Source organism: Dyadobacter sp. CY261 (assembly GCF_021440085.1).
In the GTDB taxonomy this organism is placed as follows: domain Bacteria; phylum Bacteroidota; class Bacteroidia; order Cytophagales; family Spirosomataceae; genus Dyadobacter.
Genome location: NZ_JAKCPW010000009.1, coordinates 173,015 through 230,685, shown reverse-complemented (window position 1 = coordinate 230,685; position 57,671 = coordinate 173,015). Strand labels below are relative to the sequence as shown.

At 49.4% G+C, this 57,671-nt stretch carries 39 protein-coding genes and 1 tRNA gene (2 of these 40 running past the window's edge); 12 read left to right on the top strand and 28 right to left on the bottom strand.

Annotation, left to right across the window (positions count from 1 at the left end):
• Both LZD49_RS24360 and LZD49_RS24355 read right to left on the bottom strand, forming a co-directional pair.
• Window positions 1-1,319, bottom strand: the start of a protein-coding gene (locus tag LZD49_RS24360; RefSeq protein WP_310590503.1) for an efflux RND transporter permease subunit. Its footprint begins 3,037 nt before the window's first position; only the first 1,319 of its 4,356 coding nucleotides appear in the window; its start codon is at window positions 1,317-1,319; the stop codon falls past the left edge of the window.
• Between the two features lie 50 nt (window positions 1,320-1,369).
• A complete protein-coding gene (locus tag LZD49_RS24355) occupies window positions 1,370-2,839 on the bottom strand; it encodes a TolC family protein (protein ID WP_234670289.1) in 1,470 nt (489 codons plus the stop codon).
• A 157-nt stretch (window positions 2,840-2,996) separates the two neighbouring features.
• Between LZD49_RS24355 and LZD49_RS24350 the strand changes: the two genes are divergently transcribed.
• Window positions 2,997-3,674: a response regulator transcription factor gene (locus LZD49_RS24350; protein WP_234670394.1), complete on the top strand. Its 678-nt coding sequence runs from the start codon at window positions 2,997-2,999 to the stop codon at window positions 3,672-3,674.
• Window positions 3,671-4,927: a HAMP domain-containing sensor histidine kinase gene (locus LZD49_RS24345; protein ID WP_234670288.1), complete on the top strand. Its 1,257-nt coding sequence runs from the start codon at window positions 3,671-3,673 to the stop codon at window positions 4,925-4,927. The genes LZD49_RS24350 and LZD49_RS24345 overlap by 4 nt, the downstream gene beginning before the upstream one ends.
• Window positions 4,928-4,978: 51 nt before the next feature.
• On the opposite strand, the gene LZD49_RS24340 is transcribed toward LZD49_RS24345, so the two are convergent.
• Entirely contained in the window at window positions 4,979-6,451 is a 1,473-nt protein-coding gene (locus tag LZD49_RS24340; RefSeq protein ID WP_234670287.1) for a thioredoxin family protein, read from the bottom strand.
• Between the two features lie 187 nt (window positions 6,452-6,638).
• On the opposite strand from LZD49_RS24340, the gene LZD49_RS24335 reads away from it, so the two are divergent.
• A complete protein-coding gene (locus tag LZD49_RS24335) occupies window positions 6,639-9,587 on the top strand; it encodes an FAD-binding and (Fe-S)-binding domain-containing protein (RefSeq protein WP_234670286.1) in 2,949 nt (982 codons plus the stop codon).
• A 2-nt stretch (window positions 9,588-9,589) separates the two neighbouring features.
• On the opposite strand, the gene LZD49_RS24330 is transcribed toward LZD49_RS24335, so the two are convergent.
• A complete protein-coding gene (locus LZD49_RS24330) occupies window positions 9,590-9,844 on the bottom strand; it encodes a hypothetical protein (RefSeq protein ID WP_234670285.1) in 255 nt (84 codons plus the stop codon).
• 210 nt (window positions 9,845-10,054) lie between these two features.
• Between LZD49_RS24330 and LZD49_RS24325 the strand changes: the two genes are divergently transcribed.
• Window positions 10,055-10,819, top strand: coding sequence for a hypothetical protein (locus LZD49_RS24325; protein ID WP_234670284.1), 765 nt, complete (start codon window positions 10,055-10,057; stop codon window positions 10,817-10,819).
• An 83-nt stretch (window positions 10,820-10,902) separates the two neighbouring features.
• On the opposite strand, the gene LZD49_RS24320 is transcribed toward LZD49_RS24325, so the two are convergent.
• Window positions 10,903-12,363 (bottom strand): SusD/RagB family nutrient-binding outer membrane lipoprotein, encoded by a 1,461-nt coding sequence (locus LZD49_RS24320; protein WP_234670283.1) that lies wholly within the window; start codon window positions 12,361-12,363, stop codon window positions 10,903-10,905.
• Window positions 12,364-12,388: 25 nt separating this feature from the next.
• The gene (locus LZD49_RS24315) at window positions 12,389-15,526 is read right to left on the bottom strand and encodes a SusC/RagA family TonB-linked outer membrane protein (protein ID WP_234670282.1); all 3,138 of its coding nucleotides are present in this window, start codon (window positions 15,524-15,526) and stop codon (window positions 12,389-12,391) included.
• A gap of 362 nt (window positions 15,527-15,888) precedes the next feature.
• Here LZD49_RS24315 and thrA point away from each other — a divergent pair, with 362 nt between their 5' ends.
• The 4 genes from thrA to LZD49_RS24295 all read left to right on the top strand — a co-directional run bounded on the left by thrA (window position 15,889) and on the right by LZD49_RS24295 (window position 20,740).
• Complete coding sequence (gene thrA / locus LZD49_RS24310) at window positions 15,889-18,345, top strand: bifunctional aspartate kinase/homoserine dehydrogenase I (RefSeq protein ID WP_234670281.1); 2,457 nt, start codon at window positions 15,889-15,891, stop codon at window positions 18,343-18,345.
• 15 nt (window positions 18,346-18,360) lie between these two features.
• Entirely contained in the window at window positions 18,361-19,290 is a 930-nt protein-coding gene (locus tag LZD49_RS24305; RefSeq protein WP_234670280.1) for a homoserine kinase, read from the top strand.
• A gap of 90 nt (window positions 19,291-19,380) precedes the next feature.
• Window positions 19,381-19,707 (top strand): iron-sulfur cluster assembly accessory protein, encoded by a 327-nt coding sequence (locus tag LZD49_RS24300; RefSeq protein WP_234670279.1) that lies wholly within the window; start codon window positions 19,381-19,383, stop codon window positions 19,705-19,707.
• Between the two features lie 133 nt (window positions 19,708-19,840).
• On the top strand, window positions 19,841-20,740 hold the full coding sequence (locus LZD49_RS24295) for a sugar phosphate nucleotidyltransferase (protein ID WP_234670278.1): 900 nt from the start codon (window positions 19,841-19,843) through the stop codon (window positions 20,738-20,740).
• 65 nt (window positions 20,741-20,805) lie between these two features.
• On the opposite strand, the gene LZD49_RS24290 is transcribed toward LZD49_RS24295, so the two are convergent.
• From LZD49_RS24290 to modA, 9 genes are all read right to left on the bottom strand, one after another.
• Entirely contained in the window at window positions 20,806-22,959 is a 2,154-nt protein-coding gene (locus LZD49_RS24290) for an FG-GAP-like repeat-containing protein (protein WP_234670277.1), read from the bottom strand.
• Between the two features lie 36 nt (window positions 22,960-22,995).
• Window positions 22,996-24,870, bottom strand: a complete 1,875-nt coding sequence (locus LZD49_RS24285) for an integrin alpha (RefSeq protein ID WP_234670276.1) — start codon at window positions 24,868-24,870, stop codon at window positions 22,996-22,998.
• A 126-nt stretch (window positions 24,871-24,996) separates the two neighbouring features.
• On the bottom strand, window positions 24,997-26,649 hold the full coding sequence (locus tag LZD49_RS24280) for a hypothetical protein (RefSeq protein WP_234670275.1): 1,653 nt from the start codon (window positions 26,647-26,649) through the stop codon (window positions 24,997-24,999).
• A gap of 196 nt (window positions 26,650-26,845) precedes the next feature.
• The gene (locus LZD49_RS24275) at window positions 26,846-30,928 is read right to left on the bottom strand and encodes an FG-GAP-like repeat-containing protein (protein WP_234670274.1); all 4,083 of its coding nucleotides are present in this window, start codon (window positions 30,926-30,928) and stop codon (window positions 26,846-26,848) included.
• A gap of 150 nt (window positions 30,929-31,078) precedes the next feature.
• Window positions 31,079-35,128 carry an FG-GAP-like repeat-containing protein gene (locus LZD49_RS24270; protein WP_234670273.1) on the bottom strand — a complete coding sequence of 1,350 codons (4,050 nt, stop codon included), beginning with the start codon at window positions 35,126-35,128 and terminating at the stop codon, window positions 31,079-31,081.
• A gap of 213 nt (window positions 35,129-35,341) precedes the next feature.
• Complete coding sequence (locus LZD49_RS24265) at window positions 35,342-36,019, bottom strand: SGNH/GDSL hydrolase family protein (protein WP_234670393.1); 678 nt, start codon at window positions 36,017-36,019, stop codon at window positions 35,342-35,344.
• 189 nt (window positions 36,020-36,208) lie between these two features.
• Window positions 36,209-37,105: an ABC transporter ATP-binding protein gene (locus LZD49_RS24260; RefSeq protein ID WP_234670272.1), complete on the bottom strand. Its 897-nt coding sequence runs from the start codon at window positions 37,103-37,105 to the stop codon at window positions 36,209-36,211.
• Window positions 37,086-37,763 carry a molybdate ABC transporter permease subunit gene (gene modB, locus LZD49_RS24255; protein WP_255721150.1) on the bottom strand — a complete coding sequence of 226 codons (678 nt, stop codon included), beginning with the start codon at window positions 37,761-37,763 and terminating at the stop codon, window positions 37,086-37,088. Before modB ends, LZD49_RS24260 begins: the two co-directional genes overlap by 20 nt.
• Window positions 37,760-38,512: a molybdate ABC transporter substrate-binding protein gene (gene modA / locus LZD49_RS24250; protein WP_234670271.1), complete on the bottom strand. Its 753-nt coding sequence runs from the start codon at window positions 38,510-38,512 to the stop codon at window positions 37,760-37,762. Before modA ends, modB begins: the two co-directional genes overlap by 4 nt.
• Before the next feature lie 163 nt (window positions 38,513-38,675).
• Here modA and LZD49_RS24245 point away from each other — a divergent pair, with 163 nt between their 5' ends.
• The 3 genes from LZD49_RS24245 (at window position 38,676) to LZD49_RS24235 (ending at window position 41,665) form a co-directional block, all read left to right on the top strand.
• Window positions 38,676-39,833: a pyridoxal phosphate-dependent aminotransferase gene (locus LZD49_RS24245; protein ID WP_234670270.1), complete on the top strand. Its 1,158-nt coding sequence runs from the start codon at window positions 38,676-38,678 to the stop codon at window positions 39,831-39,833.
• 27 nt (window positions 39,834-39,860) lie between these two features.
• Complete coding sequence (locus LZD49_RS24240; RefSeq protein WP_234670269.1) at window positions 39,861-40,718, top strand: prephenate dehydrogenase; 858 nt, start codon at window positions 39,861-39,863, stop codon at window positions 40,716-40,718.
• Between the two features lie 179 nt (window positions 40,719-40,897).
• Window positions 40,898-41,665, top strand: a complete 768-nt coding sequence (locus LZD49_RS24235) for a murein L,D-transpeptidase catalytic domain family protein (protein ID WP_234670268.1) — start codon at window positions 40,898-40,900, stop codon at window positions 41,663-41,665.
• On the opposite strand, the gene LZD49_RS24230 is transcribed toward LZD49_RS24235, so the two are convergent.
• The 9 genes from LZD49_RS24230 to LZD49_RS24190 form a co-directional block, all read right to left on the bottom strand.
• Window positions 41,638-42,834, bottom strand: coding sequence for a L,D-transpeptidase family protein (locus LZD49_RS24230; protein WP_234670267.1), 1,197 nt, complete (start codon window positions 42,832-42,834; stop codon window positions 41,638-41,640). The genes LZD49_RS24235 and LZD49_RS24230 overlap by 28 nt on opposite strands.
• Window positions 42,835-42,966: 132 nt before the next feature.
• Window positions 42,967-45,621, bottom strand: coding sequence for a permease prefix domain 2-containing transporter (locus LZD49_RS24225; protein WP_234670266.1), 2,655 nt, complete (start codon window positions 45,619-45,621; stop codon window positions 42,967-42,969).
• A gap of 3 nt (window positions 45,622-45,624) precedes the next feature.
• Window positions 45,625-45,978, bottom strand: coding sequence for a PadR family transcriptional regulator (locus tag LZD49_RS24220; protein ID WP_234670265.1), 354 nt, complete (start codon window positions 45,976-45,978; stop codon window positions 45,625-45,627).
• Between the two features lie 195 nt (window positions 45,979-46,173).
• Window positions 46,174-47,112 carry a glycerophosphodiester phosphodiesterase family protein gene (locus tag LZD49_RS24215; protein WP_234670264.1) on the bottom strand — a complete coding sequence of 313 codons (939 nt, stop codon included), beginning with the start codon at window positions 47,110-47,112 and terminating at the stop codon, window positions 46,174-46,176.
• Between the two features lie 11 nt (window positions 47,113-47,123).
• Window positions 47,124-47,726 (bottom strand): histidine phosphatase family protein, encoded by a 603-nt coding sequence (locus LZD49_RS24210; protein WP_234670263.1) that lies wholly within the window; start codon window positions 47,724-47,726, stop codon window positions 47,124-47,126.
• A gap of 2 nt (window positions 47,727-47,728) precedes the next feature.
• Window positions 47,729-49,186: an FGGY-family carbohydrate kinase gene (locus tag LZD49_RS24205; RefSeq protein WP_234670262.1), complete on the bottom strand. Its 1,458-nt coding sequence runs from the start codon at window positions 49,184-49,186 to the stop codon at window positions 47,729-47,731.
• Window positions 49,187-49,189: 3 nt separating this feature from the next.
• The gene (locus LZD49_RS24200) at window positions 49,190-50,635 is read right to left on the bottom strand and encodes an FGGY-family carbohydrate kinase (protein WP_234670261.1); all 1,446 of its coding nucleotides are present in this window, start codon (window positions 50,633-50,635) and stop codon (window positions 49,190-49,192) included.
• Window positions 50,636-50,645: 10 nt separating this feature from the next.
• Window positions 50,646-51,650 carry a 2-hydroxyacid dehydrogenase gene (locus LZD49_RS24195; protein WP_234670260.1) on the bottom strand — a complete coding sequence of 335 codons (1,005 nt, stop codon included), beginning with the start codon at window positions 51,648-51,650 and terminating at the stop codon, window positions 50,646-50,648.
• Between the two features lie 100 nt (window positions 51,651-51,750).
• Window positions 51,751-52,977 carry an MFS transporter gene (locus tag LZD49_RS24190; RefSeq protein ID WP_234670259.1) on the bottom strand — a complete coding sequence of 409 codons (1,227 nt, stop codon included), beginning with the start codon at window positions 52,975-52,977 and terminating at the stop codon, window positions 51,751-51,753.
• A gap of 339 nt (window positions 52,978-53,316) precedes the next feature.
• Here LZD49_RS24190 and LZD49_RS24185 point away from each other — a divergent pair, with 339 nt between their 5' ends.
• A complete protein-coding gene (locus tag LZD49_RS24185; RefSeq protein WP_234670258.1) occupies window positions 53,317-54,084 on the top strand; it encodes a DeoR/GlpR family DNA-binding transcription regulator in 768 nt (255 codons plus the stop codon).
• A gap of 23 nt (window positions 54,085-54,107) precedes the next feature.
• Here the strand turns inward: LZD49_RS24185 and LZD49_RS24180 are convergent, their stop codons facing one another.
• From LZD49_RS24180 to hflX, 4 genes are all read right to left on the bottom strand, one after another.
• Window positions 54,108-55,328, bottom strand: coding sequence for an inositol-3-phosphate synthase (locus LZD49_RS24180; RefSeq protein ID WP_234670257.1), 1,221 nt, complete (start codon window positions 55,326-55,328; stop codon window positions 54,108-54,110).
• A 229-nt stretch (window positions 55,329-55,557) separates the two neighbouring features.
• Window positions 55,558-56,853 carry a S9 family peptidase gene (locus LZD49_RS24175; protein ID WP_234670256.1) on the bottom strand — a complete coding sequence of 432 codons (1,296 nt, stop codon included), beginning with the start codon at window positions 56,851-56,853 and terminating at the stop codon, window positions 55,558-55,560.
• 123 nt (window positions 56,854-56,976) lie between these two features.
• Window positions 56,977-57,048 (bottom strand) — tRNA-Arg (locus LZD49_RS24170).
• A gap of 272 nt (window positions 57,049-57,320) precedes the next feature.
• Window positions 57,321-57,671: the final stretch of a GTPase HflX gene (gene hflX, locus LZD49_RS24165; RefSeq protein ID WP_234670255.1), read on the bottom strand. The gene runs 885 nt beyond the window's last position; the window shows 351 of its 1,236 coding nt (coding positions 886-1,236); the start codon falls outside the window, past its right edge; it ends in the stop codon at window positions 57,321-57,323.

Genomic DNA, 57,671 nt, shown 5'->3' with positions numbered 1-57,671 from the left:
AGCAGGATCAAAAACTCGGGAAATGCGATTTCCTTACACGCGTCCCAGATGGCCTGCTCTTTTGGTTTGCCCATTTCCTGATGCTGGTGAATGTTTTCGATCGTCACCGTCGCCTGGTCTACAAGCACGCCGATCGCCAATGCCAATCCGCTCAACGTCATGATATTGATCGTTTGTCCAAACAAATTCATCAATATCACCGCCGAAAGAATGGAAATGGGAATGGTTACGATCACGATGATCACGCTCCGCCAGTCGCGGAGAAAGAGCAATACCATTAAACCCGTGAGCAATGCCCCGAGAACACCTTCCGTGATCAGGCTTTTCAGCGAATTGGTCACATACACGGACTGGTCAAATTCGTAGGAGATCTTCACATCTTCGGGCACAGCATTCCGGAGTTGCGGCAATGCATTGCGAATGTTGTTGACCACATCCAGCGTAGAAGCATCGGATTTTTTAACAACCGGAATGTAAACCGCCCGGCGTCCATTGATCAATGCATAGCTCACCGTCACGTCGGCGCCGTCTTCGACCACTCCTACGTCGCGGATAAATACCGTCGGGCCTGCGCCTACGCGGATGGGGATATTGAGAAAGTCTTCGGGCTTTTTAATGAGCGAGTTAACGGGCGTCATCAAGGTTTTGTCGCCCATCCGGATGTTACCGGCCGGCGAAGGCTGGTTGTTGGCGATAATGGATTTGATCACTTCTTCCGGCGTCAAATGGTAACTTCTGATCCGCTCGGGATCGACACGAACGACGATCGTGCGCTGGTTACCTCCGAATGGCGGCGGGCTGGAAACGCCTTCGATCCGGCTAAACATCGGTCGCACGCGGGAGGATGCGAAGTCCTGGATCTCATTTAGTGACCGCGAGGCGCTTTCGAAAACCATCTGGCCGATCGGCACCGAACTCGCATCGAACCGGACCACCTGCGGCGGCACCGTTCCCTCGGGCATGTAGGCTTTCGCGCGGGAGACGTTGTTGGCGACCTCCGCCGCCGCCTGCGCCATGTCGGTGCCGGCGTAGAACGACAGTTTGATCAATGATAACCCCTGGATCGTTTTTACGTCCACGTCGCGGATACCCGATACATACAGAAAGTGGTCCTGGTAGCGGGTTGCGATAAAGCCGTCCATCTGGTCGGGTGCCATACCGCCATAGGGCTGCACTACGTAAATGGTGGGCAAATCGAGGTTTGGGAAAATGTCAACGGGAATGCTCCTGATGGACAGAACCGAGAAAAAGAGGATGCCGATCACGACTACCACGATGGAAATGGGCTGTCGGAGGGCAGTTCTGATGAGTTGATACATAATATTCAGATTTTGTATTTGTCGTGCCGCTCAGCATGACAGTTTGCGTTTCATTGGGCTATTTGATTTAAGAACATACTTAGGTCACCCGCTGCTGCGGCTTTCAGTAGGAGCGAGCGCCAGGCATTGCCATTGGTGACGAACTTGTCTATTTCGGCACGGTTGAGGGCATTCACGCTTTGTGCTAATGTAAAAAGGTCGGTCAGGCCACTTTGGTAGCGCGCTTCTGCCTGGTTGAATGCGCGTTGGGCGGCAGCGAGCTGCACGGGTGTAAGGCGTGCCTGAGCGAGTGAGAGCTGGAACTGGATTTCGGATTCCCGCGCCTGGCGGTCGAGTTGCAGCTGTTGTGTTTGGTATAATGATTTGAAACGCTCAACCTGGAATTGTTCCGCGTGGTAATCGTTTCTGACTTTGAAAATGTTGGTCAGGTTCCAGCGCGTGGAGACGCCGAAGAGATAGTTGAAAACCTGGTATTTTACCCCGCTGCTGAAATCTGTGCGGAAGGAATCGTCCTTATTCGAAACGCCCGACCCGCGCCCCCAGCCGGCTCCCACAAAGGAGATGGATGGCAGAGCCGACCGTTTTACTGCCAGGCTGCGTGCCAATGAGGCGTCTATTTGGGCTTGCGAAAACCTTAATGCAGGATTTTTGAGGAACGATCCTGTTTCTCCGGGAACCGCGGGCAATTTGGAGTAAAAAAACATGCTGTCCACCTGAATGCTATCACGCAGCTCGCCGGTAAGCTCGGAGAAACGAAGTCGCTGTGCTTTTTCGACACGCTGGCTTTCCAGTAACAGCAATTGTGCTTTGGCATATTCGGCAGCGGCGAGCGAGCTGTCGACACCCGGGCGCATGCCCGAACTCACAGCGGCATCGGTCACACGTTTGAAAACCAAGGCCCGTTGAAGGTTCTGACGTTGGGCGTCTACCAGTTTCTGGTTGATCAACAGCAGCAGGTAGGCATCGACGATCCTAACCTGATGTTGAAATAATTCATTCTCATAATCGGCCTGACTACGGGTGAGGTCAGCCCTGGCGGCATTCACATTGGCTTTAATTTTTCCAAAATTGAAAACCTTCCAGTCGACCATCGCGGTCGTGAAGCTGCCAAATGTGGCTGTGTAATAATTTTCCGGACGGATACCACCCGATGGCGACAATGCGCTACCCTCGTTGGGCAGGAACGCGCCGGCGACGCTGTTGCTTGTGGCATAAGTATATTGGTCCTGCACGATGAATGCAGGCAGGTAATCGGTTTTAACGGATTTGATGCGGCTTTCGGCACTATGTATTTCAGCCCGTTTGGCTTTCAAAAAGGGGAAGTTGCCCTTGCCCAGTTCCAGCGCTTCGTGTAGCTTTATCTGCTGTGCACAGGCGGGTAGGCATATAAAGGCTGTTAACAGCAGGATGATTAGCCAGGTGGTCCTGATATTGAAAATTCGGTGTGTGAACCTTTCCTTGGAGTGCGCATTTCCCGGCGGGAACAGATGCGAAACACGATGGTACGGGGAGTGCTTCATAATTCTGGTTAAAGATATTTTTAGCCGAAATTAGAGCCCAATTCTGGAAACATTTGGGAAATGGAATTACTCAAAGGGCTGTTTATTATAGGTTTATCCTTCCCAAATGTTTCCAAATTTGGAACGTACTTTTGTGAAGTACCTTTTTGGAAGAGAAATGAAAATATTAGTAGTGGAGGACGAGAAGGGGCTTGCAGAAAGTATCACGGACTATCTTTCGCGAGAAGGGTTCGTTTGCGAAGTGGCCAATACGTTTTGGCAGGCCGACGAGAAGATCAGCCTGTACCAGTACGATTGCACGATCGTGGACCTCACATTACCGGATGGCAATGGTTTTGATATTATCCAGACACTTAAAAAGATCGCCGCCGCAACGGGTATTATCATTATTTCTGCCCGTAATACATTGGAAGACAAGCTAAAAGGTCTGGAAATCGGTTCGGACGACTATATGACCAAGCCATTCCACCTATCCGAACTCAATGCACGGGTTAAGTCGCTCATTCGGCGGCGGAATTTCGGAGGGAATAATGATATGATATGGAAAGATATCCGGGTCAATCTGCCGGCACGTAAGGTGTTTATATGCGAAGCCGAAACGATGCTGTCGCGAAAGGAATATGATCTTTTGCTTTATTTTCTTTCCAATATCGATGTCGCATTGACGAAGGAATCTATCGCCGAGCACCTTTGGGGCGATAATATGGATTCGGCCGATTCGCTGGATATGGTTTATTCGCATATCAAAAATCTTCGCCGGAAGATCGTCGAGAAAGGTGGAAAGGATTACATTCAATCGATTTACGGGATAGGTTACAAATTTACCGCACCTTGAAACTCCTCGAAAAAGCTAGCCGCATTTACCTGCTCGCCTCGTTGCTGATTTACCTGGCGGTGGGTATCGCCTTCTTCTGGATCATCAAATTCATGATTTACGAAGAGGTGGAAAGCAGGCTAATGGTCGAGAAGCGTGACTTTGAGGCCTACGTTCGCACCAACGATACCTGGACGACTAACTCCTATTTCGTCGAAAATAAAATCGAAGTAGTGCCTGTCTTCAGCAAATTCAAAAACGAAGTGGCATTCACCGACACACTCATCAGCAACCGTTACGAACAAACCGCCGATCCGTTCCGACAGCTTACATTCTACACTTTGATCGGCGGGTCGCCGTATCGGGTCGCGATACGGAAGTCGATGATCGAGTCCTATAAACTGATCGAGGCGATCTCTGCGGCGATGATTGCCTTTTTAGGGCTTTTGTTGGTAAGCACATTTTTCTTTCACCGGGTCTTGTCTGGCAAGCTCTGGGAACCGTTTTACGATTCCTTAGCGAAGATCAAAGATTTTGATTGGACTAAAAATAAGCCCTTGGAGCCCATTAGGAGCGAAATCACGGAGTTCAATGAGTTGGGTGATGTGATGGAAAAAATGGCTTCCAAAATGCAGCACGATTACCGGAGCCTGCGGGAATTTGCCGAAAATGCTTCTCACGAAATTCAGACGCCGCTCGCGCTGATCAATGCGAGGGTGGAACAGTTTATCCAGTCAAAAGACCTGGGAGAAGACCATACTTACTGGATTGAGGAAATTTACCATGCCGCACGGCGGATGTCGAGGCTTAACCAGGGATTACTATTGTTGGCAAAAATTGATAACCAGCAGTTTACCGAACAGGAAGATCTCGATCTTTCCGAGCTAGCTTTGAACAAATTGAAGGATTTCGAAGATATTTTACGACATAAAGACATCCAGCTAAGTGTGCAATCGAGGGGTAGTTTCCGGAAAGTAATGTCCCCGGCGTTGGCGGAAATCCTGCTGACGAACTTGATCAGCAATGCCATCAGGCATAATCATCCAGGCGGTGAGCTCCGGCTGGAAGCGGGCGCTGATTTTGTCCAGATCAGTAACACGGGGAATCCGCTTAAAAGTGATCCGGAACGGTTATTTGAGCGATTTAAAAAAGAGTCTACAGGAGCGGAATCTCTTGGGCTGGGGCTGGCAATTGTAAAGCAGATCTGTGATAATTGTGATTTGCAGATTTCTTATCGGTATTCAGAGTCTATTCACATCATTCGTCTCCAATAGCTATCAATGTTTCGGTAGGTGCGAAGCTACTGCCTCGCACCTACCGAAACACTACTTAGCAACTTTTTGCAATTCGGCTTCCAGCGTTTTGTTGTTAGGAAACTCCTGCGGAATCCAGCGGTTCGCAATCTTGCCTGAACCATCCAATACCAAAAATGGGTAGCGGATATCGATACCATATTTCTCTTTCAGAACCTCAATATTTTCATCCGAAGCCCACAAATGCTTTGCAGCAGGCCGTGTTTTTACGTATTGTTTCCATGTCGTCAGCGGGATGCCAGATGCCACAGAAACATATACGAATGTCACCTTGTCGGCATATTTATCTTCCAAAACCTTCAATCCGGGCTCGTGCTGTCCAATGCTGAATGAGAATACCATACAAACCGGCTTGCCCTGCAACGATGAAACCGTCACGGCGGCGCTATCCGCGTTTAAAAGCGTCACATCGGCGATCGGGGAGCCCGGTTGCAGCGATTCTTTGGTCTGGATCAGTTTAGAAATGTAATCGGAGTAAGGAGACTGCGGAAAGGTAGCTTTATAGTCAGTGAGCAGTGTTTTAGCTGTTTCGACATTCGGAATGGCCGTAGCTGCATAATTAAGCCAGTAGGTAGCAAGATATTCCTTCTGTTTTGGATAACTGGCCAGTTTTTCCTTGCTAAATGCGTATACATCCTGCAACGCTTGCGGGCTGATTTCATAGCGCGTTTCTGATTCGAGCGGGTATTTGCGGGTCGAAGGGATCAATACCCAGTTGCGCAACTCATCACGGTATGCCTGGCTCAACAATGCGTCGTCCGGCTGAATTTTGAAGTCGGTAAGTGTGAAATCTTCCAGTTCTTTCCGTTGGGTAGCATCCAGTTTCGCCACGCGGTTGCGACGCATGACTTTTTCCTGAATTAATTGGCGGGTCAGCGAGGGTTCGGTAGCAGTGGTGGCGAGTACGTAAGCTTCAAATGCAGGCACTACCGGATTTGCCGTTTTAAACTTGTCGAATGCATCCAGTCGCGCTCTTTTCAAACTATCGCTTTGCTGCACCACGCTTTTGTTGTCGATCTGTGATGGTTTGTATCCAAAAACGGGCAGGTATTGGTACTGGTTTTCGAGAAAATAATTTTTCAGGAATGTCTGGTAATTGGCATTCTTGCCTGCGAAAGTCACATCCGCATTCTCTCCGACGTTGATCGTCAGGTCGTCGCCGGGTTGCAGGAACAGCATCCAGGTTTTGTTCACGCCGCTGCCGCTGTACTGCAAGCGCATCATTTTGGGCTCGCTAAGCTGGATCACCGCTTTTTCGGACGTTATATCGGCGAAATTTACCGAAGCGACAGCATCCAGTTTCGCATCCGCCAGCCCGGTGCCCAGATTGGGGTGAAAATGAACATCTTCCAGCACTATCGTAACGGTCACAGCGGCCTTTTTTGGGGCTGTTAACGTAATATTGGCTGTATTTTGCGCGTAAGATACCCAGCTAAATGCAGCCCAGCTGAATAGTGTGAGGATCAGAGTGTTTATGTGTTTCATCGTTTCGAAAGTGAAAACTGTATTTACCAAAACAGGTCGGTGTAAAAATTGTGCCAATATACGTAACTCGTCCCGGTATCTGTTCCGTCTGCTTATTGAGCGTGATCCGCGCATACATTAATGCAGTTTTTGAAAGCATAAATAGGCCAAGTACCTTAACTTCGCTGCCTGATTATCGACTATTCCCATGACCCGCGTTTCACCATTTCAGTTCAATACCCTTCGTGCCCGATTTGAAGGTGAACTTTACTTTGACAACTCCACACTTCACGCAGCGCAGCGTGCAGTGTATGCTACCGATGCCTCCGTTTATCAGGAAATGCCGCTCGCGGTGGCGTTACCAAGGACGGTTGAGGATATTCGTGCACTCATCGAATTCTCAAAGGCAAACAGGGTGACGCTCATTCCACGCGCCGCTGGGACTTCGCTGGCCGGGCAAGTGGTGGGAAAAGGAATTGTGGTGGATATTTCAAAGCATTTTGGGAGGATTTTAGAGGTAAATGCGAAGGAGAAATGGGTGCGTGTGCAGCCGGGAGTGATCCGCGACGATTTGAACAAACACCTTGCGCCTTACGGCCTGCTCTTTGGTCCGGAAACTTCCACTGCCAGCCGCGCGATGATCGGCGGGATGATCGGAAACAATTCTTGCGGCTTGCATTCCATTACCTGGGGCGCCACGCGCGACCATTTGCTGGAAGTGAAAGTATTGCTGTCCGACGGCTCAGAGGCGATGTTCAGTGAGCAGACCATCGCCGACTTTACACAATCGATCCGGGAAAACCAGGTAAAAGGTCAGCGGTTACAGTCCATTCTGGCGGGAATGTTCGGGTTAGTATCCAATCCGATAGATCAGGATTTAATTAAAAAGCAATTTTCAAAGCCAACGGTAACGCGGCGAAACTCGGGTTATGCACTCGATGCATTGGTCCGGAACTTTGAAAAGGGCAACATCAATCTCTGTAACCTGATCGCAGGCTCCGAAGGAACGTTGTGCTTTGTAACAGAAGCTAAAATTGCGCTAGTGGACGCGCCACCGGCGGCTGTGGGTGTGGTGTGTGTACATACCAATTCTCTCGCGGAAGCATTGCACGCCAACCGCGTGGCGATGCAATACGACCCTAAGGCCTCCGAACTCGTGGACAAATACATTATGGATTTTACCAAAAACCATAATGTGTATTCTCAAAACCGCTTCTTCATGCAAGGCGACCCCGCGGCCATGCTCATGGTCGAATTCTGGGGCATTGCGAAGGAAGAAGTCCAGCAAAAAGCGGCCGCATTGATTGCACAGTTGAAGGAAGAAAACCTCGGTTACGCCTATCCGCTTTTGTTTGGTGATGATGCCAATAAAGCCTGGGATATCCGTAAGGCAGGTTTGGGCCTGATCCGTAACTTACCTGGTGACACCCAGCCGGTGAACCTGATCGAAGATTGTGCAGTAGCGGTGGAGGATTTGCCCGCGTATATCGAAGAATTGGAGATTTTGCTCGAAAAGCATGGCTTGCACGCGTCGTACTATGCACATGCGGGTGCGGGCGAGCTGCATGTGGAGCCGATGATCAACCTTAAAACCAGTGAAGGAAAGCAGCAATTCAGGGATGTACTGGCCGACACGGCGGTATTGGTAAAGAAATACAATGGTGCATTGTCGGGAGAACATGGGGATGGCCGTTTGCGGGGCGAATTCATTCCTTATATGATGGGGGAAGAAGTGTATGAAATGTTCAGGCAGGTGAAGCGGATCTGGGACCCGGATGGCGTTTTCAATGCGAACAAGATCGTCGACACGCCGCCGATGAACGAATTCCTCCGCTACGAGCAGGATAAGCCTAATCCGACAATTGAGACAACATTCGATTTTTCAAGGCAGGAAGGCATATTGCGACTGGCTGAGAAATGCAGTGGATCCGGTGACTGCCGCAAAACTGAACTCACCGGTGGTACGATGTGCCCAAGCTACATGGCCACCCGTAGCGAACGTGATACCACCCGCGCCCGTGCCAATATGTTACGCCAGTACCTGACACCCGCGACAGCCCCGGCTACAAACCAGGAAATGGTAAAGGAGGTGCTCGACTTGTGCCTATCCTGCAAAGGCTGCAAATCAGAATGTCCTTCGAGTGTGGATATTGGTAAAATGAAGGCCGAGTTTACCCAGCAATACTACGAAACGCATGGCATACCCATGCGGAGTAAACTGATAGCCAACTTCTCCAACCAGATGAAACTGGCCTCTATCGCTCCCTGGGCGTTCAATGGCATTTTTGGAACACCCGCATTGCGTAAGATCGCTAACAAAATGGTAGGTTTCCACCCCGACAGGTCAATGCCAAAACTTGATAGCGAGACGTTGAAAAGTTGGTGGAATAAACATCAGCAGCGAAAGGAAAAGGTAACCCACGCGCGGAAAGTGTATTTGTTCTGCGATGAGTTCACCAATTATAATGATGCGGAAGTAGGCAAAAAGGCGGTATGGCTATTCGAAAAGCTGGGTTATGAGGTAATTATTCCGGAGCATGTCGAATCAGGCCGGTCGTATTTGTCCAAAGGACTTGTAAAGGAAGCACAGAAACTCGCGATCCAAAATGTGGCCTTACTCAAAGATAAGATCACTTACGATACACCGCTGATTGGCATCGAGCCCTCGGCGATCCTGTCATTTCGGGACGAATATGTCGATTTGGTAGGGGAAAAAGAGAGGGGCCATGCGCAAAAGATCGGTGAAAATGCCTTACTCTTCGAAGAGTTCATCGCCCGCGAAATCGACGCGAAGCGTATTCAGAAAAGCGCATTTGTTTCCAAAAGTCAGCTTATTAAGTTGCACGGGCACTGTCATCAGAAGGCACTTTCGACTTTAACTGCTTCCAAAAAAACTTTACAATTGCCCGAAAATTATCAGGTTCAGCTCATTCCCTCGGGCTGTTGCGGAATGGCGGGTTCTTTCGGCTATGAGGAAGAGCACTTCGACGTGTCAATGCGCATCGGGGAGCTGGTATTATTTCCGACCGTCCGTCAGCAGCCGGAGGATGTGATTATCGCGGCTTCCGGGACGAGTTGTCGCCATCAGATTAAAGATGGTACCGGGCGCAAAGCCATGCACCCGGTTGAAATTTTATATGATGCACTAATCAAATAGCGCTATTTAGTGCCGCGGACGTGCTCATACACTGTGTCTGATCGTAAATTGGTGCCTGCGGTATCGGAAGCAACACTATCGGCGGCGGCGGTTTGATCAGCAGGATTATCCGCCTCTCCCAAATTTCTATCGTGATTGAAAAAGCCGCCAAACCAGGCGATCAGCGAGAGTGCGATACCGACGCCAACAATCCATTTCCAGACGTTTTTAAGGTTCTTGGTGGATCTTGCTTCATCATCTGTTTCTTGCCTGTTCATGGGTTTATTGATTTAGTTTAAAATAGACCCTACCATTTCTATACCAGCGCGGATTCAGCACTTTTTAACCGTTTTATATAACATTGTGTTGATAAAATTTCCCCAAAGTAAGTACTGGGTTAAAAATGTGATAAATCGGGGACGTTTCATGTTACCTTAGCTGGAAATTTCGTTTGAGGTACTAGTTCTTCTCACAAACCAGCCATATTCATGATTAGTAGCCAACGTTTATTAACCCTCTTATTTGCACTTTTCCTATTTGTGCAGATCGACGGCAAGGCACAAAACGATAACCGGAGTTTCCTTTCTGTTACTGCCGGATACAGTTTGCCGGTAGGTGAGCTGGCGAGGGAAAAATTGAACGATCCTTTCGCGGGGTTAACGGGCTCAGGATATTATGGGCAGGTCAATTATGATGTCCGCGTAGCGCGCTGGTTCGGGCTGAAATTTTCAGGTAGCATGAATCAAAATACCACCCGCCCGCAACCGATCGTCGATATCGCCGACTTACGGGTGGAAGAGATCAAAGGTATTATTAACGAAACAACCTCGCATACCTGGGACACGAAGGTTTCGCGTTGGAAATTCAATGCGATCATGGCCGGTCCTGCCATTTTTCTCAATTTTAATCGTGTACAAATCGAAGGGCACGTGCAGGGAGGATATGTAAAGGTTACGTCGCCAACCGTGGACATGACCGGCACATTTCAATCAGGCGAGAACCAGATCCTGGTGCATTTGAGCCCGGCTTCTACCAGTGGTTTCGGTGTAGGTGCCGGGGCGAGTTTACGTTTGCCGATTGCCGGGCCGTTATATTTCCATCTTTCCGGCGATTTCCTTGCTACAGAGGCCGTGCTGAAAAATGTGGCGGTGAATGTCCGTGTGGGCAGTTATCCGGAGGTGGGTATCCCCATTAACGAGAAACGTTTTGTAGGGGTTGCGAACATTGGTGCCGGGTTAGGGATTTCGTTTTAAGTTAAAATATCAATTCAAAAGAAAACGGGCCGGATGCCGCACGCATCTGACCCGTTTTGCTTTTTAGTACTTATCGGCCTGCATTATTTTGCAAACCAAAGCTTCAATTTCATGTCATTCTTGCCTCCCTGGGAGGTAAGCGCCGCTGAAAAGTTTTCATAATTCAGCGATTCTTCCGAGCCCGGGTATGGCAGCCGCGTTGGAATGACATTTCCATTCGTATTCAAAACAGGAGGGACTAGGGCGGGGATGCCGGTACGACGGTACTCGGTCCATGCTTCGACACCCTGGCCGAAAAGCGCGATCCATTTTTGCTCCATGATCTGGGTGAAGCCATCGGCACCCGATTTTAATGCGTTCGCCGTAAGATATGCCTCCGGGACGGTCAGTTTGTATTGTGCGAATGAGGCGGTAATGCCGTCCGTATAGTTTTTTGAGGCGGTACCGGCTGCTGCGATGCCTTTGTAGGCAAATTCCGCTTTGAGGAAAAGCAGTTCTGCATAGCTCATAATCACGCCAGGGGCAGTTGCAGCTACGAAATAGTCGCCTACTTTCGATGTTTTGGAAAGACCCAGGGCATTCGCGTCCGACGATGAAAGTCCGTTTGGAACGCCTTTAAAATCGCCGCCGTCGGCAGGCTTGTTGGCATAAACGGCCAATCTTCCATCATTCAGCGCCGCCAGTTTATTTATTAATGTCGCGCTCACGCGATGATCATCCCGCGTTTTGCGGTTCTGATTGATGGGATTATTGTTGTTTGTTGCATCGAGGTAGTTCAGTTGAACATTGTCAGCGACGGCTTCCAATACCGGATACTTGGCAGGGTCACTCAGAATGCGGGTGATTTCCGATTTCACGTCGATCGGCGCATCGGCTTTGTCGATCATCCGCGAAAGCAGGCGCAGGCTTAGTGAGTTGGAGAACTTCTTCCATTTTGTGAGGTTGCCATTAAAGAGTATATCGCCTGCAATCGCTTTGTTTTTATCGTTGACATCGATCAGGTCGTTGGCTGTTTTCAGTTCGGCGATCAGTGCGGCGTATACATTTTTTTGCGCATCGTATTTGGGCAACAACTTGTCTTCCAGCCCTTGCAGAGCATCTGTATAAGGAATATCACCGTAAATATCGGTCAAAAGCGAGAACACCCACGAGCGCATGATCATTGCCACGGCCTTGTAGTTGGTGTTACCCGATTCCTCCGAAATTTTCGAAATGCGCTGATAATCAGCTAATGCTTCGATGTAAAGTGTTTGCCAGCCGGTGGTATACACGTCGGCCGACACGGTGTACTGGTCGATATCCGTGTATTGGATGCGCGCCCAATGCTGGGAGAAACCGTCGCCGATATCCTGGCCTATAGAACCGCCCCAGTACAGGTCTACGGCACTTTGGATGCCATGAGGCAGAAAGAGGTCGGCGGTACCGGTTGCAGCGCTGTTGTTATTCGTATTGACCTCGTCGAAATCACCCGTGCAAGCCGACAGGCAAACAATGGATGCCACCAGCAATGTCTTGGATTTGAAGGAACGTATGATGCTTTTCATGCTTGAAATCAGTTAGGATAATGGCTTACAGGTTGAAACTGATGTTAAAACCAACGGTTCTGGTGGTCGGGATCTGACCGTTTTCGATGCCTTGCAGGTTACCATCGTTATAGTAGCTGGTTTCAGGATCGATATGTGGCAGGTTGCTTTTCAGGAGCGCGAGGTTGCGGCCAACCACCGAAATCGCGATGTCGCGGAACGGCAGTTTTTTGAACACCTGGCCTGTAAGCACGTAAGTCAGCTTCACTTCGCGCAGTTTCACGTAACTGGCGTCGAAAATGGTGTTTTCGTTGTTGGTCAGCAGGTAATATTTGTGATGGTATTCCTCGGAACTGATACGTTTTTCGTTTGCCACATATTCAGGAGCGGCGGCAGTGCCGATATTCACTACGCCCTGGCCCACGATGCCGTCTTCACGTCCCATCGTAGTTTCTTCCAAAACCCCCGTGTAGCGACCGATATTGATGGATTGTGAGAAAATATCACCTCCATGTTTTACGTCGATCAATGTGCTAAGTGATAGGTTTTTATAACGGAAAGTATTTGAGAACCCTCCGATCCAGTCGGGAGTGAAGTTGCCCAACACACGGCTTGCCGATTCCAGTACCGGGTAACCCTGCGCATCGTAAATGATCTGACCATCTGGAGCGCGCTGGAAGCCTTTTCCGAAGAATGTGCCGTAAGGCTCGCCTACGCGTGCTTCCACCGACAATCCGCGGAAGCTGTTGGTGGTGGTAGCCTGGGTCAATGGGTTATAGCTGGTGTTCAGCTGGTAGGTGGTCAGGTTGTTAGCCAGGGAAACAACCTTGTTCTTGTTGCGCGCCCAGTTAACGCCCACCTCCCATTCAAATGTCTGTGTTTTAATTGGTGAGGCTGTCAGTTGGATCTCGATACCTTGGTTTTCGATCTTCCCTGCATTGAGGAGTTTGGACAGATAACCGGTAGCGTTTGAGATGTTTACATCAAGAATCTGGTTGGACGAAACCTTTTTATAATAGGTAAGATCCAAACCAATGCGGTTTTGCCATAAACGAATATCTGTTCCGATCTCATAGGAAGAAGTTAGCTCGGGTTTCAGGGTCGCATTCAGCAATGCATTGTTTTCGGAAAGGCTCGGTGTGCTACCCCATGGGTTTTCATATTTGTAGGTACTTGCGAGTCGATAAGGATCAGTGTCGTTACCCACACGCGCCCAGCCAGCCCGAATTTTGGCAAAAGACAATACCGATGATTTTACATCGAAAATATCGGTAATGATAGCGCTGACAGCCGCGGAAGGATAGAAGTAAGAGCGGTTGTCGCTTGGCAGTGAACTCGACCAGTCATTACGGGCCGTCAGATCCACAAACAGGTAATTGCGAAAACCGAGATTAGCGGCGGCGTAAAGGCTGTTTACGTTTTTACGAATAAAACTGTTCTCCGTCACCGGGCGTTGGCGCGAATTACCCATATTGTATACCCGAGGGATCGCAAGTTCGGTAGCGCCCATGTAGTTGCGTTGTGCGTAATTGCTTCGGTGGTTGCCTCCGATGTTTGCGGTAATGTCAAACTCCCCGAATTTATGGGTGGCATTCAAAAGGAAATCGGAGTTGGACTCGCGGACGAATATTTGCTCCTCATTGTAAGCGTCGTACAATGACGAAGCGCCGATTTTGGCCTGGCGGGCGGCGGTTTTGGTTTTGCGGCGATCTTCGTAAAAGTCCGTTCCGGTGCGGGCGGTGAGGCTTAGCCAATCGGTGAATTTATAAGTTGCCGACATGTTTCCGTACAGTCTGTCGCGTTCGTTGGCCCGGGTGCTCTCATTGAGCAGGTAATACGGGTTAGTCCAGTAGTTGTCGTTCCAGTTGTATTGATAAATGCTACCCGGCTTGTGATAATCTTTCAACTTGTCCATATCCACCTGGCGGCCAAACCAGATGAAGTACAACCCGAAGTTGTTACGGTTGTCGCTACCGTCTTTTACATAATTACCAGTTGCGCGGATGCTCAGCTTTTTGGTTAGATTCCAGCCTGCATTCAATGATACCGTGCGGCGTTTGTAATCGGTATTCGGGAGAATGCCGGTTTGGTTCAGATCGGTAAATGAAAGCCGGAAATCGCCTTTGTCGTTAGCACCGGTAATAGCCACGTTGTTGGTCAGGGTGCGGCCGGTTTCGAAGAACTTATCGACATTGTCGGGATGCGCGATCCAGGGCGTGGGCGTGCGGGTGCCGTCGGCACCAATAGGCGAATCGAATTGTGGTAGCAAACGACCGTCGAGTTTTGGGCCCCAGCTCTCATCTACACCATCGTTCACGCCGGCACCGGTTCCATCCACGTAGGAGAATAGTCCCTTTGCACCTTGTCCGTATTCATTTTGCCACTTAGGAAGGCGGAATGGCGATTCGAATGCTGTGTTCGTATTGAATGAAACGCCGATGCCCTTCGTGCCTTTACCACTTTTGGTCGTAATCAAAACAACGCCATTTGCTCCTCTTGAACCATATAACGCAGCGGCACTCGGGCCTTTCAGGACGTTGATAGACTCTACATCGTCCGGGTTGATCGACGCGGCGGCATTGCCATAATCGATCCCTGTTCCCGAGCCGAAGTTGCTGTTATCGACCGGCACACCGTCCACGACGAACAGGGGTTGGTTGTTGCTGCCAATGGAACTGGCACCGCGGATAATCATCCTGGACGACGAGCCGGGAGCACCATTGGAGTTGGTCACCTGCACACCAGCCAGGCGGCCCGATAGCGAATTGACCAGGTTCGTTTCCCGTGCCTGGGTAAGCGTTTTACCGCTAACTTCCTGCACGGAATAACCCAATGCCTTCTTCTCACGGGCAATACCGAGGGCCGTCACGACGATCTCGTTGAACTGCGTCGCATCACTTTCGAGCATAATGTCGAAAACGGTTTTGGAGCCAACGGGAATTTCGGTGGTTTTGTACCCGATAAATGAAACAACCAGGGTTGCATTGGCCGGCGTGCTGAGGGTAAAATCGCCGTTTGCGTCTGTCGTGCTCCCACGACTGGTGCCCTTGATGAGGATGCTGGCACCCGGAAGATTCCCGTCGGCCGATTGCACTTTACCTTTGATCGTCAGGTCTTGTGCAAAACCTGTCCAGCTAAGGAACAGCAAGAACAATAAGAAGCCTAATGTAAAGACTTTCTTCATAATTGATTAAGTAATGGAGTGAAACAGTTAGGTAACCTTTTAAAAACAGAAGATTATTCTATTTTTAATTAATTTCAAAAAATATCTGATTGTGCAAAAATGTTTTAATAAAATATTCGTCGACAAAAGTGATTTTATTTAAAATATTATATTAAAAACCAAGATTTTTATAGGAGAGTAAGGACTTTCCGAAACGCCGGGCGTGGTAGCGTGGCTATGAGGCGTTTATCAAAATAGAATGCGTCGGGCGGTATTTAGGATTGTTATTAAAAGTTAGCGGCGCTGGAATTGCTATATTTGCATTCTGTTCAAAATGGGCGGCCCTATGCCGTTCACATTCGCGTATTCGAATATAGCTTTAAATGAAGGTTCTTAAATTTGGCGGCACCTCTGTCGGCTCGGTCGACAGCATCAAAAAGGTAATCAGTATCCTCGAAGAAAATCTGTCAGAAGGCGAGCGCATCGCCGTGGTTTTCTCGGCCATGGGCGGGGTCACGAACAGGCTTATCGAGATCGGGAAGATGGCGGCCGCCGGGAATACGGAATACGTGGAGTTTTTGAAAGGCGTCGAAGAACGGCATTTCGCGGTGGTGCGGGGACTTATTCCTGTCAAAAACCAAAGCAGCACATTTGCCGCGGTAAGGGGCCTTTTTAATGAATTGGAAGACATTCTGCGAGGTGTTTCCTGGATTCGTGAGCTGTCCGAACGCACACTGGACCTCATTATGAGCTTCGGGGAGCGGCTTTCTACGATGGTTATTACCGAAGTTCTCAAAAGTAAAGGCGTCGCCGCCGAGTTCTGCGACGCGCGCCAGATCATCCGCACCAATGCCGTTTATGGTATGGGGGATGTGAATTTTGAGACAACCAATCACCTCATACTCGAACATTTCGCGAAAAGTACGGCATTGCAATGCATTACCGGCTTTATCGCATCCACAGCCGAAGGCGTAACAACGACACTCGGCCGGGGCGGCTCCGATTACACCGCGTCCATCGTAGGCGCTGCGCTGGAAGCCGATTCCATCGAAATCTGGACCGACGTCGACGGTATGATGACCGCCGACCCGCGCAAGGTGGCGAATGCGTTCACGATCCCGTCTATTTCGTATGCGGAAGCGATGGAATTGTCGCATTTCGGGGCGAAGGTCATTTACCCGCCGAGCTTGCAGCCTGCATTTGCGAAGAACATTACACTTAAAGTTCTTAATACATTTAATACCGGCTTTGAAGGGACGTACGTTCAGAAATCCGCTAACGGTAAGGAATATGCGATCACCGGGATTTCGTCGATCGATGAGATTGCGCTGGTCAACATTCAGGGTAGCGGTATGATCGGCGTCGCCGGTATTTCGGGGCGGTTGTTTACCTCGCTCTCCAACAATGCCATCAGCGTCATCCTGATTTCACAGGCATCTTCTGAGCATTCGATCTGTTTCTCGATCGACCCTAGAAATTCCCAAAAGGCTATTGAAGTTCTCGAAAAGGAATTCGCGACGGAGATCAGTTTGGGACATATCGATGGTATTTCGGTTGAAAAAAACCTGTCGATCGTCGCCATTGTGGGTGAGGGAATGAAAAAGAATACCGGTATTTCCGGCAAGCTTTTCTCTGCTTTGGGTAAAAACGGGATCAATGTGGTAGCCACGGCACAAGGATCTTCCGAGCTGAACATTTCCGTGGTTATTTCAAAAAGCGATCTTTCCAAAGCACTGAACTCCATTCACGGCGTGTTTTTCCAATCGGAAACACGGTCATTGAACCTCTTTGTCGTCGGAGTAGGGTTGATCGGCAGTACGCTCATCGAGCAGATTCGTAACCAGACCCAATTTTTGCGGGAGGAAAAGTTGCTGAACCTGAATATCGCCGGTTTATCCAATACGAAAAAAATGCTGCTCGATCCGGACGGCATCAAGCCAGAAAACTGGCGCGACCGGGTGATGGACGAAGGCGTGAAAACGAGCCTGCCCGCATTCGTACAGCGCATGATCGAGCTCAACCTCCCGAACAGCGTTTTTGTCGATTGTACTTCCGATAAGGACATTGTTCAATACTATCACATGTTGCTTGATGCGAGTATCAGCGTAGTTACGCCTAATAAAGTGGCTAACTCCGGCAGCTATTCGGAATATATCTCATTGCAGCGCACGGCTTTGCAGCGTGGCGTAAAGTTTCTTTACGAAACCAACGTTGGTGCAGGATTGCCCATTATCAATACCATTCAGGGGTTAATGGCCAGCGGCGATAAGTTTTTGAAGATCGAAGCGATCCTTTCGGGAACGCTGTCCTATATATTCAACAATTTTGGCGGCGACAACCGCTTTGTGGACGTCGTGCAGGAAGCCAAAGCCAAAGGCTTCACCGAACCCGACCCGCGCGACGATCTCAGCGGAGCCGACGTAGGCCGGAAAATCCTGATCCTTTCGCGTGAAGTAGGGGTAGCGCTGGAACCGGAAGAAGTCAAAATATCACAAATTTTGCCCGGGAATTGCCTGAATGCACCCACGGTGCCTGCGTTTTTCGAAGAACTGGAAATTTCCAATGCCTTTTTTGCCAATATGCAGTCCGAAGCGGAAGCACGGGGCGAAAAACTGCGCTACATCGCAACACTAGAAAACGGCAAAGCCACGATCGAGCTCAAAACCGTAGATGCGTCGCACCCGTTTTACACGCTGTCGGGCAGCGACAACATCGTTTCCTTCACCACGGAACGTTATAAAGACCGCCCACTGGTGATCAAAGGCCCGGGTGCCGGGGCCGAAGTGACGGCATCCGGCGTCTTCGCGGATATCATGAGTATCAGTAGCTATTTGGGATAAAAACAACCATTTACAGTGAATTCAGTAAAAGCTTTTGCGCCGGCGACAGTCGCTAATGTGTCGTGTGGGTTTGATATTTTCGGGTTTGCCATTCAGGAGCCAGGGGATACGGTTGAGTTGACCAGACGGGACGAGCCGGGTGTTGTCATTACCGAGATTACAGGCGACGGGGGACGGCTGCCACGGCAGGCAGAAAAGAATTCGGTGACGGTAGTTATGCTGGCATTGCTGAAACATCTCGGCATCAAAGACCTTGGCTGCGAGGTAGTGTTGCGTAAAAATATGCCTTTGGGCAGTGGAATGGGGTCCAGCGCGGCGAGCGCAGTGGCCGGTGTGGTGGCCATGAACGAGTTGTTGGGTAATCCGTTAACCCGAACAGAATTGCTGCCTTTCGCGATGGAAGGCGAGCGCATTGCATCGGGATCGGCACATGCGGATAATGTCGGGCCTTCGCTTTTGGGGGGATTTGTCGTAATCCGCAGCTATAATCCACTTGATATTTTTACCATTCCTGTGCCTGACGATCTTTATTGCACGCTCGTCCATCCTGATATTGAAATCAATACCAAAGACGCCCGTTTTATATTGCGAAACGAAGTTTCGTTGAAAAATACCATCGCGCAAATGGGCAATGTTGCTGGTTTGGTAGCCGGTCTCATGAAGGCAGATTACGATTTGATCAGCCGCTCGATGGTGGACGTGATCATCGAGCCCGTTCGTTCGATCCTCATTCCTGAATTCAAAGAAGTGAAACAGGCGGCTATTTCAAATGGCGCCTTAGGATGCAGTATTTCCGGTTCTGGGCCATCGATGTTTGCTCTTAGCAAGGGTATAGACAATGCGAAAAATGCCGGAAAAGCCATGCAGGCGCGTTTTGCCAGTGTGGGTATCGAATCGGGCATGCACGTGTCGGCGATCAACCAGGGCGGCGCCATGATTTTGTAGTTCAAAATCAATATAGCGTTTTTGGTGATCCGGTGAACTTTCAGGTAAGGCTATGACGTTAATTTTGACAGGTAATAAAACATTAGAAAAATGGTTACGGTAAGCGATACAGCCAAAAATAAAATTGTAGAACTCCGCAAGGCCGACGGCTTTGAAGAAGATTATCAGATCCGCGTAGGCGTGCTTGGCGGCGGTTGTTCGGGCTTGACATACAACCTGGAATTTAATTCCGATTCGAAGCCGAATGATATGGTTTTTGAAGACAAAGGGGTGAAAATTATCGTAGACAAGAAAAGCCTGCTATACCTGGCGGGAACAACGCTCGACTTTTCCGACGGTTTGAATGGAAAGGGCTTTCAGTTCATCAATCCGAATGCAACCCGTACCTGCGGCTGCGGCGAAAGCTTCGCGGTATAATTACATTATTAAAATATTTTATTTTGAAAAAACGCGCTTCGAAATCCGGAGGGCGTTTTTTTTATCGTTTTGAATGGGTTTATTTTGATCCGTCTTTTACACACCGCATTAAGGAACGTTAAAATCCATTTGAATGAAACCAACTCTTTTGATTTTGGCTGCCGGCATCGGTAGCAGGTACGGAGGTATCAAACAGCTCGACCAGTTCGGCCCCAACGGAGAAACGATCATCGATTATTCTTTATACGACGCCATTCGCGCAGGTTTTGGAAAGGTAGTTTTTATTGTACGCCAGGAAATTAAGGAAAGCGCAGAGGCCATTTTCAGCCCAAAACTGAAAGGTAAGATTGACTTCGACTTTGCAATCCAGGGTATTCAGTCATACGTTCCCGAAGATTTGGGCACCGTAGAACGCACCAAGCCATGGGGGACCGGGCATGCGACACTTTGCGCATGGAATAAAACCGACACGCCATTCGCCGTGATCAATGCCGACGACTTTTACGGTCGCGATGCATTTGAAACGATGGCGCAATTCCTGCAAAACGATACTAACGACAAGCAACACGCGATGATTGGCTACGAGCTGAAACGCACATTGTCGGAAAACGGCACTGTGTCACGCGGCGTGTGCGTCGAGCGCGAGGACCATAATCTGGAATCTGTCGTGGAACGTACCAAAATCTTTGAAGACAATGGCGTCATCTACTTCGAAGAAGGAGAAACCCGCACCGAGCTCGCGCCGGAAACGCCGGTATCCATGAACTTCTGGGGCTTCAAACCGTCGATGTTCCCGATTACCGAAGGCCTTTTTAAAAAATATGCCCGCGAAAATATCAACACCCCGAAGGCAGAATTCTATATCCCGACCGTGATGACGCATATTATCAAAGATGGCCTGGGCGATTGCCGCGTATTCCGCATCGCTTCCGACTGGTTCGGCGTGACCTATCCTGAGGATAAGCCATCGGTGCAGGCGTCTTTGAGTGCCTTGCATGAGGCGGGGATTTATCCTTCGAAGTTGTGGGAGTGAAATCCATAAACAACAAAAAATCCCGTTACTGACACCAGCAACGGGATTTTTTGTTGTATGCAATGTCATTTCGTCACTAGGATTTTCCTCGTTGTTTGCGATCCGTCATGGTTTGTAATGACTACAAAATAAGTTCCGTTGGGAATTCTGTTCATGTCAATGGCTGATTTGAATCCCGCGGTCTGATAGATCACAGAACCTGCGTTTGTCAGGATCTCTATCGCCCGAACCTGATCAGGATTTTTGATGTCGATTTTCAGATGTTCCGAGACAGGGTTGGGATAGACTGCGACCTGGTCACGCAATGCTTCGACTTCCATGTTTGCTTTCTTCTTGATGGTCCCCGCCATATCAGTGGCTGTGTTATCCGGCACCGGTGCTGTACTATTGCCCATTAAATACGCGGGTAGATACCGCCAGGGCCCATACGCCTGACCGGTTAGCGCCAAAGCAGGATGATATTTAACGCGTACCCTCACCTTGGTCGAGGGGCCTTGCTTGCTGATTACATTCTTCAACTCAATACCGGCCAAACCCAGATTGGAATAAGTATTCTGTGAACCGGTGGACTGGGTGCTGTTGGTGATGGCATTGTTGCTTCCTTTGGAGAAGCCTTGTGCCAGCGGCTTCGTTTCCCATACTAGCTTCCCTTTGCCACGTCCAAGGAACGACTTGGCGAAAAAGCCAGCTCCAAAGTTGTTTTGGGCAAATTGGGTGTGGTTGATGGGGGTTAGCAGATCGGCGGAGTTGTAGAGGCGGAGGTTGTTGCGGAGGCCATTTCCGTTATTTCCTTTAAATAGTAACGCTGACCCTTTAGTATTGTAAGAGGTGGCTCCGATTAGAACGTCGGAATAGCCATCCCCGTTGACATCACCTGCATACGCCACCGATTCTCCCATATTTGAATTGGCTATGTTGTTTCCAAATGTGATTGGAGTCTGTGAATTTACCCCGTTTGCTGATCCAAGGTATATAAAAGCTGCGGTGCCAATCTGAGAATATTGTACTGCTCCAATTAGCAAATCTCCATATCCATCCCCATTGAAATCTCCTGCCTCCGAAACGGAGTTCCCGAAGTAGGATGGTTGTCCAATTTTCAATATTGTTTTGGAGGAATTTATATTTATACCCGCTGACGATCCATAATAGATGAATGTTCCTCCGTCTCCTGCTTGGTTGTCGGGAATACCCACAGCAATATCATTAAATCCGTCTCCATTAAGATCACCCGCCCCGGAGACACTGTATCCATTCCAGGTGTCCGGTAATTTATTTTCGATTATTGTGGGGTTATTACTAACTCCTGATCCTGAACCGTAGAATATAAATGCGGCAACGGAATAGGATTGGTTGTTACTGTAAAAACCGGCTCCTACCAAAATATCATCAAAGCCGTCACCGTTTACATCACCAGCATTTGACACTGCTCCCCCAAATTGTTCGGACTGCTGATCTCCTTCCAATGTAATTGCGGCTACGGTATTGATCCCCTGACCGGAACCGTAGTAGACATATGCAGCTCCCTCGTCAAATTGCTTATCATAATTAGGATCGCCTACCAAAACATCGTCGTAACCATCACCATTAACATCTCCGGCGCTGGAAACCGTCCACCCAAAGGAACTTTGCGTTTGGCTGTTTTTGAGGATAGAAGGTGTATTTGTAATAAGGCCTTGATTCGATCCATAATAGATTAAAGCGGCTCCCTCAACTAAGCCTTTTTGAGGGTTCCAGCTAACAAAATAGCTCATATCTCCGATTATAACATCGTCAAAGCCATCACCATTTACATCCCCAGCGCCAGCCACTGAGAAGCCTAAACCACCGCTTCCTACAACATTTTCTATTTTAGTGACCATGTTGAGGTTTATTCCTTGTAAAGAGCCATAGTAAATATATGCTGCTCCCGAATTGGCCTGCCCGCTGTTGTGTTCGTATGCGCCTACAATAATGTCACTAAAACCATCACCATTTACGTCACCAGCGTTTGCAACTGACCGTCCGAAGGAACAGAAGTCCTGATATCCAGTTATTTCCTGGGAATAAATGTTGGTCCCCCTCGCTCCTCCGAGCCACACCAACGCAGCGCCTTCATCCCCCTGCCCTTTATCATACATATGGGCGCCCACAACAATATCACTATACCCATCCCCGTTCACATCGCCTGCACTGGCCACCGAAGAGCCCATGTAAGCATTAATCTGGTTGCTTTCCTGCACAGATGTAGCCGCACTGTTAATTCCGTTTGAAGATCCTTAATATACAAAAGCTGCACCTTCATTGCTTTGCCCATTATCGTAGAAGTTGGCACCGACGATCACATCGGCGTAGCCATTTCCATCCACATCCCCTGCTGCGGAAACAGAAACACCATACTGTGCCCCTGCCTGGTTGCATTCCAGGAGCTTTGAAACGCCGGAACCAATGCCATTAACTGATCCGTGGTATACAAATGCGCCCCCCTCATTGCTTTGTCCGTTGTCGTACTGATATGCGCCAACGATCACGTCCGAAAACCCGTCCCCGTTTACATCGCCTGCTGTGGATACCGAGTGGCCGAAGTAGGCGGTGGCCTGGTCGCTTTCTAGTGTTGTAACCACGACGGCCGAAATTCCGACGTTTGTGTATCCGTGGTAAACGAATGCGGCACCTTCATTGCTTTGTCCCTTGTCGTACTGAGATGCCCCGACGATGACGTCACTGACGCCATCCCCGTTTACATCCCCGGCTCCTTTCACGGAACAGCCGAATTGAGCGTCGGGTTGGTTCTTTTCCAATGTGGTAGCTGCCTGTGTGGCCACTCCCGTTCCCGAACCGTGGTATACAAATGCGGCACCTTCATTGCTTTCATTGTTATCGTACATGGGCGCCCCAACGATGACGTCGCTGAACCCATTATTATCGACATCACCTGCCAGGGCTACGCGGTGGCCAAGGTTGGCGTCTGGCTGGTTGCTTTCCAGGGTGGTGAACGGTTGGGTGTTGATCCCGACAAGGTCAGAGCCATGGTAAATGAATGCTGCTCCTTCGTTGTTTTCGTTTTTGTCGTACATCGGAGCGCCTACGATGACATCACCGAACCCGTCGCCATTGACGTCCCCGGCATTGGATACACTGTTGCCGAACTTAGCCTCTGGCTGGTTGCTTTCCAGGGTACAGGCTGGTGAAGTACCCAAGCCGGTCGCTGTGCCATGGTATACGAATGCAACGCCTTCATTGGTTTCCCCTTTGTCGTAATTGGGCGCCCCTACGATGACATCGCTGAATCCATCGCCATTGACGTCCCCGGCGCTTGAAACGGAATACCCGAAAGCGGCGAGTCCCTGGTCTTTTTCGAGCAACGTTGCCGCATTGGCTGGGTTACCGTTTACAACGAGCGGATCGATGGTGACCGGATAAGCGGCATTTTCGACATTGACATCGATCTGTATCTTGCCGCCTACATAAGCGAGGCTGGCAACCAGCGGCTTTTGATTTGCGTCCCAGCAATGCAGGTCACGATAATGGAGTTGTTCTGAATTAGATGTAGCACTTCGACGCGTCAGCAGAATCTCATTATTTCCCAAGTCAGCAACCTGCATGCCATCAATTGCCAGTTTGACTTGCAGGCTGCTTGTACCCTCGGGAGCATTCTTTACAATAAAGTTCTGCCTAATGCCGCTTGGGTCGTTGATGTATTGCTCGATAAAGCCTTTGTGACGGATGTGCAGTTTATTGCCATCAGGTTCAGTTTGGGCCGTTTTGAGTGGTTCGAACAGCTTTTTGCCATCAGCATAAACACCTTCATTGACCAGTTGTAATTTGAAATTGTGGCCTGCCGAATCTTTGCGGTTGACGATAGTGAGTTGGCCTGGTTGGTAATATGCCCTCAATCCGTGGCTCCGGTTAGGGCTTTGCAGGGTATTTTTCAGGCTGTCGTAAGTGATGTAGTATTCCCGTTCGGAGAGGTTTTGCTGGATTTGAGAAAGGGCGTTTTGCGGGATCACATCACCCTCCTGCCTAGATAAGGAAGCTTTGTGTGAACTGGTTTTGGCCGAAGTGCTTGTTAAATGGTCCCGATATGCGTAGCAGCCGAGAATCAGTGCCGCGGCAAGTACGGGTAAAAGCAATTTTTGGTAGGTGTGTCTCATCGTGGTTGCATTTAGGGTACATGAAGAAGTTTGAAAAGGCGGCAAATGCCTTTCCAAACTTCGTGATACCATTGACCTGAAATGCAATGCAATGAGCAAGAGGGGACTGTAATGAGCAGAAGGCGCTCAAATTAAGTCCTTCCTGGCGAAGACTTTGTGGCTCGGTGTCTCCTTAATTAGCAAAAAGCCCTTTGACTCGGGATGGGCCAGGAAGTTGTGATAGGATGCGTCTTTTAAGAAGTACCCATTCATTTTATCGTTAATGATGACACAATTGACTTTATAGTCGGCAAGGCATTTGGCGAAATTTTTTGGGCGGATAATGTCGTAATAGTGGAACGTCCAGTCCAGTCCAACATAGCGGTTATAAGAGAAAGGCGCGTCGCCACCCAGCGCTGAAACGGGCCCTTTTATATTGCATTTTTGAAGCATCAGAGCAAAATTCTTTGATGGTAGTGGTTTGCTTTGAATGTTCTCCTTGTATTTCGGAATGAAAAGAAGTATGATGAAAATCAGGTTTCCGCACAGTAATGCGAGTTTCGGCCAGTTTGCGTAGCCAGCAGGGTACTTTTTCAGTTCTATGCCGTTGCATAGCAATGCCAGTACGTACAAATAAAGGAACAAGTGATAGAGCACGTAATGCGGGCGCGGATAAATAAAGAAGTTGGATATGAAGGTCGGCAGAAGGATAATTAAAAACACGATCAGAAAGAGCGCATTTCTCTTGAAAGCCGAGACGATATTCATCCAACTTTGCCGGTAATTCATCCGGAACAATACCGCTACGCCCATGGCAAAAAGCACATATTTTCGAAAGGGGAATTGTATGCTGTCGAAGATAATATCTTTCAAGTAATGCGGGATCAAGCCGGCATACCGGATAATATTCGTCTTGACATGCCAGAACACCATTTGCGGGTTAGACAGGATGGCATCTTTGATAGACGTCAGTTTGTGGCCGAAGGCACTTGTGGTAATCTGATTGAAATGATTCCACGGGGATAGGTTCAATCCGGGATGCACTTCGATGTAGTTGATGGAAAAGTGATGTTTGAAGGTCCAGAAGCTTCGGTCCCTGGCGCCGATAGGTGTTCCCAGGAGATATCCGGCAGCAACGATAATCGCAACGATTGCCACGATGTAACCCCATTTTTTCGCTCGAAAGCAAATAAAAACCGTTACGACAGAAAGCAGAAAACAGGCAATGTAAAGTTCAGGTCTGGCATAAGCTGCAAGTAGTGTGAATAAACTGCAATAAAAGAACTTCCGTACCAGGTCTTCGGCGTACGTGAAAGCGAGAAGGCCAAGCAGTAAAAAAATAATGGCGTAATGCGTCAGCTTGGGAGTCAGTGGGTAATTGAGACTGGAAAACATAAACATCAGGCTCAGCCATACCGCCAGCCAGACATTTATGTTTCGTGCTCTCAGCAAGAGGTAGAAAAGAATGATAGGTATGGTGGTGGTAACGATATAATTAATGTAGAAGGTTTGAATGGCGTCATCGGTAATGAGCTGTAATAGCAATTGAAAGCCATAATAAAGCGGGCCGTCGTCCGCTCCTCTGTATTTACCTTTCAAAAGCATCATGCCAAAGGAGAAATACAGGTCGTCGTCGTCTGAAATGATGTCGAGCCGGTTGAGGTAATTATAGTTGATCAGGATTGCGCCTGCCACTACCAGCAAAAATCCCAGGATTTGAAGTGTGCTGAACCGCAAGGCACCCAAGGACGTTGATATTTTTTTTGAAAGAGATTGAGAGGGTTGTGCTAACGTTGTCATAGGCGTCAAGATAATAAAAATTTTGAAATCGGATGGGTAATTGGTCATTCTAAAAGTTCAATAATTTATTGAAGGGAAGCGTAATCCAATAGACAAAGGGTTTAATTACTATAATAACCGGTCATTTTTTGTAAAAATAAGACCTGCCAGCGGGTTCACTAACGCAGGCAGGTCTTAGAATTATTTGACAAAAGTGTTAACGGACAACAACTTTCCTTGATGTCTGTGAACCGTCGGTATGACTGATGACCAGGAAGTAAATGCCAGTTGCTAACTCGCTTACATTGATTGGATTATCCGGGTTGGCTGCCTGGCCAACCATTCTGCCATCGGGTGTAAGCAATTTGATATTCTTCACCATTTCGGGGTGGTCATGGGTGATATGGAGCTGATCTGAAGCCGGATTGGGGTAAATGGCAATCTGATCTCGCCATAAACCGACTTCCATATTTGCTTTCTTCTTGATGGTCCCCGCCATATCAGTGGCTGTGTTATCCGGCACCGGTGCTGTACTATTGCCCATTAAATACGCGGGTAGATACCGCCAGGGCCCATACGCCTGACCGGTTAGCGCCAAAGCAGGATGATATTTAACGCGTACCCTCACCTTGGTCGAGGGGCCTTGCTTGCCGATTACATTCTTCAACTCAATACCGGCCAAACCCAGATTGGAATAAGTATTCTGTGAACCGGTGGACTGGGTGCTGTTGGTGATGGCATTGTTGCTTCCTTTAGAGAAGCCTTGTGCCAGCGGCTTCGTTTCCCATACTAGCTTCCCTTTGCCACGTCCAAGGAACGACTTGGCGAAAAAGCCAGCTCCAAAGTTGTTTTGGGCAAATTGGGCGTGGTTGATGGGGGTTAGCAAGTCGGAGGAGTTGTAGAGGCGGAGGTTGTTACGGAGGCCTAAGCCGCTATTACCGTAATAGACGGATACTCTTCCTTCATTTGCTTGATTGTTGTCGTATTGATGAGCGCTGGCAATAATATCACTATAGCCATCTCCATTAACGTCACCGGCCCCCGCAACAGAATTGCCTAAAAAGGCACTGTTTTGATTACCTTCGATTAAGAGATTACTGGTTGTTGTCAAGCCGGTGGGTGATCCCTGCAAAAGGTAAACAGCACCTTCGTTACTTTGGCCGTTAGAAAAACCAATACTGCCAACAATTAAATCACTATATCCATCACCATTGACATCGCCTCCTGAAGAGATGTTGCCAAAATAACCGTTTGCAACATTTTTTTCTAGGATTACCGGAGCGTTGTTAATGCCGTTAGCTAACCCGTAAAAGATAAAAATTGCTCCCTCAAAAGCCTCTCCATTGCTATAACTGTGTGCTCCAACTGCAATGTCACTAAATCCATCTCCGTTAATATCTCCGGCATTGGCTACTTCCCCCATCTCTGCGAAAGCAAAATTACTTTGTAAAATAGCAGGATTTGCTGGATTTATACCAGATTGGGAGCCATAGTAAACAAATGCTGCACCTTCATAATCTTGTCCATTCGTAAAGAAAGGATTGCCAATAAGCACATCTCCAAACCCGTCTCCATTTGCATCGATCGAGCCTGCAACCGATATGCCCATGTACACGCCGTCCGTGCTTCCATTGATTATTGTTGGATTTGTATTTAAATTTATTCCATTTGCTGAACCATAATAAATGATTGCACGCCCTTCGTCCATGTATGGATTGCTAATATCATATTCAGGTTCTCCAATAACTATATCGCCGTACCCATCTTTATTAACATCTCCCGCGCTGGAAACAGAAGATCCGAATTTGGCATCTCCCTGCGTTCCAAGGAGAGTGGTTTCGGTTAAATTACCCATCCCCAAACCTAGTTTAGAGCCATAAAAAACCCAAACTTTGCCTGTATTTTCGATACCATTGTCATACAACGGAATGCCAACAATCACATCTCCAAATCCATCCCCATTAACATCTCCGGCGCTAGCCACAGATCCCAAACTGGCATATTGTTGATTACCTTCCAATGTCGTATTAGGAACAGCGGCCAATCCTTGCGCGGAGCCATGAAATACAAAAGCAGCTCCTTCGTCGGTTTCTCCATTATCAAAGTTGTTGGCTGAGACAATCACATCTCCAAATCCATCCCCATTTATATCTCCTGCGCTAGCCACCGACCAACCAAACTGATTACCGGGAACGTTCATTTCCAGATGGGTAACGACTGTTTCTTTAATACCCCTCGCTCCTCCGAGCCACACCAACGCAGCACCTTCATCCCCTTGCCCTTTATCATACATATGCGCGCCCACAACAATATCACTATACCCATCCCCATTTACATCCCCTGCACTGGCCACCGAAGAACCCATGTAAGCATTGAGCTGGTTGCTTTCCTGCACAGATGTAGCCGCGCTGTTAATACCGTTTGAAGATCCTTCATATACAAATGCTGCACCTTCATTGCTTTGCCCATTATCGTAGAAGTTGGCACCGACGATCACATCGGCGTAGCCATTTCCATCCACATCCCCTGCTGCGGAAACAGAAACACCATACTGTGCCCCTGCCTGGTTGCATTCCAGGAGCTTTGAAACGCCGGAGCCGATACCATTAACTGATCCGTGGTATACAAATGCGCCCCCCTCATTGCTTTGTCCGTTGTCGTACTGATATGCGCCAACGATCACGTCCGAAAACCCGTCCCCGTTTACATCGCCTGCTGTGGATACCGAGTGGCCGAAGTAGGCGGTGGCCTGGTCGCTTTCTAGTGTTGTCGTGGCTGCTGTGGCGAGTCCCAGGGCTGAACCATGGTAAACGAATGCGGCGCCTTCGTTATTCTGGCCTTTGTCAAACATGGAAGCGCCCACAATCACATCCCCGTACCCATCGCCGTTTACGTCGCCAGCACCTTTGACCGAGCAGCCGAACTGCGCGTCAACCTGGTCGCTTTCCAAAGTTGTGTTGGCTGACGTGGCTACTCCCGTTCCGGATCCATGATAAATGAATGCAGCGCCTTCATTGGAATGACCTTTGTCGAACATGGGTGCCCCAACGATGACGTCGCTGAACCCGTCGCCTGTGATGTCACCTGCCAGGGCTACGCGGTGGCCGAGGTTGGCGTCTGGCTGGTTGCTTTCCAACGTGGTGGTGGGGACGATGCTGAGCCCTGCCCCTGACCCATGATATACGAAAGCAGCGCCCTCATTGTTTTCGTTTTTATCAAACATGGGGGCCCCCACTATCACATCACCGAACCCATCGCCATTGACGTCCCCGGCGTTGGATACACTGTTGCCGAACTTAGCCTCTGGCTGGTTGCTTTCCAGTGTTCGGTCCGGCGCATTAGCCAGGCCACTTGCGGAACCCATGTACAAAAATGCAACGCCTTCATTGCTTTCCCCTTTATCGTAATTGGGCGCGCCTACGATGACATCGCTGAATCCATCGCCATTGACGTCCCCGGCGCTTGAAACGGAATACCCGAAAGCGGCGAGTCCCTGGTCTTTTTCGAGCAACGTTGCCGCATTGGCTGGGTTACCGTTTACAACGAGCGGATCGATGGTGACCGGATAAGCGGCATTTTCGACATTGACATCGATCTGTATCTTGCCGCCTACATAAGCGAGGCTGGCAACCAGCGGCTTTTGATTTGCGTCCCAGCAATGCAGGTCACGATAATGGAGTTGTTCTGAATTAGATGTAGCACTTCGACGCGTCAGCAGAATCTCATTATTTCCCAGATCAGCAACCTGCATGCCATCAATTGCCAGTTTGACTTGCAGGCTGCTTGTACCCTCAGGGGCATTCTTTACAATAAAGTTCTGCCTAATGCCACTTGGGTCGTTGATGTATTGCTCGATAAAGCCTTTGTGACGGATGTGCAGTTTATTGCCATCAGGTTCAGTTTGGGCCGTTTTGAGTGGTTCGAACAGCTTTTTGCCATCAGCATAAACACCTTCATTGACCAGTTGTAATTTGAAATTGTGGCCTGCCGAATCTTTGCGGTTGACGATAGTGAGTTGGCCTGGTTGGTAATATGCCCTCAATCCGTGGCTCCGGTTAGGGCTTTGCAGGGTATTTTTCAGGCTGTCGTAAGTGATGTGGTATTCCCGTTCGGAGAGGTTTTGCTGGATTTGAGAAAGGGCGTTTTGCGGGATCACATCACCCTCCTGCCTAGATAAGGAAGCTTTGTGTGAACTGGTTTTGGCCAAAGTGCTTGTTAAATGGTCCCGATATGCGTAGCAGCCGAGAATCAGTGCCGCGGCAAGTACGGGTAAAAGCAATTTTTGGTAGGTGTGTCTCATCGTGGTTGCATTTAGGGTACATGAAGAAGTTTGAAAAGGCGGCAAATGCCTTTCCAAACTTCGTGATACCATTGACCTGAAATGCAATGCAATGAGCAAGAGGGGACTGTAATGAGCAGAAGGTGTTACCCGAAGGAGAAAACTTCAATATTACCTCTTGATCACATTTTGGGAAATCTGCGATCCATCAGTGTAAATAATATTCAAGACGTAGTGCCCCGATTGCAACACACTTAAATCAAGTGTTTCTAATGGAGTGAAGGATTGAAAAATAATCTTCCCCTCGTTGGTCGACAATGTCAGACTTCTTATAGGAGCTAGTTTGTCGGACCGGATGTTGAGAATATCGTAGGCTGGATTGGGGTAAACAATTGCTTTGTCGTTCTCTCGCTTATTTCCAATAATCTTTTGCAAATCACGATTTCTTTCGGGAGGTGGTGTAGCGCTATTTCCCATCAAATAAGCCGGCAAATACCGCCATGGCCCGTATGCCTGCCCCGTTAGTGCCAAAGCCGGATTGTATTTTACGCGTGCCCTTATTTTAGTGGAAATGCCTTGTTTGACGATCAGGGCTTTTAATTCAATTCCAATTATACCAAGATCGGAAAATCCTTTCTGGCTACCGGTCATTGCGGTACTTTGAGTGATCACATTGTTTGCTCCCTGCGAAAAGCCCAGCCCGCTAGCCTGAGCTTCCCAAACCAGTTTCCCCTTGTTGCGGCCCAGGAACGATTTGGCAAATAGCCCGGCACCAAAGTCGCTTTTACTTTTCTGGTTTTGGTTCAATAAGGTCACGAGGTCGTTATTATATAGCCGAAGGTTATTGCGCATGCCTGAACCCTTATTTCCATAGTAGACAAATGCCGCGTCAGCGTCGGTTTGAGATGAGCTGAAATTGGGGGAGCCTATGATCATATCGCCGAACCCATCGGCATTCACATCCCCGACACCACTTACTGCCCAGCCGAAAAAGTCGAAAGCGTCGTTCGGGTTTCCGATAATGCGTTGCGGCGCGGGATGGAGACCAGCAGCTGATCCAAAGAAGATGCTTGCGAGTCCGGTCGTGATCCAGGTCTTGTCATCTATAAACCAGGGTTCGCCTATCACGATATCGCTATATCCATCGCCGTTCAGATCGCCGGCACCAGCCACGGATTCGCCCATTGCCGCCGCCATGCCTGTCTCATGCGAGTAGAGATTGGCTACATTCGCCGGGGTAATGCCAGTGAGGGAACCATAGTACAGAAAAGCGGCGCCGTCGCCGTTATCGTAGGCATTAGCTCCCACGATCACGTCTTGGAAGCCGTCAGCATTTACATCGCCAGCCCCCGATACATCCCACCCCAAATGTGCCTGGTCCTGCGTGCCCTTTATATACTCGCTCGTGAGCGAATCGAGCGCATTGTACTGCCCATAACCTACCCAAATTGCTCCTGCATCATAGTCTCCAAGGCTGTATGCTCCTGCGACGATGTCGTCGTGGCCGTCGCCATTGATGTCACCCGCCCCGGCCACAGAATTGCCTAGCCTGGCATCTTCTTTATTCCCTTCAATAATGCGTTTACTGGCGACGTCAGGTCCGGTTGGCGAGCCAGGAAACAGATAAATGGCGCCTTCCTCGGACTGGCCATTGGAATAATTCATCGCGCCGATGATAAGCTCCGAAAATCCGTCACCATTGAGGTCGCCTGCGTGGGCCACTGCACATCCCAGCCACGCGCCGGGTAAATTGCTTTCCAACTTTACAGGTGCCGGTTGGATGCCAGATGCAGAACCCAGGTAAACAAACGCTGCGCCTTCTTCATCTTCGCTATCATCAAAATGCATGGCACCAATGACAATATCTGCGTAACCATCACCATTTACATCGCCCGCAGATGATACCGACGCACCGAACCCGGCATCTGCCTGGTTTGCTTCAAGCATGAGGGCCGCTGTTTTGCTGATGCCATGGGAAGTTCCATGAAATATGAATGCAACTCCCTCATCGGCCTGACCATTGTCGTAATGTGGAGCGCCGACAAGGACATCGTCATAGCCATCGCCATTTACATCCCCGGCGCCGGAAATTGCATAGCCGAATGCGGATTCGGGTTGCGCAGACAGCAGCGTTGCTGCCGAAGCGATGTCGGTTCCCGAGGCGGATCCGCGCCATAGCAAGATAGCACCCTCGTCTGCCTGTCCCTGGTCGTAAAGGTGACATCCGATGATAATATCGCTAAACCCGTCGCCATTCACATCCCCGGCACTTCCCAGCGATTGCCCGAGTAGTGCGTTGGCCTGCTCGCTTTTCAGGATTGAAATTGGTTTTTTATTAATACCAGCCTGAAACCCTGTGAAAAGGGATACCCCACCCTCGTTGATCGGGCCTTTACCCTGAAATCGGCTTGCTACCATCAGATCGGCATAGCCATCCCCATTCACATCCCCGGCGCACCCGACTGAACGGCCAAATTCTTCTTCCATTTGATTTCCTGCAAGTTCTATCGACGGATTTGCATTCACTCCGAGGGCAGAACCAAAATGAATGTTTACCAAACCCTGATCGGCATGCAGCTTATCGTAATGCGGTGCGCCGACGAGGACGTCCGAATAGCCGTCTCCATTCAAATCGCCGGCAGATCCCAGTGAACTGCCCAGATGCGCATTCGCCTGATTGCTTTGGATGATAGTCGGAATATTGACTGGCCCATTGACCGACCCCAGGTACACAAATACACCACCTTCATCCAGTTCTCCCTGCTCATAAAAAGGCGCTCCTACCAGCACATCACCGAATCCATCCCCATTCACATCCCCGGCACCGGCAACGGACGAAGCGATCATCGCATTAGCCTGATTTATTTCCAAGGTGCTTACCTTGTTAGGAATAATGCCGGATTTGGAGCCATAAAAGACAAATGCAGCCCCTTCGTTCACAAGGCCCTGATCGAACTGGTTTGCGCCTGCAATCACATCGCTGAAACCATCCCCGTTTACATCACCGGCCAACGCCAGAGAAATGCCGAATTGCGCTTCAAATTGATTCCCTTCCAAAATGGCAACCGGATTGGATTTAATGCCTTTGGCTGAACCCAGATGGACGAAAACTACGCCTTCGTCATTTTGTCCCTTGTCGAAAAATGGCGCACCGATCGCGATATCACTGAATCCATCCCCATTGATATCACCCGCGCTGGAAACGGAATAGCCCATCGCGGCGTCTGGCTGATTACTTTCCAGTAAATAGGGGGCCGGATTGAGTCCGTTGGCGGAACCGTAATAGAGAAAAGCAACACCTTCGTTGGTTTCTCCATGATCATAATGCGGTGCACCGGCCAGTACATCGCTATAACCATCCCCATTCACATCCCCTGCGGATGATACGGAGAAGCCGAATAATGCATTGGCCTGACCCGATTCAAACAACGCATCGGCATTACCAGGATTGCCGTTGATGACGAGTGGGTCGATGGTGATGGGGTAGGCTGCGTTTTGAACGTCGACGGTAATCTGAATATGCTGATGCTTGCTGGTTAAATGAGCAATAAGCGGCCTTTTTTTGGCATCCCAGCATTGGAGGTCATGGTAAATGAGGCGCGGATGCAGGGTGTCATGTTTTGAAAAAAATAGTATTTCATTTTCACCTCCCCCGACCGTTTTGAGTCCTGAGGCTGTTAGCGTCAGCTGTAATTGGCGTGTGCCGTCGGGAGCCTGGCGAATGATGAAATTTTGCCTTACACCATCCTGATTGTTAATGTACTCTTCGGCGAAGCCCTGATGATGCATCGTGAGCTTGTTGCCCGATATTTCCGCCCGTGCATTAGCGTCAGGTTGATGGATAAGGCGGCCGTCAGCGAATATGCCTTCATTGTCCAACCGGAGCTTGAAGCTATTCCCTGCGGAATCACTGCGATTTTGAAGGATGAAATGTCCGGGTTCATAGTACGCCCGAAGATCATGCCGGCGGTTCGGACTTTGCAACATGCTCTTTTCAGGCCCGTAGGAAATGTGGTATTCACGTGCGGCAATCGTTTCCGAGAGGCCAGGCGGAAAGGAGTTTAAAGAGCTTTGCGGAACTTCTGGTGTGATTTCCCGATCAGTGCCAGCCTCGTTGTGTGGAAAAAGGTTAGGTTGAAAACAGGTGAATAATCCGTAAATGAAAAGGATTAGAATGGGAGTCGCGACGGACAGAGGCAGTAATCTACTGGTTTGCTTCATGGATCAACAGGTGTTTAAAGTGAAGTGTAGGCAGGTCGGAGATGACCCGCGGCTAATTTTACACTTAGCATAAACTCCTTAGCAATCCGATGATCAAACGAATACTGCGATTATCAAAAGGTAGTTCTCTTTATCAAAAAAGCCCCGGAAACTACTTCCCGGGGCTTACCTGTATTAGTTGGGTTAATGGATGCCATTCGGCACCATCAAAAATTATTTCTGCACTAATGCTTCAAGCATTTTCTCCGCCAGGAACTGGTTACCCGCATCGGTTAAATGCACGCGGTCGGAGGTCAGGATGCCTTTTTCCTTGTTTTCAGGATTGTTTTTGGCCAAATAATCCTGGAAATGCTGACGTAAGTCGAGCAATTGCAGGCTGTTGCGCGTCGCAATCTCGCGGATCAGTTTGGAGTACTGGTTTAGATCGCCGTCCTGCTGATTGGAATTGTCGTTGCGCTCGCCGATGACGGTTGGCGTACAAACGATCACACGGATGTTCTGTGCTTTTAGCTTTTTGATCAATGCCTCATAGAACTTCACATATTTGTCGGGATCGGTGCCAGTGCCCGACGATGCTTTGTGCCAAACATCGTTGATACCCACATAAATGAATACGACGTCCGGCTTTTTGGCCAGCACATCGTCTTCCAGCCGCAAATAGAGATCATAAACTTTATTGCCGCCAATGCCCGCTCCGATAAGTTCGTACTGGCTGTCCTGGCTGTTGGATTTCAGCATTTCACCCACCTTGGTGATATAACCAGTCGGACTTACTCCCGCCTGGGTAATGGAGTCGCCGAAGAAAACGACGCGAATGGGTTTGTCCTGGCGCATGGCTAGTAGAGGCAGCGCTATGAATGCAATTTGTAAGAGTTTGAAAAATACCCGCATGTTGAGTGTTGAATATGATTTTTGGAAAAAGACAGGTGGATGGTGGAAATACCCTTTTTGACCGCCGCCGGCCGACCGCCGACCGCCGATAGTTTGCGGGCCTGCGGCCCTGACCATGGACAATAGACCATGGACCATGGACAATGGACAATGGTTTTTGATATACTTTCATGGTCTATGGTCTATCGTCTATGGTCTATTGTCGGCGGTCCAAACATCGAGACTCGCAGCATCATATCGCAGTGTAAACGTCACTCCTGGCTGCATTTGTGTTTCAAAATGCGCTGGAACGTTGAGCTGCCGGATTTTGCCGTCGATCCACGCGTGTACCGTTAGCGTTTCGCCTTGCCTTTTGCAGGTCAGTACTTCGCCGTAGATGAGCAAACCTTCCTGCCTTGTTTCATTGAGATAAACTTCCGAAGGCATGCCGAAACGGGTCATTTTGCCTGTTTCCATGATCGCCACGCGGTCGGCGAGGCGGAAGATTTCGCCCATATCGTGCGTGACGAGGATAACGGTAAAGTTGTGATCGCGGTGTAGTTTGAGCAGTAAATCCTGCAACTGGTAACGCATTTCGGGATCGAGCGCCGCGAAGGGCTCGTCCATTAGAAGCAATTCCGGCCTGCGCACGAGTGCCCGTGCGAGTGCCACGCGCTGTTGCTGCCCGCCCGAGAGCTGGGCCGGTTTCCGGTCGGCGAGTTGGGTCAGGCCGGTCGCTTCCAGCAATGCATCCACGATCTGGGTCGACTGATTTTCAGAAAGTGCAAAGAGCAAGTTTTTCCGCACCGTCATGTGCGGGAATAAGGCATAATCCTGAAAAACAAACCCGATATGCCGTATTTGCGGAGGAGTATACACGCGGGACGCGGTATCCAGCCAAATGTCCCCTTCAAAAGCAATGCGGCCGTTCTCAGGATGGATCAGCCCTGCGATAAGTCGGAGTAATGTAGTCTTCCCGGCACCCGAGGGGCCGGTCAACGCCATGATACTGCCTCGTGCAAGCGAGAAATCGACTTCCATAGGCAGGATGCCGTGCGCGGTGTGCAAGGTATGCCGGATATGGACGTCAAGCAGGTTGTTGGACACGGAGCAGGCGATTGTTGATAGAATAAACCAGCAGTAAAATAATGAAAGTGATCGCAAAAAGCACCATCGCGTATTCGTTGGCTGCGGGGTAATTCAATGCCTCCACCTCATTATAAATGGCCACGGACGCTACTTTGGTGACGCCCGGAATGTTCCCGCCGATCATCAGCACCACGCCAAACTCCCCGACGGTATGTGCGAATGTGAGCACGAACGCTGTGAGTATGGCGGGTTTGCAATTGGGCAAGAGCACTTGCACAAATGTCTGCCATTCGCTTTTGCCAAGCGTGTAAGAGGCTTCCCGCAACGAGACCGGCAGCGATTGAAGGCCTGCGCGGATGGGGTAAACCATGAAAGGTAAGCTGTATAAAATCGAAGCAATAACTAATCCCTGAAACGAAAATACCAGCCTCAAACCCAACCATCCCTCAATCCAAGCCCCAAACCAATGCGACGGGCTGAATGCCAACAGCAAATAAAAGCCTATTACAGAAGGCGGTAACACCAGCGGCATCCCGATCAGCGCCTCTACCACGCCACGCCCTTTAAACTTCCCGAATACCAGCCAGTACGCGATTGGCAAAGCAATCACAAGGAGCAGCACCGAAGTGATACTGGCCAGTTTTAGCGTCAGGAGGATTGGCTGGGTGTCAATCATTTATATCCATATTTCTTGAAAATCGCTTTCGCTTTCGGCGAATACAGGAATTTATAAAACGCCTCGCTGGATTCTTTTTTCGGGGAGGCTTTACTGTGTTTTAGTAAAATTGCAGCTTGCTGAATGGGTTTGTATAGTGTTGAATCTACGATGGTGTAATGTCCTTTGCCCTTCATTTCAGGTGACAATACAATAGATAATGCATTGAAACCAGCCTCCGCCGAGCCGGTGGTGATGTATTGGGCGGTTTGGGCGATGCTTTCGCCGTAGACGAGCTTCCTTTCCGTTTGCCCGTAGAGTTTCAATGTTTGTAATGCCTGGACCGCCGCTTCGCCGTACGGTGCTATTTTAGGATTAGGGATGGCTATCTTTTTGACTTTGTCGGTCGTGAGGACTTCGGGTTTGAGATCGGTTTCGGGGATGTCTTTGGCCCAGAGTACCAATGTGCCGGTGGCGTAAACTTCGGGTTTGAGATCAGAACCGCCGTTTTTGAATATCTCGTTGGGGTATTTGGTGTCAGCGGAAACAAATACGTCGAACGGAGCGCCTTCGCGGATCTGGGTTGTGAGCTTGCCCGACGAGGCTACTACGATCTCGATCTTTTTACCAGACTCCTTTTCAAATTCCTGCTGGATTTCTTTCATCACATATTGCACATTGGCGGCGGTAGCGACGATGATTTTTTCCGTCGGTTTGGAACAGCCGGCAAGGAGTGTAGCGAAAAGGGCGAGAATACGTAGTTTGTTCATGCCGCAATTTAAAATATTGTTTTGCAATAATAACCGGTTGCAGCCTTCGCAGCGCGCCCCGTCGGGATTTTGTCGTAAATTGCGCCCCGTTTCGCCGGGCTGTTCCGGACGGACGTTTTAACCGCTGATAGCCAAGGGCTAAAAGCACAATATAATCATCATAATGATCATTGAAACTGCACAGCGCACCAGGCAGACATCGGAATACTATTTTTCCGTGAAGCTGGCCGAAGTGCGCAAACTGATTGCCGAAGGGCATGATGTCATCAATCTTGGGATCGGAAACCCGGATATGATGCCCTCAGTAGAAACACTGGAAGCATTGACAACCGCTGCCTATCAGCCGCAGGCACACGGTTATCAGCCTTATACAGGCACTCCCGCTTTCAGAAAATCAGTTGCAGGCTTTTATTATCGTACCTATGGCGTCACACTCGATCCGAATACCGAAATATTGCCGCTCATGGGTTCCAAAGAGGGCATTACCCATATATCGCTGACGTTCCTCGATCCGGGCGACGAGGTGCTGGTGCCCGAGCTGGGTTACCCGGCCTATCGCGCAGTGAGCCAGATGGTGGGCGCGGTAGTGAAAGAATATCCACTGCGCGAGGACCACGGCTGGCAACCAGACTGGAATGCCATGGAAAACCTTGTAACGCCGAAAACGAAGATCATGTGGCTCAATTATCCCCATATGCCTACGGGCGCTCCTGCTACACAGGAGTTGTTCGAAGAGGCGGTCGCGTTCGCGAAAAAGCACCGGATATTGCTTTGTCACGACAATCCATATAGCCTGGTTTTAAACAAAAAAGCGCCGATTAGCCTGCTTTCTGTGGAAGGGGCCAAGGAAGTGGCGATTGAGCTGAACTCGATGAGCAAGTCGCATAATATGGCTGGCTGGCGGTTGGGATGGCTTTCGGGCGCGAAGGAGTACGTCAGCGCGGTGCTTACGATCAAAAGTAATGTCGATTCGGGCATGTTCTGGGCAATGCAGGAGGCTGCGGTAGCGGCTTTGAGCAATTCACCGGAATGGCATGCGGAGCGCAATGCAGTGTATCAGGGCCGTTTGGATGCGTCGGAGGCATTGTTGAAGGCTTTGGGATGTACCTGGGATAATAAGCAGGAAGGCATGTTCCTCTGGGGCAAGCTGCCCGATTCCACGGAGTCGGCGGAAGCGCTGGTAAATAATCTGCTGGTTGAAAAGCATGTATTCATAGCTCCCGGCTTCATTTTTGGTCCCAAAGGCCAGCGTTATATCCGTTTGTCGTTATGTATGCCCAAAGAAAGGATTTGGGAAGCTGTGGCGCGGATCAAGGGGTAATAGTGGTTGATATTTAAATTTAAAATAATGATAATCAGTATCATAGGGGTCGGCCTGCTGGGCGGGTCGTTTGCCCTGGGACTGCGCGAGAAATACCCGCACGTGAAATTCGTGGGGGTGGACAACTCGGCGGTCAATCAGAAAATAGCTTTGGCAAAAGGGATCGTGGACGAGATCCTGACGCTCGACGAGGCATTGCAAGTGTCGGAGCTGAATGTGCTTGCCACACCCGTGGACGCCATTATCAAGTTGCTGCCCTATATGCTCGATCACTTGCCAGACGGTCGGACGATCATGGATTTGGGTTCGACGAAAGAGTTGATCTGCAAGTTGGTAGATCAACACCCGAATCGCGGCCAGTTCGTGGCCGCACATCCGATGGCTGGTACCGAGAACTCGGGCCCGGGGGCTGCATTCAGGGAGCTTTTGATAGATAAGAACGTGATCATCTGCGACAAGGAAAAAAGCAATCCTGATTCTTCGGGACTCGTTGAAACCTTCCTGCGTGATGCGGGTATGAAAATCCATTACATGAACCCCGTCGAGCACGACCTGCATTTGGCATACGTTTCACATTTGAGCCATATCAGCTCTTTTGCATTGGGTATGACGGTACTGGACAAAGAACGCGACGAGCGCGCGATCTTCGATATGGCGAGCACCGGTTTTTCTTCCACAGTTCGTTTGGCGAAGAGTTCCCCGCAGATGTGGGCGCCTATTTTTGACCAAAACAAGAAGAACGTTTCCAAAGCGCTGGGCGATTACATCGAGTTGCTTAAAAAGTTTAAAGAAGCGATCGACGGCCGGGATATGGATGCGAGCCTCAGTTATATGGCGCGGGCCAATGATATAGGGCGGGTTTTAGCGGGGATTGAAAAGAAATAGTCAGGTGTAGTCAGTTGTTGGCAGTAAATTTTGCTTATAATTAACTGATTATTAGTCTCTTGTAAATGGTTCTGAAATTTTTCGGAACCATTTACATTTTCAGGGCTGTTAACTTGGAGTCTTTCAGACAACCTCTTCTTAATTGGATTTGAACAGATTACTCAACAAAACAATTAAAAATGACAAAGGTGCAAGTGGTTTTGGCGGCGGTAATGATGGCATTAGGCATTTCCCTGGTTGGTCAAAAGATCCATTCATTCTCAGATTCTTCAAGTTCCTCCCGATTTGCAATCATAAAGAAAGATTCGGTTGTCACAATGCCCGAATGGATTTCGCTATATGATTCGCTTGGCTTGAAAAAGCAGGGTTTGTCTGAACGGGCATTCTACTGTGCATGGTTTGGTTTTCACAAAGTAAAACTATCGAACCCGATCATGGCGATTGCCGATTTCACGCAATCATCGCGCAACAAGAGGCTGTATGTGATTGATTTCCTCAAAAAGAAAGTCCTTTTTAATACTTATGTCGCGCATGGACGCAATTCCGGGAATGAGTTTGCCGAGCGTTTTTCCAATGCCAATTCCTCGTATCAGTCCAGTTTAGGTTTTTACAAAACATTGGGGACATACCAGGGCAAACACGGTCTTTCGCTCAAACTGGAAGGACTTGAAAAAGGGATTAACGACCGTGCATTGGAACGTGCCATCGTCATGCATGGTGCCGATTACGTGAGTGAAGCATTCATCAAGAACACCGGCAGGCTTGGTCGCAGCCTCGGTTGCCCGGCCGTTTCAATCGCCGATTCCAAAAAACTGATCAATTTGTTATACAATGGGGCCGGACTTTTTATCTATTCCGGCGATCAGCATTATATTAAAGCATCGTCACTATTAACCGGAATTGATGTATTATCCGACGTTCAGACGTTGGGCGTCTCCCGTTTGTAAACATCCGGGAAGTACATCAGATCGCCTTTCGGCGTACAATCTGCTGGAAGATAGAGCAGAAAAACCGGTACCCTCACTTTGAGTTTGTGCCATTTCGGCGGATGGGATACGGTATCCGGCTCGGTCATGAAATCGCTGTCGAGTAGTTTGGTTCCCGCCATATAATTAGCCAGGTCCGTCGGCCTTTGCACACGTACACATCCGTGGCTGCGCCAGCGCTGGTTACTGGTAAACAAATACCGGGCATTCGTGTCGTGCAGGTAAATGGCCAGTGGATTCTTAATCTCCACCTTTAATAAACCCAACGAATTATCTTCGCCGGTTTCCTGACGGAAGCGGTAGGGAAACTTTTCGGCTGTGAGCTCACCCCATTCCAGTTCGGAAGGGTCGATCGCCTGACCATCTTTCCCGATTACCTGAATTCGGTTTTTAGCGAGATATTCCTGGTTTGCGGCTGCTTTGGGAAAGATTTCTTTGATCGCGATGCTTTTTGGGACATTCCAGTAAGGATGCGTCACAATGCTCGTCGCATAGGTGTCAATCGTTGGCGTAGGCGTGTCACGCTTTCCTACCACGGTGCGCATGGTAAGCACATTTTGGCCCGCCGAATCCATGGCGGTAAGGTAAGCGCCGCGAATATTGACTACTACAAAGCGTGGAGCCCCCTGAACCTGCCGATGAATCCAGCGATAGGCATTCAGGGTCTGGGCTACGTAAGCGGCGCTATCCTTCTTTTGCTCTTTTAAAAGCCGGTCATAATGGATTTTCAGATTGTGGTAAACCGGGAAGACCGGTTCCAGTTTTTCCAACACCTTATCCACCGGTTGCCCTTTTACCAAATCTTCTGCCGCATCGCGGATCAGGCTGGTGTCGACTTTTATTTGCTTTTGGGTAAAACGGATGTTGGGTTTATGTCCGAACGCAAGTTCCTCCAACAGGGCAAAGACGGGCGCTTTTCCGTCCTTCGCTTCAAATTTTTTGATATCGACCCCTGCATCGCCAGCGCTGGTGAGGAGTTCCTCGTAGGTTTTCTTATTGCTAATGGCCTCGGCCAGTTGCTCATTGGTCATTTCCTTCGGATTTTTCCGGCAGGATTGCATGATGGCAAGTGTAAATAGAACGAGGAGGGGAATATACCGGGCCTTGCCCAGACCTGACAACATTTGCATTATGAACGGTGGTTTTAGTGCTGACAGGATTTATACAATTGTCATGCTAACCGAAAATGGCCATGTTCTGCAAGTATGGTTCAAAAAGATGGGGAATTAAAGTGCCATCGCTGTACTTTAATTCCCTAACTGCTACTCGTTCCTAAGGCTGCGTACCGGATCGGCCGTGGCGGCGCGGATCGCCTGAAAACTAACCGTAGCGATGGTCACTAGCAATACCGCCGCGCCGGTTACTGCAAACACCCACCAGTTGATAGGCGTCCGGTAAGGATAAGTTTCAAGCCATTTTTGCAGGGCATACCACGCCAGCGGCGATGCCACAACGATGGAGATTAGCACCAGTTTGACGAAATCTTTTGAAATTAAACCCACGATACCCGCCACCGAAGCACCCAGAACTTTACGGATGCCAACTTCCTTCGCACGCTGCTCCGCCGCCTGCACCACCAATCCGAAAATACCTAAGGCCGAAAGGAACATTGTAAGCCCGCTGAAAAAAAGGAAGAGTTGGTGGAGTTTTGATTCGGCTTCGTATTGTTTTAACAACTGATCTTCTACATTGTTGATTACAAGCAGTTTGTCCGGGAAAAACTGCTTCCAGAGATTGCGGATGCCTGCCGCTACCTGTGGTTCGGTGTTTTGTTGGACACGAATGAGCATGCCACCGTAATTAGACGACTTTTGGGCAAGAAGTATCGTAGGTTTAATGGCTTCGTACAGTGATTCGTTATGGAAGTCACCGACAACGCCTACCGGTACCGAATGCGCGTTTTTAACCGGGATGTCTAATTGTTTGATCCCCAGTATTTTAGCTGCCGAGGCCGTCATCAATGAATTCTGGTTCATCTGTGCATTTTCGAATTTTTCAAAACCCTCTTTTTGCAAAGAATCTGCATTGATTGCATCCGCAAAGCGGTTACTGAACATGCGGCCTTTTACCAGCTTCAATCCCATCGTTTCGGGTAGGTCCACATCTCCTGCAATGTACCAGACGCGAATCCGCCGGTTGGCGTGTGCTGGATCTTCAACCTCACGTTGCATGTAGCCGCCTCCTTCGGTAGGCAACCATTGCGCCAGGCTACTATGAACGACGCCCGGTAGACGTTGTATTTCATTTTTAAATGCCTCCGCTTTACCATTCCAGGAAATTTGTCCAATGCTGATCAGGTTATTTTTGTCATAGCCAAGTTCCTTATGTTCCATCAAATCGAGTTGCTGCCATACCACAATGGTTGCAAGCAGTACTATGATAGAAATGGAAAACTGGGCAACGACCAATGTCTTGCGAAGGCCGCTTTGACCCCATGTTGCGCTCAGAATGCCGCGTAGTGTATTGGCCGGTTTGAAACCGGAAATGATCCAGGCAGGATAAAGGCCTGTCAGCAATGCGGTCAGAGAAAACATGAAAATAGCTGCGGCGGCCATGAGGAAATTGGAAGTAAAGGTCAATACCAGCTTATGGCCAAGAAAGCTTTCGACGGATTGCAGTGTGAAGTAATAGGCAAATGCCGCAATTCCCACAGAGATACCAAAAAGCAGCAAGGTTTCAGTTAGCAGCTGCATAACCAGTTGCGACCGGGATCCGCTCAGGATTTTTCGTACTCCTGCCTCTTTCACACGCGTAAATGCCTTAGCAGTGCTCAGGTTCACAAAGTTGACGCAAGCAATAAATAACAGTAGCAGCGCCACACCTGCAAAAATGTAAATAGTGCCTGCATTGGCCTGGACCTTTTGCGCCTGGGCAAAGTCGGAATGCAGGTAAATGTCTTTTAAGGGCTGGAATTCGAACTGACGTTCACCGGCTTTTGTAAACCGCGCATACCATGCGTTGACTTTCTGCGTGAATGCACCGATGTCAGTGCCGGGTTTTAGCATAAGATAATTGATCCCGAACATGATCATCCCGTCATTGATCAATGGTTCGATCTTCGTGCGTTTCAGGCGGACCACGTCAGTGCGAAGGTGGCTGTTGTAAGGCAGGTCTTCGATCAGCCCGGTAATCTCGTAAGGTGCAGTCTCCGAGCTGAAAGTCGGGATTTCGTGAATGATACGGCCGATCGGATTTTGTCCCGGAAACATTTTGGCCGCATACGAGCGCGTTACAAGCAGGCTCCACCGGTTTTGGGTAGAACGCTCTAAACTACCGGCCAAAAGTTTGAAATCCAGCATTTGACTAACCATCGTATCGGCAGTCAGCATACTGGTTTCTATGCCGTAACTGTCCCTTGGATCTGTTTTGAAATGCATTTCCTGGTTATCGATGGACGACCATGACTCGACCTCTGCATACATTTTCTGCAATTCGGGAGCCAAATTGGAAGGCGACGAGTTATGGCGCTCCGTCAAGTCACCCCCCATCTTATTCACACTTACAATCCGATAAATATCATCTTTCCGGCTCCATTGCCTGTCATAAGAAAGACTGTCGATCACCACGGTAGCTACCATCATACAAGCCCATAGGCCGATGGAAAGCCCGGTGACGTGGATCAGCGAATAATTGCTGTTTTTGAGCAATACCCGCGAGCCGATTTTGAAATAATTCCGGAGCATTTCGGGGTTGAATGCGGAAGGCGAGCGGTAGGGTGATGGCTTGCGCTTCATGATCGATGGGCGCAGTAGTGCGCTTACTTCGCGGATGAAAAACCAGTTGGCCTTGCGTGCACCGGTGCGTCGATGGCGGAGGGCGTAACGCTCGTGAAGGTCGCCAAGGAGCTCTTCGCGGAGGTGCGGGGCGCAAATTCGGGTAGCCAGCTTATCGAGCCAGCGGGGAGGGAATGGTTGCATCGGTCAGCTGTTTGAAAAATCGAGTCCCATATTTGACAATTCCGCGGGGCTAATGCGGTTCCAGAGGCTGTTTCGTACAGAACGCGCTTCGTGCAGGATTTTGCCGCCATAAGCGGTAACGGTAAATAGCCGCTTGCGCCTGCCCCCACGCTCCTGCGTGGCCTCTCCCAGGTGCGAGCTCAGGTAACCCTTCTGTTCCAGCCGTTGCAATGCCGCGTGCACCGCACCGGTGCTGACTACCTGCCCGGTTTCGTTTTCAAGCTCTTCGGCAACACTCACCGAATAGGCTCCCGGTGCCAGTGCGGCCACCGCCAGCAATACGATTTCTTCAAATTCACCCAGATCGCTTCGTCTCATACAATATGTTCGGAGTTATTACATCTATTTCTGTATGTAAAATATCTTGCCAAGATTTCAAAATCGTATTTGCATTCAATTTAGGCATATTTTACAAAAGAGCTCTGTTCAAAAGCGGACACGGTTTGTCCGGGCCGCCAGGTGGTTGTACAGGGCTTTTTACGATAACATGTATTGTTGGAAACGTCTCTTGGGCTACTTTTTGCCAAAAAACTGCTGCTTCGGACTGCTTTTCTGTGCATACGCTCTTACGGCTTCGGCTGCTTCAATAGGCAGATCCGATTCAAGGATTGAAGCACCGTCTTTGGCGATGGCCAGGTAGGCCGCTTTGCGTTCTTCGGCTGTTTTGAGCTTGTCGTAGGAAGATGCCGCCGAAATCATACACATCGTGCCTTTTTTGTTCAGTAATGCATATAACTCCTTATTCTCAGGCTTCACATGCGGACCGATGTAGGCGATCATCTGGTTAAAAGGGACACCTGCTTTCTCGTAATCCTCATACTCCTTTTTGTTGCGGACGAATGCCGAGAAGGTGTGGTTTTTGTTTTGGGACAAATAATATTGCATTTCTGAGGCGCTGTGGACGGTGAGCATCACAAATGCATCTGCTTTATGCTTTTTGATCAATGCGGCGGTCATCGCGAGCGGCACATCTTTATGATCGAGGTTGAGGATGGTTTTCCCGCGCGCCCATTCGATGACTTCGGATAATGTCGGGATCGGGAAATCGGTGATATTGCCTTCGGCGTCTTTCAATCTGAATTTTTTCAACTCTTCATAGGTGTAATCCGATAGCTTGCCGGTGCCTGTAGTCGTACGGTCGAGTGTAGCGTCGTGCATGAGTACCATTACGCTGTCTTTGGTTAGCCGTGGGTCGATTTCGAAGAATGCCGGGGTGTGTTTTAATGTATTTTCAAAAGTAGCAATGGAATTTTCCGGAAAACCTTTCACCATTCCGCCGCGGTGGCCGGTGATCAGCATGACGTCGTTGCCGGTGTATTGAAAATAAGCATGCAGATCTTTCGCTGTCTTGATTTTCAGGACATTGAGCTTGTCTTGTGCGAAGCTTGTAATTTGTCCGCCGAATGCGAGCAACGCGGTTATCAGCAATGGATTTGAGAAGTTCTTTTTCATGAATGTTAGAATTAGGAACGGCAGTTGAGTTTTAAGAGACTGAATTCACCCTGCGGATCCAGGCTGAACAAAGTTACCGAAGAGTTTTCCTGGACAATCTGCCTGTAATTTTTAAGCGGCATACCCAGTTTCCAGGCCATATAGAAACGGTTCACCGCATTGTGCGCAACTACGAGCACGGTGCCGTCAGGATGTTTTTGTAGAATTTCATTGAAAAAATCATCGACGCGCGTCACGATCTCGATGGCCGTTTCGCCTGTTCCGCCTGCTCTTGCATAGTCGGGTTCCTGTGCCCAGGCTTCCCACAGGGCCGGGTTTTCGGCGATGAACTGCTCCCTTGTTTTACCTTCCCATTCACCAAATGAGGCTTCGATCAATCGCTGGTCGACCGTGATCTGCGGGTAATTGCCGGATGCGATAGTGGCAGTCTGATGCGCCCGTTGCAAGGGTGAAGTGTAAACGGCGTCGAACTGGACATCTTTCAGTAAAGTTGCTGCCAGGTGAGCCTGTTGGAGGCCTTTTTGGGTCAATCCAATATCGGTGACGCCGCAGTAACGGTTGCCGTCGGCATTCCAGAAAGTTTCCCCGTGGCGGAGCAGATAAACTTGAAGCATGGTCAATGGGTTACGAGCACACGCCCGGCGATAAAACCTTTTTCGGTTAAAGTTTGAATAAAAATCTGGTATTGTTGCTCATAAGCTTTTACAAGCGCTGGTTCCGGCTGGATTGTCTTTTCAATGCGGGTCATCGCTCCGACTGCTTTGGTAAGCGTCCCGAAGTGTAAACCCGCCGCAGCGACAATGGCCGCACCTGCCGCGCCCGTTACATGAGCACATTTGTGGATGGGCCGGTTGAGGACATTAGCGCGGATCGTCAGCCACACATCGCTGTTACTGCCGCCGCCAGCCGTATAAATTGACCTTACATCTTCGCCCGAAAGACTTTCGATCATTTCATAGGCATACCGCTCAATGAATGCGACCCCTTCCATATTAGCAGTAAAAAGAGCTTCGCGAGTGGTGCGCTCGGGTGTAAAACCGCGTGCTTGCGGCGCAATGAAGGGAAAACGTTCTCCTTGCTGCAACAGGGGGTAGGCGATCAGTCCGGTAGGGATCAGTTTGGTTGCTGCTATGGTCAATGCGGGAAGGTCGTGGGTGAAGTCTGCGGAAACCCAGTCCGCACCGATATTGCCCGCGCCGCCCGGCATCCAGTAGCCTTCGGGATGGCGGTGGTTGTATAGCCTGCCCTCAGGATCGCGTACTTCCCGGGTTGTCACACCCTTGATGACGAGTGTGGTCCCAATGGTAGTATTCCAATCACCGGGCTGTACCGCACCGGAAGCGACCTGTGATGCACAACCGTCTGTCATTCCAGCGATTACCTGTATTTGGTTTAGTCCCAACCTCTCACTTAACGCAGGAAGCAACGTGCCGATCGGCGTACCCGAGGGAACCACTTTTTGCAGCCATTCTTTTCGGACCGGCAGATGTTTCGCCAGGTAGGAAGGCCATTCACTGGTTCCCACGTCAAAGCCGGATTTCAATGCATTGGTATAATCGGTAACCGAGTAATCGCCGCAAAGTTTTCCAATGATAAAATCCGTAGCATGAATCCAGGTTTTGATCCTGGCTGCTTTTTCGGGGATGTGGTTGACAAACCAAACCATTTTGGACAAGCCGCTCGATGCATTGAAACCGGTGTAGCCATTGGGGCGATAGCGTTCCGCTGTTTCCCGGCATAGCTTTCCCTCCGCAGCCGGGCGGGTATCGCTGTACATCAGCGCATTGTGCAGCGGCTCATTGTTTTCGTCGAGTGGAATAACCGTGCCAGATGTGGAGGTGACTGAAACCGCTTTGACACAATTCAAATCAATATTCCCTTTAACCGAAACCAGCAGGTTTTGCAGGCATTCCAATGCAGATTTCCACCACATCGCAGGCGATTGCTCCTCGCGGGAACCGGTGGTAAGCGGGAACACCCTTTCGCTGCTGCCCATTGGGCTGCCGGAATCATCGAGCAATACCACGCGCACCCCCTGGGTCCCGACGTCTATTCCTACAAAATATGAATGCATGGCCTAGTTGAATGTTTTAAATACTTCCCTGCTTTGTTTCCATTCGTCGTACCATTGGAGATATGCACCGTCTCCATTGGGTTCCATCACTTCCAACATCTCAGGAGAAGCCGTGGGGATGCCCAATGCATTGTTGCAAATCCCCACCCCGCCCGAGACCGATGCCTGCCGGTAATTGGTACGGATCACTACTTTTTTACCTAACAAATTGGCGATAAACTGTCGCAGCAGCTTGCTTTGAACACCGCCGCCGCACATCCACACATAATCCTGGTCATGGCGCGTTACTTCGCGGAGCACGTTGTAGTTTTCTGCAATGCTGCACGCAATATCCCAAAGCGTTGCCCATACAAAATGCGCGCGGCCCAATTGATGCGACACGGGCGTATTAAAGATAAACCCGCCCCGGATCAGCGGGGACTTTTCATTGGCAAGAAGTGATCCCAACGCTGCTACACAATGCGTGTCGCGGATCGCTGTTACCTCAGTTTCGATTAGTTCGTAGGGTTCGTTGGGGTAAAAGATTTCTTTCAAACGCTGATAATTGAGCCCCGTTACGCCTGCATTGGCTTCGAGCAAGAAATTAGCGTTGTCGGTATGGCGGTTCGTCCAGGTTCGGGCTTGTGTGTCGGTAACATAATGATCGGCTATTTTGAGAATAGGGGTAGTTGTTCCTGAAACGATCACAACGTCTTCCACCGAAGGATCAACACTCATAATCGCCAGTTGCGTATCGGAGCCTCCGACTATCACGTCCACCGTTTCTGCAATACCCAGTTCCTGTGAAATCTCAGGCAGCACCTTGCCCAATATGGCGGCCGAATGCACGAGCGGTGGAAGTAAAGAAGCTTCGAGCCGGTAAGCATCACAGAGCTTTTGCGACCATTCGCCCCTAGCGACGTCATAGAGTAATGTTTCCGAAGCTTGCGAATGCTCATAGCCGAGCACGCCACTGAACATAAATTGCGCCCAGTCGCTGATACTTGTGAATGTCGACACTTGCTGCCATAAATCGGGGAGGCGCTCGCGTACTCCGACTAGTTTCAATGCTGAGAAAAGTGAAGTAGGGTAGCGGCCTGTGAGCAAATAGATCTCATGCTTGTCGGGCGTGGCATCTTCCCATTCCCGGCCCCGGTGATCGATATTCGGCATGCCAATCAGCGAGCGTCCTGCATTGTCGATGGCAACAATGCCTTCCCGCTGACTGGTAGCGGTGATTGCAGCGATCATCACCGGGCCTGCCTGTGCGAGGGCTGTTTTGGCAAGAGTTTTAATTTGTTTCCAAAGGGCGTCGGGATCAAAAAATATGGATTCGGGATAGTGATGGTCTTTTTCGTACCGCATATCATCGCTCGCCACACCGAGCATTGTTCCGGAGGTGTCGGCAATGGCAATCCGCACATTTCCTGTACCGATGTCAGCCACCAGATAAGCCTGTTTCAAAATCATTGTTTGTGCATTAACGGGTTTTTACAGACAATACCTCGCGGTTCACCAACTGGCGGATGTTGCGGTTGCCTGCTTTGTAAAAGTCGTGCAGGGCCTTGTTCATAATGTCGGCATGATGATCTTCCACCTCAAAAGTAGCCCCTGCAATATGCGGCGTCGCGATTACATTTTTATGATGAATGAGGCGATAATCGAGCGCGTCAGGTGGTTCATGGTCGAAAACGTCGAGTATCGCACCTCGGATCGCATTGTTTTCGATGGCCGAAAGCAATGCTTCGCGTTTCACTACGACGGCACGCGCGGTGTTTACGAAAATCGCATCCTTTTTCATCAATCCGATCAACTCTTCCCCAATCATACCTTCCGTATCACTGTTTACCGGCAAGTGAATTGAAACTATATCGCTGAGTCGAAAAACATCTTCCAGGCTCGCTTTTTCGTAAGCCGGGTCGTCGGAGGTGTAAAACGGATCATAATAGAGGATCTCGGCGGGAAAATGCTTGACGAGATTGGCGATTGTTTGCCCCACCGCTCCAAAACCTACCATGCCAATCGTTTTTCCGGCGATTTCATTCCCTTTGAACTGCAAATAGGAGGTGTGCGCGCCGACCTCCCAATGTTCCCCTTTCAGCCATGCAATGCCTTCGAGCGTGTTGCGCATGAGGTTGATGAGGTTTGCAATGAACATTTCCGCCACGGCCTGTGCATTACGGGCAGGTGTGTTGAAAACCGGGATTCCTTTCGCAGTAGCCACATCGACGGCCACATTGGAAGGCGTCCCGCGGCACACGCCGATGAATCGCAGGTCAGGAAATGCCGCGATTACCGAAGCAGTAACGTGGTCATGCTCGGTAATAAGGGCTTCGGCTCCGGTCTCGTTGAGTAATGCAATGAGCTCGGCCTCGTTATAGGCACGTTCCTGCAATTTCCATGGCTTATAAATAATTTCTCCGAATTGTTCTTTTAAAATCGCCCGTGCTTTATCGTGGTAAGGGGCGGTGATCAGGATTTTCATGGTTGGATGTTTTTTTGACCGCTGACGGCCGACTGCTGACCGTCTTTGTAATCGGCGGTCAGTCGTCGGCGGTCAAATTGCTAAATGTTATCATTACCCCTCAAATGCCACTCTTCTGCGGCAACGTAATGAACTTGGTAAGTACAGCGCTGACGAAGTACAGTGCCGCCAGCGTCCATGCGACACCTTCGGTGCCTATTGATCCGATAAAAAGACCTACGATTGCGGGCCCGATGAATACGGGAAGTCCAGCCCCCAGGTTCAGGATTGCCATGGCGGCGCCTTTTTCTTCTTTAACTAATGATGGTACCAATGCTGAAAGTGGGACATAACCGGCCAGCAATCCGCCCCAGAGAATGCCGGGAATCAGTATCAGCCAGAAATTACCGTTGAAAAGGGCTGGCGAATAGTAAAAAAGTAATGTACTGATGCCGCACCCGAATCCGCCAAACCACATGATGGTGTTTTGCCAGCCCAGCCGGTCGCCGACGAAGCCGAAAATGAGGTTGAAAATGATATTACTGGTGAAAATGGTGCCCCATATCCATAACCATTCCTGGGTGGACAGGCCATACTCAGCCATGTAGGTAGGCAGGAATACCGGAAATGCGAATTGTGCAGTGGTGTTGATCACACGGACGATTCCACCCATAAGTACTTTTGGTTCTTCTTGAATGATTGTAAAGCCTTTTAGCAGCTCTTTCGCCTTACCAACGGTTTCGCCGGTGGAATGGAACTGGTCTTTATTCAAAACCAATGCAAAGAACGCACCGACGGAAACCCAGAATATAGAGCTCCAAAGCGTGTTTTGGTACCCGATCCTATCAATGGCCCAGCTAGAATAATAGGCGCCAAACACATTGAGCCCGCCCGTAAATACAAACCAAAACCAGCCTACGGCGCGCCCCAATGCATTCTCCGGCGTCCGGTAAGTGATCCAGACCAGGAAAGAATATGCAAACAACGGATACCCGAACCCCCGAATGGCATAGGTGAGCAGCATAACCGGGAAGTTAAGCGATTCCATGCCCAACCCAACGAAGCCCACTGTGCCGATGACATACAGCAGGATCCCCATCAGCATGGCCCTGCGTGGCCCATATCCTTCGGCCAATACTCCCGAAAACCAGGACGAAATGGCAATGGTAATGCCGTAAGCAGTAAATAACGACGCGGATTGCTGGATAGTCATGCCGCGGTCGAGGAGGTAGGGGCTGAGCCAGCCTTGTTCCACGCCGTCACCCATCATGAAGATCAGGATGCCCAGGTAGCCCCAGGCGAGATGCCTGGGCAGCCCGATTCGGTCGAGAGATGTTGTTGGTATCATGGGGTTAGGAATATAAAGTAGCGTCGGATTGTTCTGGCTTGTTTGGGATAATTAGAATAAAAATCATTATATATTTTATACTAAAAGCCACACAAACAAAACGAAATTAAATTATTTAAACAAAATTAAAGATTATTAAAGTATTTGAAACTTTTGGTTTTGAATCTTAATAATATAATAATGTCTGGTCCGGAGTAATAAGCGGGACGACAATGGCCCTTTACATTGTATTATTTGTATTGAAGGGATATATACGATGGTATCAGGGCTTGGGAGTTTTCTGTAAGGGCTTCCGTGTTCGGGAAACTATGGTTATACTTGCTTTCAAAGCGTATCGAAATGACTATTACGGAAAGGCATCAATTCATCTTGCAGGAGCTGGCAAGGGCGGGGAGCGTTAGTATTGTACAGCTTTCGGAGCAAATGCAGGTATCAGGCGTGACGATCCGGAAAGACCTGAAGATCCTGGAAGACAAAAATCTCCTGTTCAGGACCCACGGCGGCGGTTCGCTTAACAATCCATATGCGGTGGAGCGGCCAATCAATGAGAAGGAGTTTATCAATTCCGAGGAAAAGCAAAGCATTGCGCGCGAGGCAATAAGTCTGATCCGGCAAACGGACTCCATAATGATCGGTTCGGGGACGACGGTGTTTGAGCTGGCCCGCTGTTTACATCCCACCAGGCAGATTACCGTCATTACACCGGCGGTGAAGGTGACGCTTGAACTCAGTAACCGGCCTAATGTGGAAGTATTACAGCTCGGCGGGCTGATCCGTCAGAATTCCTCTTCCGTGGCAGGTTCTTATGCCGAGTATATCCTCGAACATATCTCTTGCGGCGTGTTGTTTATCGGCGTCGATGGCATCGACCTCGATTTCGGATTGTCGATCAGTAACCTTACCGAGGCAGGCCTAAACCAGAAAATGATCAATACCGCGCAGATTGTGGTAGTGCTTGCCGACCATACAAAGTTCGGCAAGCGTGGGATTGGCAAAATTTGCGACCTCGACCAGGTCCAGTACATCGTTACCGACGCCGGGGTTCCGGAAGAGGTCGTGATGTCCCTCGAAGACCGTGGCGTGAAGGTGCTGGTCGCGGGGAAGTAAGGGTTGAGTTAGTAAGTCTGCTTTTAATCCATTTTATCGGCCAGCTCGAAGCTTAATTTCAGCTGCTTCCGGGTAGAAGCAGTCAGTTCGCGTTTTGCCAGCGCATGGCACTCGTAGGTGGCGTCGGCAAACATCATTTGCTGAGGCGGGGTTTTCTGCGTGGCCGCCGAAGGGCCGCGTAACGCGCCGACAAGACCCATTTCACGTGCTACGTACACATAGCGCACGGCGTCGATCACCACACCTGCCGAGTTGGGTGAATCCTGCACCGAAAGTTGCGCATCCAATGTCACTGGCGAGCCCATGAAACCTTCCAGTTCGAGCCGGAAGTTGGCCACTTTGTTATCACCATAGAAAGCAATGTATTCCGACGGCCCCGCGTGCAGAAAGCTGTCCGCAGTGGAGATGCCGCGGATCTCGTTTTGGGCGCGGATTACATTCTCTTTGGATATTTTCTTCGATTTCAGTCGGTTTTTGTCTTCCATATTCAGGAAATCGGTGTTGCCGCCGACGTTACGCTGAATGTGTGCTTTCACATGGTGGCCACGCTCGAAAGCCAGCTCTTGCAGCATTTGGGACAGGATACTTGCCCCAAACTGGCTCCGCATATCGTCGCCGATGATCGGGATACCGGCATCAATGAACTTCTGTTCCCATTCCGGGTCAGATGCGATGAATACCGGGATACAGTTAACCAGGGAAATGCCCAGTTCCAGACAGATTTCCGCATAGAACTCCGTTGCCAGCTGGGACCCTACCGGTAGATAGTTGATTAAGACCTCTGCTTCGTACTCTTGCAGACGGGAGACGATTTCCTGACGGATGGTATCGGTGAGCGACTGGTCATATGCTTCGGCGTTCGTCAGCAGATCGGAAGCCTCCAGTTCCTCTTTCACCACGAAACGATTATCGGGTGGGTAGGCGAGCATTTGGGGTGAAACACCGTCGAGTACAGGTGAGCGGAAAACTGGCGCTTCGGTGGTAATGTCCGTGTAAAGTTCGATAGCGCAGTTCGGTTTTGTGAAAATGGCTTCTTTAAGCGGCAGGCCGATTTTACGCTCATCGACATCGAACCCGCAGACGAATTCAATGTTGGCTGCGCGATAGCCACCAATATTGCCGGCCATGAGGCCCGAGGTTTTGTCGGCGTATTTCGTGTAATATTCAACACCTTGAACTAATGAGCTGGCACAGTTTCCTACACCTACGATTGCTACTTTTATTTTATTATCAGTATTTGACATTTCCAATATTCCGAGTTTATGATGAAAATTTATTTTAAATTTTTTTAATAACTTAAAAAATGGTGATTTAGATCAAAATAAAGGTTTAATATCTGATAATGCAACTGTAAATGCATATTTATGCAAACGTTTGCATAAATATGCTATGTTTGATTTTGGGTATATTTAAATGCCACGAAGACACCGCAGCGGCGCCTTCGTGGCATTTAAAAAAACTTACAAATTCCTCTTATAGGTACTTCTGCATATAACCGATGAACAGCTTCCAATCCTCCGGCAGCACGGTATGCCCACCTTCGTGCATATAGTAACCCAGATGATTCATCAGCAAAGAAGTATCCCCGGCAACCGGCATTGCCGCATTAGCCGCGGGCGCTGTTTCTCCGAAGAGCCTGTACACCGGCGCGGCGGCGACGACGGAAAGAAATTCGCCCTTCGGATCAGACCAGTAATCTGTGCTGCCGGTTTGCAAGAGCAGAGGCCGTGGAGCCATCAATGCTACGAGCATATGGGCATCGATGGGCATAGAATTCACCTTATCCGCCCAGCTGTGATAATTTGGTGCAAACTGATATAGATAACGCGAAGGATCCGAAATATGCCGGATGGTCTCGCCATAGTTCCGGCGGCTCAATGCAGCACCGCCTTCGCCTGAGATGCTTGCAATGACCATTTTGAAGCGTGGATCGCGCACGCCGGCCCAAAGTACTGTTTTGCCGAGGCGGGAAGCGCCCTGTAAGGCTACCCGTTTGGCATCGACCTGCCGGTCGGTTTCAAGGTAATCCAGTGCCCGACTTAGCCCCCACGACCAGGCGGCGATGGCGCCCCATTCATCGGTTGCCGTTTCTGCCTGACCGGGTTTCAGGTATGTTTTGCGTATACCGTATTGTATGCCATCTTTAAAATCGGGCTCGATATCGCCATAATACACTGTGGCGAAGCCAATGCCTGCGTCCAGGAATTGTTCCACATTGAGCTTGCCGAATGGTGTCGGCTTGTCTGCCTTGATCTTTTTGCCCTCCTTATTCCAGATCTCCCCGACTCGCAGGCCGGGATCGTCGATGATCTGGTTGTATGCCGCGAAGGAAATGTTCAGAAGCAGTGGTACAGGCTTTGTCGCAGCTGCCGGAATATAAATCAGGAGATTCATTTTATGGCCCGATGTGTCTTTTTTGAAATACACCGTGATCTGCTTCCGGATTGCTTTCCCGTTAAATGCAGGCGTGCCTTTATCAAATACATGAAAGGTCATGTCGTTCGGGCGCGGAGGCATTTTGCCAAATTGGTTTTGCTCCACCAGTTGCAGCAGCTCGGGACGGCGTTTTTCCGTCCATTGCTTGGTGGTCGTGACAGGCTTGCCGTCGCTGGTCTTCAAGAGTGCTGGCAATGTGTAGGTTCCGACCGAATCTTCCGCGTAATTGACTGCGAAGCCAGCGACGACAGTCGGGCGGTTCGCGGCTTGTTGCTGGGCAATTGCATCGGCACAGACGCAAATTAAAGCAGCGAGTAATAGATTTATTTTCATGGGATTAGGAGCTTTGGGATTTGAAAGCGTCCTAATAAGAAGCACGGGGCGGGGGAATACTGACTTTCTTTTTAAAGAGTTGGGCAGGGAAATAAAAAAGCCAGACATCGAGCCTGGCTTTCGTGACCGCGACGGGAATCGAACCCATATCTAGAGTTTAGGAAACTCCTATTCTATCCGTTGAACTACGCAGTCTATTCTTTAACAAAATGTTACTTCTCTCGTTGTTTGTGACCGCGGCGGGAATCAGTCGAACGCAACCCCGATCGCTTGCGACTCCAACCCATATCCAGAGTTTAGGAAACTCCTATCGGGCGGCGGGCCGCTCTATCCGCTGAACTACGCAGTCTATCCTTAATCAAATATTACTTCTCTCACTTGTGACCGCGTCGGGAATTGAACCTCGCGCTGCTAAAAAGGCATTTCGGGGTGCAAAACTGAGAAAAATTCGTTTGAATTACAAATGATTATTCCTCTGTTTGTACCGGTGTGTAACCAAGATCGAGCCAGTTCGGATAAATGGAGAAGTGTTTTTCCTTTACCAGTGAGAACAATGTCCGCTTCAATTCATCGATATTTTCTTTTTGCCGGGCCGAAATGAAGACCACATGATCGGCCTTTTCCGTGACATAGCTGCGTTTCAATTGGTTGAGGATATCCTGCGTCGAAGGCGTCGTTTCTTCTTCTTGTTCATCGTCGTTGTACGATGGTTTGTAAAGGTCTATTTTATTGAAAACCAATATCGAAGGCTTGTTCGCCGCACCAATTTCTTCCAGCGTTTTATTGACGACATCCAGGTGTTCCTCGAAGGAAGAATG

Bases quoted from the DNA above. Each gene is read 5' to 3' on its own strand.
- LZD49_RS24355 (WP_234670289.1), bottom strand. From the start codon at position 2,839: ATGAAGCACTCCCCGTACCATCGTGTTTCGCATCTGTTCCCGCCGGGA.
- LZD49_RS24350 (WP_234670394.1), top strand. From the start codon at position 2,997: ATGAAAATATTAGTAGTGGAGGACGAGAAGGGGCTTGCAGAAAGTATC.
- LZD49_RS24340 (WP_234670287.1), bottom strand. From the start codon at position 6,451: ATGAAACACATAAACACTCTGATCCTCACACTATTCAGCTGGGCTGCA.
- LZD49_RS24335 (WP_234670286.1), top strand. From the start codon at position 6,639: ATGACCCGCGTTTCACCATTTCAGTTCAATACCCTTCGTGCCCGATTT.
- LZD49_RS24330 (WP_234670285.1), bottom strand. From the start codon at position 9,844: ATGAACAGGCAAGAAACAGATGATGAAGCAAGATCCACCAAGAACCTT.
- LZD49_RS24325 (WP_234670284.1), top strand. From the start codon at position 10,055: ATGATTAGTAGCCAACGTTTATTAACCCTCTTATTTGCACTTTTCCTA.
- LZD49_RS24320 (WP_234670283.1), bottom strand. From the start codon at position 12,363: ATGAAAAGCATCATACGTTCCTTCAAATCCAAGACATTGCTGGTGGCA.
- LZD49_RS24315 (WP_234670282.1), bottom strand. From the start codon at position 15,526: ATGAAGAAAGTCTTTACATTAGGCTTCTTATTGTTCTTGCTGTTCCTT.
- thrA (WP_234670281.1), top strand. From the start codon at position 15,889: ATGAAGGTTCTTAAATTTGGCGGCACCTCTGTCGGCTCGGTCGACAGC.
- LZD49_RS24300 (WP_234670279.1), top strand. From the start codon at position 19,381: ATGGTTACGGTAAGCGATACAGCCAAAAATAAAATTGTAGAACTCCGC.
- LZD49_RS24295 (WP_234670278.1), top strand. From the start codon at position 19,841: ATGAAACCAACTCTTTTGATTTTGGCTGCCGGCATCGGTAGCAGGTAC.
- LZD49_RS24285 (WP_234670276.1), bottom strand. From the start codon at position 24,870: ATGAGACACACCTACCAAAAATTGCTTTTACCCGTACTTGCCGCGGCA.
- LZD49_RS24280 (WP_234670275.1), bottom strand. From the start codon at position 26,649: ATGACAACGTTAGCACAACCCTCTCAATCTCTTTCAAAAAAAATATCA.
- LZD49_RS24275 (WP_234670274.1), bottom strand. From the start codon at position 30,928: ATGAGACACACCTACCAAAAATTGCTTTTACCCGTACTTGCCGCGGCA.
- LZD49_RS24270 (WP_234670273.1), bottom strand. From the start codon at position 35,128: ATGAAGCAAACCAGTAGATTACTGCCTCTGTCCGTCGCGACTCCCATT.
- LZD49_RS24265 (WP_234670393.1), bottom strand. From the start codon at position 36,019: ATGCGGGTATTTTTCAAACTCTTACAAATTGCATTCATAGCGCTGCCT.
- modB (WP_255721150.1), bottom strand. From the start codon at position 37,763: ATGATTGACACCCAGCCAATCCTCCTGACGCTAAAACTGGCCAGTATC.
- modA (WP_234670271.1), bottom strand. From the start codon at position 38,512: ATGAACAAACTACGTATTCTCGCCCTTTTCGCTACACTCCTTGCCGGC.
- LZD49_RS24245 (WP_234670270.1), top strand. From the start codon at position 38,676: ATGATCATTGAAACTGCACAGCGCACCAGGCAGACATCGGAATACTAT.
- LZD49_RS24240 (WP_234670269.1), top strand. From the start codon at position 39,861: ATGATAATCAGTATCATAGGGGTCGGCCTGCTGGGCGGGTCGTTTGCC.
- LZD49_RS24235 (WP_234670268.1), top strand. From the start codon at position 40,898: ATGACAAAGGTGCAAGTGGTTTTGGCGGCGGTAATGATGGCATTAGGC.
- LZD49_RS24230 (WP_234670267.1), bottom strand. From the start codon at position 42,834: ATGCAAATGTTGTCAGGTCTGGGCAAGGCCCGGTATATTCCCCTCCTC.
- LZD49_RS24225 (WP_234670266.1), bottom strand. From the start codon at position 45,621: ATGCAACCATTCCCTCCCCGCTGGCTCGATAAGCTGGCTACCCGAATT.
- LZD49_RS24220 (WP_234670265.1), bottom strand. From the start codon at position 45,978: ATGAGACGAAGCGATCTGGGTGAATTTGAAGAAATCGTATTGCTGGCG.
- LZD49_RS24215 (WP_234670264.1), bottom strand. From the start codon at position 47,112: ATGAAAAAGAACTTCTCAAATCCATTGCTGATAACCGCGTTGCTCGCA.
- LZD49_RS24210 (WP_234670263.1), bottom strand. From the start codon at position 47,726: ATGCTTCAAGTTTATCTGCTCCGCCACGGGGAAACTTTCTGGAATGCC.
- LZD49_RS24205 (WP_234670262.1), bottom strand. From the start codon at position 49,186: ATGCATTCATATTTTGTAGGAATAGACGTCGGGACCCAGGGGGTGCGC.
- LZD49_RS24200 (WP_234670261.1), bottom strand. From the start codon at position 50,635: ATGATTTTGAAACAGGCTTATCTGGTGGCTGACATCGGTACAGGAAAT.
- LZD49_RS24195 (WP_234670260.1), bottom strand. From the start codon at position 51,650: ATGAAAATCCTGATCACCGCCCCTTACCACGATAAAGCACGGGCGATT.
- LZD49_RS24190 (WP_234670259.1), bottom strand. From the start codon at position 52,977: ATGATACCAACAACATCTCTCGACCGAATCGGGCTGCCCAGGCATCTC.
- LZD49_RS24185 (WP_234670258.1), top strand. From the start codon at position 53,317: ATGACTATTACGGAAAGGCATCAATTCATCTTGCAGGAGCTGGCAAGG.
- LZD49_RS24180 (WP_234670257.1), bottom strand. From the start codon at position 55,328: ATGTCAAATACTGATAATAAAATAAAAGTAGCAATCGTAGGTGTAGGA.
- LZD49_RS24175 (WP_234670256.1), bottom strand. From the start codon at position 56,853: ATGAAAATAAATCTATTACTCGCTGCTTTAATTTGCGTCTGTGCCGAT.